Annotated in this window: 41 protein-coding genes; 16 read left to right on the forward strand and 25 right to left on the reverse strand. The window is 42.6% G+C overall.

The window, feature by feature from the left end:
• Positions 1–265: 265 nt before the first annotated feature.
• From rimP to AC3CAU_RS16470, 5 genes are all read left to right on the forward strand, one after another.
• The gene (rimP, locus tag AC3CAU_RS16450; RefSeq protein ID WP_131216039.1) at positions 266–790 is read left to right on the forward strand and encodes a ribosome maturation factor RimP; all 525 of its coding nucleotides are present in this window, start codon (positions 266–268) and stop codon (positions 788–790) included.
• Between the two features lie 39 nt (positions 791–829).
• Positions 830–2,314: a transcription termination factor NusA gene (gene nusA, locus AC3CAU_RS16455; protein WP_131216038.1), complete on the forward strand. Its 1,485-nt coding sequence runs from the start codon at positions 830–832 to the stop codon at positions 2,312–2,314.
• 10 nt (positions 2,315–2,324) lie between these two features.
• Positions 2,325–5,036 carry a translation initiation factor IF-2 gene (infB, locus tag AC3CAU_RS16460; protein WP_131216037.1) on the forward strand — a complete coding sequence of 904 codons (2,712 nt, stop codon included), beginning with the start codon at positions 2,325–2,327 and terminating at the stop codon, positions 5,034–5,036.
• Positions 5,036–5,440, forward strand: a complete 405-nt coding sequence (locus tag AC3CAU_RS16465; RefSeq protein WP_131216036.1) for a ribosome-binding factor A — start codon at positions 5,036–5,038, stop codon at positions 5,438–5,440. The genes infB and AC3CAU_RS16465 overlap by 1 nt, the downstream gene beginning before the upstream one ends.
• Positions 5,441–5,601: 161 nt before the next feature.
• Entirely contained in the window at positions 5,602–5,901 is a 300-nt protein-coding gene (locus AC3CAU_RS16470) for a hypothetical protein (RefSeq protein ID WP_131216035.1), read from the forward strand.
• 286 nt (positions 5,902–6,187) lie between these two features.
• Here the strand turns inward: AC3CAU_RS16470 and AC3CAU_RS16475 are convergent, their stop codons facing one another.
• The 14 genes from AC3CAU_RS16475 to AC3CAU_RS16540 all read right to left on the reverse strand — a co-directional run bounded on the left by AC3CAU_RS16475 (position 6,188) and on the right by AC3CAU_RS16540 (position 22,089).
• Positions 6,188–6,589, reverse strand: a complete 402-nt coding sequence (locus tag AC3CAU_RS16475) for a Na+/H+ antiporter subunit G (protein ID WP_131216034.1) — start codon at positions 6,587–6,589, stop codon at positions 6,188–6,190.
• A gap of 11 nt (positions 6,590–6,600) precedes the next feature.
• The gene (locus AC3CAU_RS16480; protein WP_131216033.1) at positions 6,601–6,876 is read right to left on the reverse strand and encodes a monovalent cation/H+ antiporter subunit F; all 276 of its coding nucleotides are present in this window, start codon (positions 6,874–6,876) and stop codon (positions 6,601–6,603) included.
• Positions 6,873–7,394, reverse strand: coding sequence for a Na+/H+ antiporter subunit E (locus tag AC3CAU_RS16485; protein WP_131216032.1), 522 nt, complete (start codon positions 7,392–7,394; stop codon positions 6,873–6,875). The genes AC3CAU_RS16480 and AC3CAU_RS16485 overlap by 4 nt, the downstream gene beginning before the upstream one ends.
• A gap of 2 nt (positions 7,395–7,396) precedes the next feature.
• The gene (locus tag AC3CAU_RS16490) at positions 7,397–9,205 is read right to left on the reverse strand and encodes a monovalent cation/H+ antiporter subunit D (RefSeq protein WP_131216030.1); all 1,809 of its coding nucleotides are present in this window, start codon (positions 9,203–9,205) and stop codon (positions 7,397–7,399) included.
• Complete coding sequence (locus AC3CAU_RS16495) at positions 9,205–9,570, reverse strand: Na+/H+ antiporter subunit C (protein WP_131216028.1); 366 nt, start codon at positions 9,568–9,570, stop codon at positions 9,205–9,207. The genes AC3CAU_RS16490 and AC3CAU_RS16495 overlap by 1 nt, the downstream gene beginning before the upstream one ends.
• Position 9,571: 1 nt before the next feature.
• On the reverse strand, positions 9,572–12,412 hold the full coding sequence (locus AC3CAU_RS16500; RefSeq protein WP_131216026.1) for a monovalent cation/H+ antiporter subunit A: 2,841 nt from the start codon (positions 12,410–12,412) through the stop codon (positions 9,572–9,574).
• Between the two features lie 354 nt (positions 12,413–12,766).
• Positions 12,767–14,134 carry an AAA family ATPase gene (locus tag AC3CAU_RS16505; protein WP_131216024.1) on the reverse strand — a complete coding sequence of 456 codons (1,368 nt, stop codon included), beginning with the start codon at positions 14,132–14,134 and terminating at the stop codon, positions 12,767–12,769.
• A gap of 30 nt (positions 14,135–14,164) precedes the next feature.
• A complete protein-coding gene (locus tag AC3CAU_RS16510; protein ID WP_131216111.1) occupies positions 14,165–15,670 on the reverse strand; it encodes a UvrD-helicase domain-containing protein in 1,506 nt (501 codons plus the stop codon).
• A 10-nt stretch (positions 15,671–15,680) separates the two neighbouring features.
• Positions 15,681–16,472 carry a bifunctional phosphoribosyl-AMP cyclohydrolase/phosphoribosyl-ATP diphosphatase HisIE gene (gene hisIE, locus AC3CAU_RS16515; RefSeq protein WP_131216022.1) on the reverse strand — a complete coding sequence of 264 codons (792 nt, stop codon included), beginning with the start codon at positions 16,470–16,472 and terminating at the stop codon, positions 15,681–15,683.
• Between the two features lie 249 nt (positions 16,473–16,721).
• The gene (locus AC3CAU_RS16520) at positions 16,722–17,801 is read right to left on the reverse strand and encodes a patatin-like phospholipase family protein (RefSeq protein WP_131216020.1); all 1,080 of its coding nucleotides are present in this window, start codon (positions 17,799–17,801) and stop codon (positions 16,722–16,724) included.
• Between the two features lie 167 nt (positions 17,802–17,968).
• Positions 17,969–19,588: an ABC1 kinase family protein gene (locus AC3CAU_RS16525; RefSeq protein ID WP_131216018.1), complete on the reverse strand. Its 1,620-nt coding sequence runs from the start codon at positions 19,586–19,588 to the stop codon at positions 17,969–17,971.
• 6 nt (positions 19,589–19,594) lie between these two features.
• On the reverse strand, positions 19,595–20,263 hold the full coding sequence (locus AC3CAU_RS16530) for a ubiquinone biosynthesis accessory factor UbiJ (RefSeq protein ID WP_447053921.1): 669 nt from the start codon (positions 20,261–20,263) through the stop codon (positions 19,595–19,597).
• An 11-nt stretch (positions 20,264–20,274) separates the two neighbouring features.
• Positions 20,275–21,219: a bifunctional demethylmenaquinone methyltransferase/2-methoxy-6-polyprenyl-1,4-benzoquinol methylase UbiE gene (ubiE, locus tag AC3CAU_RS16535; protein ID WP_131216014.1), complete on the reverse strand. Its 945-nt coding sequence runs from the start codon at positions 21,217–21,219 to the stop codon at positions 20,275–20,277.
• A 165-nt stretch (positions 21,220–21,384) separates the two neighbouring features.
• Positions 21,385–22,089: a DUF8198 family protein gene (locus tag AC3CAU_RS16540; protein WP_447053922.1), complete on the reverse strand. Its 705-nt coding sequence runs from the start codon at positions 22,087–22,089 to the stop codon at positions 21,385–21,387.
• A 207-nt stretch (positions 22,090–22,296) separates the two neighbouring features.
• Between AC3CAU_RS16540 and pap the strand changes: the two genes are divergently transcribed.
• Positions 22,297–23,715 (forward strand): polyphosphate:AMP phosphotransferase, encoded by a 1,419-nt coding sequence (gene pap / locus AC3CAU_RS16545; protein ID WP_447053923.1) that lies wholly within the window; start codon positions 22,297–22,299, stop codon positions 23,713–23,715.
• Between the two features lie 67 nt (positions 23,716–23,782).
• Here pap and AC3CAU_RS16550 read toward each other — a convergent pair whose 3' ends face one another.
• Complete coding sequence (locus AC3CAU_RS16550; protein ID WP_131216008.1) at positions 23,783–24,289, reverse strand: hypothetical protein; 507 nt, start codon at positions 24,287–24,289, stop codon at positions 23,783–23,785.
• A 184-nt stretch (positions 24,290–24,473) separates the two neighbouring features.
• Between AC3CAU_RS16550 and AC3CAU_RS16555 the strand changes: the two genes are divergently transcribed.
• The 6 genes from AC3CAU_RS16555 (at position 24,474) to AC3CAU_RS16580 (ending at position 38,816) form a co-directional block, all read left to right on the forward strand.
• Positions 24,474–28,166, forward strand: coding sequence for an exodeoxyribonuclease V subunit gamma (locus tag AC3CAU_RS16555; protein WP_447053924.1), 3,693 nt, complete (start codon positions 24,474–24,476; stop codon positions 28,164–28,166).
• 6 nt (positions 28,167–28,172) lie between these two features.
• Positions 28,173–31,883 (forward strand): UvrD-helicase domain-containing protein, encoded by a 3,711-nt coding sequence (locus tag AC3CAU_RS16560; RefSeq protein ID WP_447053925.1) that lies wholly within the window; start codon positions 28,173–28,175, stop codon positions 31,881–31,883.
• A gap of 63 nt (positions 31,884–31,946) precedes the next feature.
• A complete protein-coding gene (recD, locus tag AC3CAU_RS16565) occupies positions 31,947–33,722 on the forward strand; it encodes an exodeoxyribonuclease V subunit alpha (protein ID WP_447053926.1) in 1,776 nt (591 codons plus the stop codon).
• A 979-nt stretch (positions 33,723–34,701) separates the two neighbouring features.
• Positions 34,702–34,971 (forward strand): 30S ribosomal protein S15, encoded by a 270-nt coding sequence (gene rpsO, locus AC3CAU_RS16570; RefSeq protein ID WP_067722305.1) that lies wholly within the window; start codon positions 34,702–34,704, stop codon positions 34,969–34,971.
• A gap of 263 nt (positions 34,972–35,234) precedes the next feature.
• Positions 35,235–37,322, forward strand: a complete 2,088-nt coding sequence (gene pnp / locus AC3CAU_RS16575; protein ID WP_447054358.1) for a polyribonucleotide nucleotidyltransferase — start codon at positions 35,235–35,237, stop codon at positions 37,320–37,322.
• 258 nt (positions 37,323–37,580) lie between these two features.
• Complete coding sequence (locus AC3CAU_RS16580) at positions 37,581–38,816, forward strand: magnesium transporter CorA family protein (protein ID WP_447053927.1); 1,236 nt, start codon at positions 37,581–37,583, stop codon at positions 38,814–38,816.
• A 126-nt stretch (positions 38,817–38,942) separates the two neighbouring features.
• Here AC3CAU_RS16580 and AC3CAU_RS16585 read toward each other — a convergent pair whose 3' ends face one another.
• From AC3CAU_RS16585 to AC3CAU_RS16615, 7 genes are all read right to left on the reverse strand, one after another.
• A complete protein-coding gene (locus AC3CAU_RS16585; protein ID WP_131215997.1) occupies positions 38,943–39,209 on the reverse strand; it encodes an HP1242/YdcH family protein in 267 nt (88 codons plus the stop codon).
• 99 nt (positions 39,210–39,308) lie between these two features.
• A complete protein-coding gene (locus tag AC3CAU_RS16590; RefSeq protein WP_131215995.1) occupies positions 39,309–39,647 on the reverse strand; it encodes a chaperone modulator CbpM in 339 nt (112 codons plus the stop codon).
• A gap of 10 nt (positions 39,648–39,657) precedes the next feature.
• Positions 39,658–40,626, reverse strand: coding sequence for a DnaJ C-terminal domain-containing protein (locus AC3CAU_RS16595; RefSeq protein ID WP_424621302.1), 969 nt, complete (start codon positions 40,624–40,626; stop codon positions 39,658–39,660).
• Positions 40,627–40,768: 142 nt separating this feature from the next.
• Positions 40,769–41,116, reverse strand: a complete 348-nt coding sequence (locus AC3CAU_RS16600) for a DUF2147 domain-containing protein (RefSeq protein ID WP_447053928.1) — start codon at positions 41,114–41,116, stop codon at positions 40,769–40,771.
• Positions 41,117–41,666: 550 nt separating this feature from the next.
• Complete coding sequence (hslO, locus tag AC3CAU_RS16605) at positions 41,667–42,542, reverse strand: Hsp33 family molecular chaperone HslO (protein ID WP_447053929.1); 876 nt, start codon at positions 42,540–42,542, stop codon at positions 41,667–41,669.
• Between the two features lie 50 nt (positions 42,543–42,592).
• On the reverse strand, positions 42,593–44,434 hold the full coding sequence (locus AC3CAU_RS16610) for a monovalent cation:proton antiporter-2 (CPA2) family protein (RefSeq protein ID WP_447053930.1): 1,842 nt from the start codon (positions 44,432–44,434) through the stop codon (positions 42,593–42,595).
• A gap of 59 nt (positions 44,435–44,493) precedes the next feature.
• Complete coding sequence (locus AC3CAU_RS16615; protein ID WP_447053931.1) at positions 44,494–46,716, reverse strand: primosomal protein N'; 2,223 nt, start codon at positions 46,714–46,716, stop codon at positions 44,494–44,496.
• Between the two features lie 152 nt (positions 46,717–46,868).
• On the opposite strand from AC3CAU_RS16615, the gene gspF reads away from it, so the two are divergent.
• The 3 genes from gspF (at position 46,869) to AC3CAU_RS16630 (ending at position 49,169) form a co-directional block, all read left to right on the forward strand.
• Complete coding sequence (gene gspF, locus AC3CAU_RS16620) at positions 46,869–48,074, forward strand: type II secretion system inner membrane protein GspF (protein ID WP_131215983.1); 1,206 nt, start codon at positions 46,869–46,871, stop codon at positions 48,072–48,074.
• 39 nt (positions 48,075–48,113) lie between these two features.
• Positions 48,114–48,551, forward strand: coding sequence for a type II secretion system major pseudopilin GspG (gspG, locus tag AC3CAU_RS16625; protein WP_131215981.1), 438 nt, complete (start codon positions 48,114–48,116; stop codon positions 48,549–48,551).
• A gap of 282 nt (positions 48,552–48,833) precedes the next feature.
• A complete protein-coding gene (locus tag AC3CAU_RS16630; protein WP_131215979.1) occupies positions 48,834–49,169 on the forward strand; it encodes a hypothetical protein in 336 nt (111 codons plus the stop codon).
• Between the two features lie 226 nt (positions 49,170–49,395).
• Here the strand turns inward: AC3CAU_RS16630 and lnt are convergent, their stop codons facing one another.
• On the reverse strand, positions 49,396–50,955 hold the full coding sequence (gene lnt / locus AC3CAU_RS16635; RefSeq protein WP_131215977.1) for an apolipoprotein N-acyltransferase: 1,560 nt from the start codon (positions 50,953–50,955) through the stop codon (positions 49,396–49,398).
• The gene (locus AC3CAU_RS16640) at positions 50,952–51,791 is read right to left on the reverse strand and encodes a CorC family transporter (RefSeq protein ID WP_447053932.1); all 840 of its coding nucleotides are present in this window, start codon (positions 51,789–51,791) and stop codon (positions 50,952–50,954) included. The genes lnt and AC3CAU_RS16640 overlap by 4 nt, the downstream gene beginning before the upstream one ends.
• Before the next feature lie 202 nt (positions 51,792–51,993).
• On the opposite strand from AC3CAU_RS16640, the gene tusA reads away from it, so the two are divergent.
• Positions 51,994–52,251 carry a sulfurtransferase TusA gene (gene tusA, locus AC3CAU_RS16645; protein ID WP_131215973.1) on the forward strand — a complete coding sequence of 86 codons (258 nt, stop codon included), beginning with the start codon at positions 51,994–51,996 and terminating at the stop codon, positions 52,249–52,251.
• A 116-nt stretch (positions 52,252–52,367) separates the two neighbouring features.
• On the opposite strand, the gene AC3CAU_RS16650 is transcribed toward tusA, so the two are convergent.
• On the reverse strand, positions 52,368–52,441 hold a 74-nt coding region (locus AC3CAU_RS16650), incomplete at its 5' end, for a 4Fe-4S dicluster domain-containing protein (RefSeq protein ID WP_151023660.1).

The following is a 52,441-nucleotide window of genomic DNA, read 5'->3' on the forward strand; positions in this document are numbered from 1 at the left end:
CTCGTCGGGCTCATAACCCGAAGGTCGTTGGTTCAAATCCAGCTCCCGCTACCAAGTTTCTAAAAGGCTCACAAAAATGGTGGGCCTTTTTGCACAGTGGACTTTGGTTTTTCTGTGTACACAGGGGCGATTACGCCCTTTTTTATTGGCTATCGTGTAGTGTCGACATCCATTGGTCAAATTGTCATGTTTCACTACTAATATAGTTGAGTTAGTCTGAACTGGTCATATTGACCATTGAATCGCACAACAATGACGAGAGTAAATGAAGCTATCAAATAAAACTCAAGCACTCCAAGACCTTATAACTCCTGCAGTGCAAGCTTGTAATGTAGATCTTTGGGGAATTGAATTTATTCCTCAGGGTAAGCGTTCTTTATTGCGTATCTATATTGATAAAACCAACGAAAATAACACACAACCTGTTATGAATGAAGATGGTGAGCTTGAACAAGGTCAGGGTATTGGCGTACAAGACTGTGTTCGCGTAACCCAGCAAGTAGGCGCAATGCTTGACGTGCATGATCCAATTTCTGGCGAATACTCACTTGAAGTGTCTTCTCCAGGTTGGGATCGTCCTTTCTTTCAACTTGCGCAAATGCCTGCCTATATTGGGCAGCAAATTGCTTTACGTCTGATCAGTGCTGTAGAGAACCGTCGTAAATTCCAAGCGAAACTGATTGCTGTTGATCTTGAGAATGAAATTATTCAAGTCGAAGTTGAAAATCAACACGTACTTGAAATCGACAGTCATAATATCGACAAATCAAATTTGATCTTTCAAGATTAATTCATTCAATCAATAAGAATCTGAACGAATAGGTGACTTATGGCTCGTGAAATTCTTACCGTAGTAGAAACGGTTAGTAACGAAAAAGGTGTAAGTCGTGATGCAATTTTTGAAGCGCTTGAACAAGCTTTAGTTGCTGCGACTAAAAAGAAATTTTACGAAGGCACCCATGCAGAAGAAGCACGTTTACGTGTGGAAATCGATCGTAAGACGGGTGACTACCGTACTTTCCGTCAATGGGAAGTGGTAGCGGACGAAGATCATGAAATGCCTGCCTGTCAGGATGCAATCTCGGATCTTGACCCGGAACAATGGGCAATCGGTGATATTCGTGAGCTTGAAGTTGAGTCGATTGACTTCGGTCGAATTGCTGCACAAATTGCGAAACAAGTGATTGTGCAAAAAATTCGTGAAGCTGAGCGTGCTTTAGTCGCTGATGCATATGAATCTAAAGTTGGTGAACTTATCTACGGTGAAGTGAAAAAACAAACCAAAGATGGCTTCATTATTGACTTGGGTGACAATGCTGAAGCATATCTTGCTCGTGAAGAAATGATTCCTAAAGAAATTCTTCGTCCTAAGCAACGTATGAACGCCATTTTATATAGCGTGAATCGTGAAGGTCGTGGCGCACAATTACTATTGTCACGTGCACGCCCAGAAATGCTGATTGCGTTAATGAAGAAAGAAATTCCTGAAATTTCTGAAGAAATCATTGAAATTAAAGCAGCTGCACGCCAACCGGGTGTTCGTGCTAAAATTGCTGTGAAAACCAACGATCATCGTATTGATCCTGTGGGTGCATGTATTGGTATGCGTGGTACACGTATCCAAGCGGTACAATCAGAATTGAACGGTGAACGTATTGATGTAGTGGTATGGTCTGATGATCCAGCACAGTATATTGCTAGCGCTTTAGAGCCTGCTGATGTATCGAGTATTGTGATTGATGAAGATGTCCATAGCGCAGATATTATTTTTGCAGCAACGGATCAGTTGGCACGTGCCATTGGATCACAAGGTCAAAATGTTCGTTTAGCTTCTGAATTGACTGGCTATAAATTGGATATGATGCTCGAAGAGGAATTCTACGCGCGTCAGCAAAATGAAGCTCAACAGTATCTCGACATGTTTGTGACACGTTTGGATATTGAAGAAGATTTGGCAATGGCTTTGGTTGAAATGGGCTTTACTTCTCTTGAAGAAATTGCTTATGTTCCAGCTGAAACATTCGATGAAATTGAATTAGATGCTGAAACTGTTGAATTATTGCAAAGCCGTGCCAAAGAAATTACCTTGGCTGATGCTTTAAGACAACAAGAAGACATCCAGGAACCAAGTGCAGAACTCATTGCAATGGCTGGGATGACACAGGAAATCGCGTATGCACTTGCAGCTCGCGGTGTGGTAACAGTAGATGATTTGGCAGACCAGGCAACGGACGATATTGCAGATATTGAAGGTTTAGGTGCTGAAAAAGCGGGCCAATTCATTATGAAAGCGCGCGAATCATGGTTTAACTAGGAGGAAATATATGCCGGACAAGTCGATTAAAGAGTTAGCTCTCAGCGTAGAACGTCCTGTTGAGAAGCTCCTAGAGCAGGTTCGTGACGCAGGCTTACCACAACGTAAAGCTGACGATATTATTTCCACTGAACAACAAAATACTCTCGTTAACCATTTGAAGAAAATTCATGGTCAAAACGATGGGAATGCAGGAAAAATCACGTTGAAACGTAAAACAACCAGTACTGCTAAAGTGGCAAGTACATCAGGTAAGGCGAAAACCATTAATGTAGAAGTTCGCAAGAAGCATACATTTACCAAGCCAGACCCTGAACAAATTAAAGCTGAAGCACTGGCAAAAGCGCAAGGTCAACAAACTGCAACTACTGCAGCAGTTGAACCCAAAGCTGCTGCGCCTGCAGATGCTGCAAACCAAACTGGCGTGTCTAAAGCAAAACAGGCTTTAGAAGCAATGCGTGCTGCTGCTCAGCAACAAACAGCTAAGCAAGAAGTTTCCAAGGCTGCTGTTGTGGTAACGCGTAAGTCGAATAACAAACCGATTGTGAAACAAACGGTTAAGCAAGTTGAAACAGCTGAACAGAAAAAAGTACGTGAAGCTCAATCAGCGCAATTAAAAGCAGTTGAAGAAGCAGCACGTCGTAAATCGGCTGAAGAAGCTCAACAACGTACGCTTGAACAAATGCGTCAGATGGCGTCTAAGTACACCTCTGAAGATACCACTGCAACAATTCGTGTGGTCGATGATTCTCCATTGGCGGCTGGTCTTGTTGGTCAGGCTTATGAAGATTCATTTGCGAAAGAAGACCGCGAAATCAAACGTGGTACCAATACGCCAACTGCACGTGCACCGAAAAAAGGTGGACGTCGTGGTCAAGAAGAGCAAAGCTTCAGTAAACAGCCTAAACGTGGTTTGAAAACCAGCCAAGGCAACAAGCATGGCTTTGAAAAACCGGTTAAAAAACAAATTTATGATGTTGAAATCGGTGAAACCATTGTTGTTGCAGACTTAGCTGCGAAGATGGCGATTAAAGTTCGTGAAGTCATCAAATCGCTCATGAAAATGGGTGAGCTTGTGACTCAGAACCAAGCGATTGAGCAAGAAATTGCGGCACTCGTAGTTGAAGAAATGGGGCATAACCCTGTTCTAGTTTCTGATACTCAAGCTGAAGATAACTTACTTGAAGCAGCTGAAGAAGCGCGTGGCGTTCAAACCACTCGTGCGCCAGTTGTAACCATCATGGGTCACGTTGACCATGGTAAAACATCGCTTCTTGACCGTATTCGTCGTACCAAAGTGGCTGCGGGCGAAGCGGGCGGTATCACACAGCATATCGGTGCATATCACGTTAAAACGGATAAAGGCATTATCACTTTCTTAGACACACCGGGACACGCAGCGTTTACTTCTATGCGTTCACGTGGTGCGAAAGCGACTGATATCGTGGTTCTGGTTGTTGCTGCTGATGATGGTGTAATGCCACAAACTGCAGAAGCAATTGATCATGCGCGTGCTGCAGGTACGCCAATTATTGTTGCAATCAACAAGATGGATAAAGAATCTGCCGATCCAGATCGCGTATTGAATGAATTGACTGCTAAACAGATCGTACCTGAACAATGGGGTGGTGACGTACCTGTAGCCATGGTTTCTGCACATTCTGGTCAAGGTATTGATGAACTACTTGATCTTATTTCGATTCAATCAGAAATGCTTGAATTGAAAGCATCTGAAGAAGGTGCTGCACAAGGTGTGGTCATTGAAGCACGTGTAGATAAAGATCGTGGTGCGGTTGCTTCTATTCTTGTACAAAACGGTACATTGAATGTGGGTGATTTGGTGCTTGCTGGTTCATCTTACGGTCGTGTTCGTGCGATGGTGGATGAAAACGGTAAACGTATTAAATCAGCAGGACCTTCGATTCCAGTAGAAATCTTGGGTCTTCCTGAAGCGCCAATGGCGGGTGATGAAGTTCTTGTTGTTAACGATGAGAAGAAAGCACGCGAAGTCGCTGATGCACGTATGGCACGTGAACGTGAAAAACGTCTTGAACGTCAAAGTGCAATGCGTCTTGAAAACATCATGGCGTCTATGGGCAAAAAAGATGTGCCTTATGTGAACGTGGTGCTTAAGACTGACGTACGCGGTACCTTGGAAGCATTGACCGTAGCATTGCAAGCATTGGCAACAGATGAAGTACGCGTTCGTGTAATTGGTTCTGGTGTTGGCGCAATCACTGAATCAGACGTAACTCTTGCTGAATCTTCTGAAGCAGTTCTGCTTGGCTTTAACGTACGTGCAGATACTACAGCACGTCAAAAAGCGGATGCAGACGGCATTGATATTCGTTACTACAGCATCATCTATGAATTGATTGATGACGTGAAAGCAGCGATGAGTGGTAAGTTGGCTCCTGAGCATCGTGAAACGATTCTTGGTGTGGCTCAAGTACGTGAAGTATTCCACTCAAGCAAATTCGGTGCGGCTGCGGGCTGTATGGTTCTTGAAGGTATGTTGCATCGTAATAAACCGATTCGCGTATTACGTGATGACGTGGTTGTATTCCAAGGTGAGCTTGAATCTCTTCGTCGCTATAAAGAAGTGGTTGAAGAAGTTCGTGCCGGTATGGAATGTGGTCTTGCGGTGAAAGGCTATAAAGACATCAAAGCACTCGATAAGATCGAAGTGTACGATGTTCAATTGATTAAACGGAGTCTTTAATGGCGGGTAGTCAGCGTCTTAAGCGTATGGGTGATTCAGTTCAGCGCGAGTTGTCTGAACTGATTCGTCAGGAGCTGAAAGATCCACGCTTAGGTGGTCTTGTGACCATCTCTGCGGTGAAAGTTAGCGCAGACTTAGGATATGCCGAAGTTTATGTGACTGTAATGGGTCGTGAACTTGGTGATGACCAAAGTGAAGCCGCCAACAAAGAAACTCTAGATGTATTGAATAAAGCATCTGGGTTCTTGCGTCACGAATTGAGTCGTCGTATCAAGACACGTATTACGCCACGTTTGCGTTTCCATTATGACAAAACCAATGCTTACGGCAATTATATGTTTGGTCTGATTGCAGAAGCAGTGAAGGATTTACCGCCTGCTGAAGCAAAGCAAGATGATGAATAATTAATGTCATAAAAAAGCCACCTCCGGGTGGCTTTTTTTTATTTAGATGATTTTCAATAATTGAATACTTTTACTTTTAAGTTAAATAATTGATTTTATAATTAATTTAAAGACTGTTTAAAAGATTTGACGGGCTGAAATTTCATTGTGAAAGCTATAATATGATGAATAAGCTGTTTTTTATCTTTTCTGTACTTATCATTTCAAGTTGCTCAAGTGTACCGTCTATTCAATTGGCTTCAAAAAGTAGGTCTTCATTTGAAAATACGGTTTTTGGCGGCGGGAATGTGATATGGGATCAGTCGACAAAGAGGAGTGAAGATTCATATCGTGTTTTCCGGAAAGCAGCAACAGGTTTTGTATCATTACAAACTGTGCAAGAAAATGCCCAACACGCATCAATTACTTTTTGCGCATCTAAAGATAAAGCAATGCATGCAGCCTTACTGAAACTGTTGTAAAGCCTCCATATATATTGGGGGATTTTCCACGGGTAGAACGACTATTTGAGTGAATTGAGAAAGCTGAGAATGGAAATAATAATCTCGCTGTAGCTAAATATGAGGAACTTACAGCCTTAAAAAATTATTAGATGAGGGTGTGCTCACTAAACAGGAATTTGAAAAAGAAAAGGTTAAAGTTTTGGCTGAAAATTAATTAAATTGACTCAGTCTACTGTAACTTCAACTGAGTCAAAACTTAAAGTAAAAATTTTTTTCATTCAAGCTCGGCAAAATGAACCTGATTTCAGGCCAGATCATCATGTGAGCTATTTTTGTCTTCAGTCGGAGCACGACGACGGCTGCGTTGCCAAGGTAAAGGGCGCTCAATCGCTTCAGGCACTTCACCACCGGTTGAGCGTAAGCGCAAATGTAAAGCGGCTTGCGCCATCAAATTTGCAGATACGGGCGCGGTAATGAACGCCAATAGAGTCAATAACAGTTCCGCAAAACCAAACCGACCCTGAAATGCTGCAAAAATCATGGCTGCAATTAAAAAACTGCCTAAACCTAAGGTGCTGGATTTTGTCGGAGCATGTAGACGCATAAATAAGTCGGGTAGGCGAACCATACCAATACCGCCAACGAGCATGAAGAATGAGCCAATCAATAAAAAAATCGAAACCAGAATTTCCATCGCAAGTTGCATCTCTGTTTCTCCTAATCGACCACATGGCCAGTAGTAAAGTAGCGTGCAAGGGCTGCGGTAGAAACGAATCCAAGCATGGCTACTAATAACGCCCCTTCAAATAAGGCAGTACTGGTCCAGTAAATACCTAAAATCACAATTAAACAGGTGGCATTGAGGAATAAGGTATCTAGCGCCAGAAGGCGGTCCACAATGGATGGACCCATAACTAAACGGACCAGGCAAAGAAACATCGAGATAGTGATAGCCACCATGCATATGCCGAGTGCATAAGGCAAAATGCTCATGAATCTTCTCCTACTTCTACAGCAAAAATAGCCATGAGTGCCTTTTCATAACGATTTTTAATTTCTAGAATATCTATTTCGGTATTATCAGTACTTAAGGCATGCACTAAAATATCACCGCGATCATCATCAATTCCTGCAGTCACGGTACCCGGAGTAGTGGTAATAATCAGCGCCAGTAAGACATTGACTTGTTCATGCTGCGTTTCTAAAGGTACGCGAAACCATTTGGGATGCAGTTTATGGGTTGGTCCCAAAACCAATTTAGCCACTTGAATATTACAAACAATAATGTCCCACAGCACCACAAAAAATAATTTTACAGCCAGTCGCCAGTTGATATTTGGCGTACGGGTAATAAATGGATTAACCATTCGCGGAATCAGAATCCCGAGCAACAAAGCCATAAGAAGTGTTGCTGCATCTAGGTTATGCGTCAGCATAACCCAGCTTAAAGCCACAATCACCGATACAAATGGATGCGGTAACCAATTTTCCCGGAAAGATGTTTTTTGCATGGTTAAGGCTCCCTCGGTTTGAGCTTGGCATCATCTGGATGGACAGGTTCCTGCGTTTGCTGTTGATTGATTTGGCGTTGTTTATACTCGGATATATGCTCACCTTGTAGCGTTTTTTCAGAAATGATATAGGGAATCAAATGCGCATTAGGATCAACCGTTTCACCGCCATATTTGGTTTCAGGCAGGTTTTCAGGATCATAAGGTTGAATGCTAATGACCTGATTAAGATTGTCTTTATGCAGGATAATACCTTCATAGAGGACGTTATTTTGCATTTGTTCAGCCGTGTTAAACATATATTGCTGAATAGGGCCGGCACAGATCATATAGATGACTAAACCCGAAAGCAGTAAATAGATGGTTTTATCATTTCGTGCAGGTGATTGTTCAGGCAAAGCTTGATAGGCTTTAAACTCTTCTTTATTTGGATTGTCTTCAGGCACGGTTGCACGCCAAAACAGCACAAAGCCAATTCGGGTAAATGCAATAATACTGAGTAAACTCACCATCAGCACCACAATAATAATCACCAGTTGATAAGGTGAATGTGAGGTGGCTTGCAAGATAAAAACTTTGCCTAAAAAACCGCTGAATGGCGGTAAACCGGCCATCATCAATGCAATTAAAAAGAACACCAATGACACCACTTTATGTTGTTTCATTTGCGGTGCAATATTGAAATGGTCTTTAAATACGCCACGTTGTGAAGTAATCCAGCCCGAGAGCAAATAAAATGCAGCCCCGATCAGGGTGCTATGCACTAAATAATAAAGTGCCGCAGCCCATGCCAAAGTATTAAACAATGAAATCGCGATTAAGATGGTTCCGATCGAAGACAGAATCATAAAACCAACGAAGCGACGTAAGCGTTCTGCACCAATCGCCCCGATTACCCCATAAATAGAGGTGATAAGACCAATCGGCAGTAACCAGCTCGCTAAAATGCTGTGGCTTAAATCATCGTCAAAAACGGTACCATTAATTCTGAGAATCGCATAAATGCCGACTTTAGTCATGATGGTAAAAATTGCTGCAACAGGCGTTGTTGCCACGGCATAGGTTTTCGGTAACCAGAAACCTACCGGCAACATGGCGGCCTTAATCCCAAATACGACAAATAACAGTAAGCCGCCTGCGACTGCGAGTTTGTGTTGGTCAGGTTCTAAGAGTGGAATCAGACGCGCGACATCTGCCATGTTTAAACTGCCGACACTGCCATAGATCATGCCTAAACCAATTAAAAACAGGGCAGAGGCCAGTAAGTTAATGGTGACGTAATGAATTCCGAGTTGAAAACGTGCCTTGCCTTGTCCATGTACCAGCAGCACATAAGATGCCATCAACAAGATTTCAAAAAATACAAATAGGTTAAATAAGTCGCCTGTCAGGAATGCACCACATAAGCCCATGAGCAAGAAATGGAACATGACATGAAAATAGCGTCCTCGTGTATCCCATTCATGACTGGCATACCATAAAATAGGAGCCGCTAGGGCATAGGTAAGAACCAGCATCAGGGCAGACAGCTGATCTAGCACCAAGACAATCCCGAATGGGGCAGACCATTCACCTAAACTATAGATACTGATTTGCCCATTACTGGCCAAGTTTAAATACAGAATAGCCGTGGTTAGGCCCAAAATGGATGAGATGTAACTAATCCCGCGACGCCAGGGTTGACGCCAGTCCTCTGATAATGCACCTGCGCCTGGATTCCCCAAAAGTACCAAGATAAATGCGGTAAAAGCTGGAATTAAAATGCTAAAAATAGGGGTATGTTCAGTCCAAAACTGGATGACAGCATTCATTAAGGCTCATCCTCACGCGGGTCAATTGGCACAATATCCTCTTTAGAGTCAACGTGATCTGTTCCGGTTTCATAACGACTGCGTAAAGCCAGCTGTATAATAAAGGCGGTAGTTGCAAAGCCAATGACAATCGCTGTTAAAACTAAAGCTTGTGGTAACGGATCGGTTGCCTTGGTGGTTTCAGTCAGAACCGCTGGAGCATTGACCTGAATCCGCCCCATGGCAAACAGGAATAAATTGACCGCATAACCAATCATGGCAAGGCCCAGAACCACAGGAAAGGTACGGGCACGCAAAATAAGATAAATTCCCGTTGCTGTCAGTAATCCAATAGCAGAGGCGAGTAAAAATTCTAGACTGATCATTTTATTCTCCCTTCAATACTGGGCCAGCCATGCTGGAATGACGAGAGTCACCTAAGACTGAAATCATCAGCATAGTTGCACCAACAACCGTGACATACACCCCGACATCAAATAAGGCAGCAGAAGCCAGATGAATTTCACCTAAAACTGGTGGTGAGATATAGATGTGTGCGCTGGTGAGGAAGGGACGTCCCCAGAACCAGGCACCCATTCCGGTCAGTCCGGCAATAGTTAAGCCGGAACCAATCCAGATTTCATATAAGCGTCCGGACTTGGCTTTCAGCATTTGTTCGGCCTGATCTTGACCCAGTGCAATATATTGAATCAAAAGGGCAAGTGAGGTAATTAAACCGGCAATAAATCCACCCCCCGGCAAGTTATGACCGCGCAGGAAGATGTAAAGACTGACCACTAGGGCCAATGGTAAAACCCAGGATGCAGTGATACGGAACATTAATGGAGAGGGGTTAAAACGGTAAGTTAGGCCTTGGGTGATAGTGGTGCCGTGGGTACGCATGCCATCCATTAAACACAAGGCACCAATGGCAGCAATACCGAGTACGGTAATCTCACCAAAGGTATCGAAACCACGGAAGTCGACCAAAATCACATTCACCACATTGGTTCCACCGCCCAGTGGAATCGATTGCTGCATGAAGAACCACGAAATCGAGTTGTGATCACGGGTCAAAATCAGCCATGCAATCCAGCCGATACCGAGACCGCCACCAATGGCAATGATTGCATCACGCCAGCGACGTGAGACACTGGATTCATACGGGGTAAGCTGTGGCAATAAGGATAAGCTCATTAGCAAGAGTACGGTGGTAACCACATCAACTGTAATCTGGGTTAAGGCCAGATCGGGTGCAGACAAGGTCACAAAAACCATGGTCACCACTAAACCGACAGCACCGCTGATCAGGACTGCTTTAATCCGTTCATGATGGAACCACAACATCATCCAGCAGGCAGAGAACAAGATCAGCCAAAGCACAATCGCAATTGCAGGTGCATGAGTTAATTCACGTGTACCTGTGGTGAGTCCCTGATTAAGCAGTGGCATGGCCAGTAATGCAGCACTAAATAATACAATCCACGTTAAATAGCTTTGCAGTGAACCATTTTCAGTTTTACGTTTAAACTTACGTGAATTGACTAACAGATGCTTTAAGAATAAATCAAACAGGATTCTGCCTTGGAATTTACCCAGTAAAGGATCAAGGTCAATCTCACGGATTTTACCGTTTTTGGCAAAAGCGAAATAGAAAATTACCCCACCCAATAGCGCAATAATACTCATCACTAAAGGGGCATTGAAGCCATGCCAAATTGCCAGATGGGTGCCTGCAAAGTCAGGTAATTGAGTGCTGGCACGCGTGGTTGAATTGACAATCTTTTCAACCAAAAGGGCAGGGGCCAAACCGACTAAAATACATAAAACAGCCAGGACAAGCGCTGGTGCACGCATGCCGAAAGGCGGCTCATGTGCATTTTGATTGGGGACTTGTGGTCCAAGCGGACCATCAAAAAAGACCCCATGCACCAAACGTACTGAATAAGCGACCGCGAAGATCCCTGCCAGTGTGGCCATAATTGCCGAGAAAATCATCACTGGCCCAGAGAGATTGTTCAGTAGTTCAGTAAAGAACATTTCCTTTGACAAGAAACCGTTGGTCAGCGGCACGCCAGCCATAGAGGCAGCAGTAATCATGGTCAGGGTTGCAGTAAAGGGTAATAATTGCCAGATCCCATTTAACTTGCGTAAATCACGAGTTCCGGTTTCATGGTCAATAATCCCGGCAATCATGAACAAGGCTGCTTTAAAAGTCGCATGATTAATGATGTGAAAAATGGCTGCGGCAATCGCGAGCGGCGATCCAATTCCCAAGAGGCAGACAATCAAACCTAAATGACTAATGGTAGAATAGGCGAGTAAGCCTTTTAAATCTTCTTTAAAAATGGCAAAAAAAGCCGCCATACACAGGGTAAATAATCCCACGAAAGTTACAATATTATGATAAAGCGCTGCACCGACAAAAATGGGGGTAAAACGTGCCAGCAGGAAAATTCCGGCTTTGACCATGGTAGCCGAATGTAAATATGCCGATACAGGTGTTGGCGCCGCCATGGCATTGGGGAGCCAAAAATGAAAGGGAAACTGGGCACTTTTGGTAAATGCACCGATTAAAATCAGCAATAGAGTAGGAACAAACAAGGAATGGCTTTGAATTTTCTCTGTCATCATTAAAATTTGGTCTATCTGGTAAGTTCCAGTAATTTGACCGAGTAGAATAAAGCCACCGAGCATCGACAGACCACCCAGCCCGGTGATCGTCAACGCCATACGCGAACCACGTTGCGCAGCCTCGTAATTGCTCCAATAACCGACCAAAAGGAACGATGAAATACTGGTCAGTTCCCAAAAAATCAGCATTAAAATTAAATTATTCGACAGCGAGATGCCTAGCATGGCTGCCATAAAGAACATCAGTAACAGGTAAAGTTTGCTGAGAGAGTTTCTTGGACTTAAATAATAATAGGCATAAATATAAATCAGGGTACCGATACCGCTAATCAGCAGAGAAAATAACAGGCCTAAAGCATCCAGACGAAAGCTTAAATCGATGCCTAACTGGGGTAACCATGACCAGCTTTGGGTGATGGTTCCGCCATTAAAAACATATTTTGCTTGAGTCAATAACAAGATGAGACTGCTTAGACTGACACCAATTGCCGCTAAAGCGGTTAGCCCGCGTGAAAAATTTTTCAGCCACGAGACAAGGGTTGTGCCTAGTACTAACGGTAACAATATAATAATCGGTAGCACACTGATATCCATTGTCGTGATTAGGTTTGTAAAACCTAAGGGTGAATCTTATCTTTCAAGGACTACAGGACCAAAAGGAGCGATCCAAAACTTCTCAATCTTGAAAGCCAAATTGAATTCAAAAAACTGAAAAACAAGCTGTGTTGCGCAACTTGTAAAAAGTGACAGTAAAATCGGATTTTACTATAAAACTTTAAAGATACTTGATTTTATTACATGAGTAAAACAACATCAATTCTTTTTGCGCCCAGCTGACTTTATTATACGCCCGCTCAAGCCTTTCTGAGTGTCGTGTGTTTAGAGAGATTAAAATTTAAAAATAACGCTTTAAAATATCGACTCTTTTAATGCATCCAATATTTTGTTTCAGGGTAGGGAATGGGGTGAAGAGGTATTATTTTGCTGACTCATTAAATGAAGCAATTCAGCTTGTTGTTCTATACTTAAATGTTGTTGAATCTGCTGCAACATAGTTTGTGGGGTGATGCTTTCTAATTCGGGTTCAAGCCATGCCTCTGTTTCAATCACTTCTTCATTAAAAACCAGATTTTCATAAATATGATCAAACTTATCTTTTAAGGGTTGTAACTGCATATCAAAAATCTGTTTATTTTCAAGTTTTAAACATTGATAATCTGCAGCATGTTCCAGTAATTCGCTACGGTTGCCGGTAGCAATAATTTGTAGCCGCGGAAAAGCCTGATGCAAGCGCTGTAAAATGACTTGCGTAGAATTTTGGTCAAGCTGATGATCAATCTCATCAATCAGTAAAATTCCATCCCCTTCAAGACATGGATATAGACTGTTCGGATTGAGCAAGCATAAACGGCGTACGATATCGCCCACCAGAGCAATCCAGTTTTTAACGCTATTGGAAAGTTGTTGATAAAGCATGGTTTTGCCTTGATAACTCACCATCAACTTTAATTTGGGCTGGTACTGGATATAAATATCTTCTAAAGCAGGAATTATTGTGCTTAATGCCTGTTTTAAAGCATCCAGACTGGGTGCATTCATTTGTTTTTGAGCATTGACCAATTGTTGCAAAAAATCTGTATCTTTATTTTTCTGGATAGATGGATTGGACAGCAATTGTTGAAAAAGTTGTGCAATTTGGGCATTTTCAATATCACTAATTTCACGTAACCATTCAAAAAAACGGCTAAAGGTCGTATAAGAAATAGTTGAAATTTCATAAGCATATGAGGTCTGGAAAACGGCCGGATTATTCTTGCTCTGAAGATTCATTTCATTGACAAAACGTTCTGCAGGATAATAGGCAATGAGCGGCAATCCTTGCAACTGATCGTGTTTGATCGCATTTTGATAAAGTTCGACCAAGTTTTCCAATTGCTGGGTTTCGGCTTTGCTGGTGCCAATGCCATGACTATTTAGAGTTTTGTACAGCTGCCAATCGAAATTAGAAAGCGCTTTGGCTTGTGGTTCACTGGCTTGGGTTAAGATACCAATATCATTGGGAATTCTAACCCGAATATCAATTTTGGATTGCAAGCGTGTAAGCATAATGTCCTGATCAAGCATCACTAGACCTGCAGTACGAAAGTCTTTGTAGCGTGCGGCAAACCAGGTCAGCGCCTGATAAGTGAGTTTTAAAATCGCAGTTTTGCCTGAGCTTTGATCGCCAAGAATCAGGGTGATAGGTTTGTCGTTAAATTTCAGCTTGAGATCAGCAAAATGCAGTGCGTGTTTAAGTTGAACAGATTCGATTTTCATAAAACACCTGTATTGCAAAATAAGCTGGAATTATTCTCCCACAGCTTTACGCAGCGATAATGGCATTTGCTTTTTAAGTTGTTGTACCAGATCGTAAATGTGGTGAATATTTAAACTTACTTTAGCACGTGTACAGGCAACGTAAAGTAATCTTAACTCTTCGTCACTAATTTTATGGTCTTTTTCATTGACCTTAAATTGATAGTCATCTTCAATATGTACCCGGTCCCACTCTAAACCTTTGGCTTTGTGTGCTGTCGAGATAATGTAGTCTGCCTGTCCAATCGGGGTAATTTTCGCCAGCGCTCTTTTAAGTGGATCAGTACCGTGATCATCGACCAGTTTCACTAAAGGTTTAATGTCACTGCCGTCATTGGTTTCACAGTATTCATGTACGTCATGCCAGGAATTGAACCAGGCCAGTTCAGGTACATCAACGACACGGCGGCCTTGTTTGAGCATGCTGGCCGCATCGACAAAGCGATTCAGTTTGACATGGTCGGCTTGCAAACTGACCTTGTCGCCATGCAACAAACCGGCAAGCAGTAATTCCATTGCACGGGCATTGGTGCGGCATAAAATCGCATCACGTTGTTTGATATGCGGTTTATTGACTATTTTAGAGTGGAGATGTGGATTACCAAGTAAAGGTACGGTTTCATTTAAAGCACCCAAAATTGCATTGGCATTCAAGGCAATTTCTTCCCCGAAACGAAATGAGGTGGTTAACCGGGATTCAGGTAAGGGCAGCTGTTTCATGGCATTGACTGCACCACGCCAAGCATAAATCTGTTGATGCGCGTCCCCCACATAAATCACCTGGGTATTTCTTTGACGCAGCAAAATTCCCAGCATCAATGGATCAGCATCCTGCGCTTCATCAAACAGTACATAATCTGCCGGAATATTCGGTTCAGACAATGCCCAGAGTTTCAGATAAATATCATGACCAATACCGGCCTGATGATTCGGATCAATCGACTCTAACCAGCGCCGTTCAATGGCAGGATAAAGATGCTTTTGTAGTTCTGTAATATCGTCGGGATGCAACCAGCTCGGTGCCTGCAGATGACGGGGGGCAGGATATTGCGAACTGGTCGAACAGAAATAACTCACCGCATTGGCAACCAGACTGGCCAGACGACTTGGCATCATTACGTACTTTTCATAACGTCCACCCATCATCCGGCGCAGGGTAATCGGTTGCAGGCGATATTCCTTGGCAATGAAACTCGGACTTAAACGCGGTAAACGCAATTTGTCAGTTACGCCACGCGGCGCGCTACGAAAAGCCAGTGAGTGAAAGGTGCGACAGTCGACATTACGATGAAATTTACTTTGTGCTTCTGATGCAATCGCTTTATTAAACGCCAGATACATGCCACGCCGCTCGGGCATGGCATCACTGATCATTTGTAAAGTGGTGGTTTTACCTGTGCCTGCATAAGCAATCACTTTAAAGGATTTGCCTAAACGCCCATTGTCTATAGCAATGGCTTGCTCATAGGTCGGGCTTGGTTTTTGCGAATTAGACACAGTCATGGGCTTAATGTTGACGGTTGGCTTTTTCAACCAGGCCGGATAAGCCTTGGCGACGTGCCAGTTCATTTAAAACCAATTGTGGTTCAAGATCAAAATAGCCAAGCATGACAATGGTGTGGAACCATAAATCCGCCACTTCATAAATCAGGTCGTTTTTATTGTCTTCATGCGCTTCAGCTTTAAAGTCTTTCGCTGCGATGACAGTTTCAATACTTTCTTCACCGACTTTTTCTAAAATCTTGTTTAAGCCCTTGTGATACAGCTTGGCTACATAAGATGAATCTGGATCGGCTGCTTTGCGCTCTGTCATCATCTGACCCAAATAATCCAGTACTTCGACCTGTTCAGACTGGGCCGTTGAGGCATTCATGACCAGCGTATGGGGATTATGTGATTGGGCAGATTTTTCAGCGTAAATTTGGCTTGGATCTTTCAATTGTGCATCGACAATTTCCCAACCATTTGGTGTCAATTTACGGTAGAAACATGATTCACGGCCGGTATGGCAGGCAATGCCGCCGTGTTGTTCAATTTGTAACACAATCACATCGGCATCACAGTCCAGACGGATTTCATGCACGGTTTGAAAATGACCGGATTCTTCACCTTTATGCCACAATTTTTGACGTGAACGGGAGAAGTAAACCGCCTGTTTTTTTTCTGCAGTTAAGGTTAAAGCGTCACGGTTCATCCATGCAACCATGAGCACACGGCCAGTTTGATGGTGCTGTGCAATGGCAGGAATCAGACCTTGTTCGTTAAATTTTACTTCATCGAGCCATTGCACGTTGTTCATGAGAATTTCACCAAAAATATGTTCAAAATTAAAAAGAGCGAATGAAAATCGCCATCGCATAGTGTACGTGATTAGCACTGCTTTGAGAAAAAAATATACGCCGTATGCGCATAATTGCGCTTGATCTCTTTACAATATAAAAGCTTAAAAATATTGTGCTCTATTTTTATAGCATCAAAAGAATTGAAAAGACTGCAGATTTAAAACCCAGAGCAGCACATGCTATATGCATAACCGCCTAAAACGGCTTTATAAATTTTGTATAAATTGCGGGAAATTTTGTTTTTCCACCATTTCGAGAAATTCATCGCCCAGACGCTGGCTTTCTGCCACGCATTGGTTCCACATTTGGATGCGCTGTTTCTGATCTAAACCTTTTAAGGTGAAATCCTTACGATCTGGCAAGCGACCCAAAGGTAAGGATTGCAAATATTCTTGTGAAGGGGAAATCAGTAAAGTTCGTGCCTGATTTTCAGGGTTGGCTTGACGTTTTTTTAACATTTTATCGAACCAGCCGGGTGTAATGCGGTCACTAAAGTGCGGATAAAGCACAATCCCTTGACTCTCAAAAGGCAGGTCGATGTGATAGTCAATTAACCCGCCATCGCGGTAACTGCCTTTGGGTGCATCGGGAATATCACGAATCGCTGCCATAACACCGGGAATAGAAGCAGAAGCCATGAGCCAAGGTGTAACATTATCGCTATTTAAAGTCTGATAATGGGTGACAAAATCATCATCTACTTTAAATTGTGTACCAATTTCAGGTTGGCTGATCACGCGCTGCATAAACAGACGATTGTGTTTACGACCGAGTGCATTACTGCCAATAATGCCTGCCACAGATGCCAGTAATGGCAGCGAATGATCACTCTGAAAAATATGCTGGGCTTTAATTGAAATCACAGCGAGATGATAGTCAGGATGATTCACCAGTTGTTGTTCTTTGCCTTGAATCAGATCAATCAACATGCCTCTGCAAATATTGCCCACATCGTGACGTGACATTTTTTTATGGAAATACAGGTTGGTATAAAGTTCTGAAAGACGTTCAGTGCCTTCTTTAGCGCCCCAAGCCAGAATACTGGCAAAACGCCAGCTACCAATCGATGAACCAACCAAAGTTCTACGCTGCGGTGCTTGCGCCAAGAAATCGCCAAAAATGGCTTGGTCTAAACCCTGAATACCAATGCCTTTTGGACCACCTGCTGCTCCGGGAATAGTATCCACCAAGCGTGCTTGTAAACCTTCTTTTACAATCAGTTCACGAGCAAGGTATCCGGCACGTAAGTTTAATGCAGGCGGACGTTTCTGCAGGATTTGCGTCATGATCTATCATTGAATATACAAGTGTGCTGTTATTTTAAGCTGTTATATATAGGCAACAATGGCGAGAGTCATCAGTTGTTGACTGCTCAGTCATTATATAGAAAAACAGCGGGATGATTTAAATCATCCCGCTGTTTAAACATATCGGTAGAGGAAAGTATGTTTGATTATTTCACTACACGCCAAACAGCAAGTAAGCTGGAAAATACAATCAGCAGAATCGAAACATACCACGGCGCAATAATCGCAATCGATAATAAGATCGCCATCAAACTACCGAAAATCCAGCTGCGTTTTTGTTGATTTTCCATTTGCAAACGCATGCTTTGCAATTCATTTAACTGTTTTGAATGCCAAGCAGACTGATTTTTTAGACCATTCAAACTGTCGATCATCAAGCTAGGTAAATCCTGTGCACCAAGTAAAAGATCAGGAATTTTTTGTCCCAATTCCTTCAGGTTTTTCTGCGGATTCATTTGCGCTTTAATCCAGTCGGTGAGGATTGGTTTCGCCAGTTTCCAGATATCCAGTTCAGGATAAAGGTCTGTTCCCAAGCCTTCGACATGCACTAATGTTTTCAGCAACAGCATTAACTGCGGTGGAATTTCCAGGTGGAAACGACGGGCAATATCCATCACTTGAATCAGGATGCCGGCAAAGTCCAGCTCATGCATAGGCTTCGATACCATGGGTCCCACAGTACGACGCATTTCACGTGCTAAAGCATCTTGGTCTGTACCTGGTGGAATCCAACCGGCTTGATGCACCACCAGAATTAGTTGCATAAAGTCGCTGTTCATCACTGCCAGTAACATGCGTGCCACGGTCATTTGATCGTGTTTGGACAGTTCACCCATAATCGCGCAATCCAGCGCAATAAAGCGTGGATTACTCGGGTTAATGGTTTCAACAAACACATTACCCGGGTGCATGTCGGCATGAAAGAAGTTGTCACGGAATACTTGGGTAAAGAAAATGGTTAAACCTTTCTCTGCCAAGTCCGCGCGATTCATGCCCATACGGTCAAAAGTGGCAATATCGGAAATGGGAACACCAGTGATGCGTTCAGCCACCATCACGTCTTTGCTGTCCATATATACTTCAGGTACATACATCATGCTTGAGCCGGTAAAATAATGGCGCATACGACGAGTGTTGTCGGCTTCTAAAGTCAAATCCAGTTCATTCAGAATGATTTGACGATAGTCCTGAATAATTTCCGATAAATGCAGTGCACGTGCTGCTTCCAAGCGTTTTTCTAAGGCAGCACCGAGCCAATCCAGAATTTCAAAATCTTGCAAAATTTGAGTGCGAATATTGGGGCGGGTGACTTTCACCACCACTTCACGGCCATCATGTAGCGCTGCGGTATGCACTTGAGCAATGGACGCGGCTGCAAGCGGTTGCTCATCAAAACGGGCAAACAGGGTATTTACATCGGCTTTTAGCGATTCCTGGATACGCATTTTGGCAACGTTGTTGTCAAACGGTTTGACTTTGTCTTGTAAAAGCACCAATTGTTGTAAAACTTCGGGTGGAATCAAATCGCGGCGGGTCGAGAGCAATTGCCCGAGTTTAATCGCTAGCGGCCCCATATCCTCTAAAGCTTCTTTCAGCTTGAGTGGATTTTTACGTTCACGGCTAGACCAGGCAGCAGGGTGCATGCGAATCAAGCTGAGAACATGACGGGCTTTTTCAGGTAATTCTTCTGCAGGAAACAACGTGTCGAGTCTATAGTGCGCGGCGATGCGCCAAAGTTCGAGTAAACGTGAAACGTGCGGAATCATAAATGTTTATACCTGGTTTTGAGTTGAATCAATCTGTGCCTGAAGCTGCTGAATTTTGGCTTCGGCACGATCTAAATTTTGATTGAAAATTCGGGTGTCTTGATTTAAGTCATCCATTTGCCAGCGTGGGGCAAACAAACCTGTATCTTCTTTTAATGCATCTTCGGCAAAGAACGCATAGCTTGAAAGCGTAAGTTTTAAATGTTTCGGTGCCAGCTGGATTTTACCCAGTTCATGCGCAAGGGCAGGACCAATCCACGGACTTAAATGCGAGGCTAAATCCGGTTCGGCCTGTTGCATGATAAGTTGAATATCCTGCAACAGGTGATAGTCACCTTGTAGCGGAATATTGCCGACCTCATCCGCCAGTAACAGCTTCAACAGCTCGACTACATTTTTAACCTGTAAAGTCGCCGTTGCTTCAGAAAGCTGGTCATTTTTATCGAATGGACGCTGTTCAAAGATGGAGGGTGTCTCGCTTTGACCTGTGACTGTTGGTTCTAAACGAACTTTGTCTTGATCAAAGAATACATCGACAGAAAGCTGTGGTGAATCAATTACCACACGCAACATTTTGCCTTGTAATTCATTCAGTTGAATACGGGTAATCGCATCCAGATCAATCACATGATGAATTAATCGTTCAACTGCACCGAGTGCCAGAATCGACCACATAGCATGAAACCTTAAAGTTTAAAGCCGCGGTGAACCGCCACAATACCACCGGTTAAGTTGTGGTAATCACAGTTCTGGAAGCCCGCATTTTCCATCATACCTTTAAGGGTACGTTGGTCAGGGTGCATGCGAATGGATTCTGCCAGGTATTTATAACTTTCCGAGTCATTGGCAATAATTTTGCCCATGATCGGTAAAGCGGTAAACGAATACAAGTCATACAGTTTAGAGAACGGCTCAAATACTGGTTTAGAGAACTCAAGCACCAATAAACGACCACCTGGCTTAAGTACGCGGTACATTGCAGCAAGTGCCGCATCTTTGTCAGTTACGTTACGTAAACCGAAGCTGATGGTGAGCAGGTCAAAGCTGTTGTCTGCAAACGGCTCTAGAGTTTCAGCATTGGCTAAAACGAAGTCCACATTGGTACAGCCGGCATCAATTAGACGGTCACGACCGACATTCAACATTGATTCGTTAATGTCTGATAAAACCACATGACCGGTAGGGCCGACTTCACGACTGAATACTTTAGCCAAGTCGCCTGTACCGCCTGCAATATCCAGCACATGCTGACCACGACGTACGCCAGACATGTTAATCGCAAAGCGCTTCCATAAACGGTGAATACCAAATGACATCAGGTCATTCATGATGTCGTATTTACTTGCGACCGAGTGGAACACTTCAGCGACTTTTTGTGCTTTGTCTTCGCTACTTACCGTTTTAAAACCAAAGTGAGTGGTTTCACCGACATTACCGGTGTTTGCGCCACGCGGCAGATTGTATTTAGGAACTGAACCGGTGACAGGCGTATCGGTCAACTGTTGTTGTAAGGTGTGTTGCTGACCTTGGGCTGTCCCTTGCGGTAATGGTTCAGTTAAGAATGGACTCACTTTGTCTGTATTTTGTGCCGACTCGGGTGTAGAGGTAGGCGTTTGATTTTCGTTAGACATAGAGTCACTCCTAACATAAAAATAGGGTTAATGTTGCAGTGCTTGCATGATGACAGATTCTAAGACGTTGTACAGTAATCAGCATGCAATTGTTATGAATAATATACAGAAATCTGCTCTGTGTTTTTATTCGCAGCTCATTGTTATTTCCATCACAGCATAAAGTTATTGAAACGGATTAGGGTCGCCTGCATGAACTTTATGAATGATTTGACGTTCAACCGCAGTAAAATCTTTGACGAACTTCTCAGCCGACTTTAACGGTTTCATCGCTAAAAAGCCATCCTGCATAAACTCATACATCACCTGAAAGTTATATTTTTGAGCAGTGCCTTTACACATTTTAAATGCGGTATAAACCATGAATGAACGCATGTATTTATCTAGGCTAAAACCGAGCTGATCCAGTAAATCCAACTGCTTGAGGCGATGTTGTCCCTGATTCAGTTTAAGGTAAGTCAGACGCATCATCTCATCAGTTAAAGCTTCATGGGGATGATAATCTTCGAGCAATTGCATGGCGACTTGTTCATCTAGCTGTACGGCTAAAATCGCCAGTTCCACTCCAGATGTGCCGGTTTTAATGGCATTTTCCGGAATCAGCTTTTCTGCTTTATGGGCATATTTGGCTAAACGGGCAATTTGCTCTGCTAAAGCATCAAAATCTGGACCGCCATACAGTCGATTCAGAAAGTATTCGGACATTAAAATATTGTGTCGTTCTGCAAATTGTTTGACATGCGTGTTTTGCATGCGCTGTTTTTGCCAGGCTTGCACATCTCGAAGACGTTGGAAAATGTCAGGGTTCTGATGATAATTCAATTGGTAGTACAACTCTAATAAATCATCTAATGCAGCCAGTTTTGACATCATGCGTCTCTATTATTTTTTAGATAGACGAATATTAGAGGGAGATTGATGAAGTCGCTATGACAATGTGATAGAAAAATGATTTTAACTCGGTCAGTTTGATGTCGAAACAATCAATTCTAAGCAACATAAACTGAACATCTTGCTCTGTTGTGTGGTTTTGAGCTTCGCTATACTGCAATGAAGAACAATAGATTAGAGAATAAGATGCCTTCAGAAAAAACAGAAATTCAGCTCATGGATGAAGATGAACTCTCCTTGAGCCTGGTTGAAGCGCAATATCTTTTAAAAAATACCCGCGACCAAAAAAATGCCAAGAGCGTACTGGTTTTAGTCAATGGAATTGAATTGGCAGGTAAAGGGGAGTCGGTTAAGCAACTGCGTGAATGGGTCGATCCGCGTTATTTGCGAGTCAAGGCCGATCCACCGATTATGCTGGATCAGAAGCAAACTTTTTGGCAACCTTATGCACCTTTCATTCCTGCTGAAGGGCAAATCATGGTGATGTTTGGCAATTGGTACAGTGATTTGCTGGTCACCGCCTTGCATGTGTCTAAACCGCTAGATGAAACTGTGTTTGATGCCTATATTGAAGATATGCGGGCGTTTGAGCAGGATTTAAAAAATAATCATGTTGATGTGATTAAGGTCTGGTTTGACCTGTCTTGGAAATCTTTGCAGAAACGACTCGACAATATGGATCCGAGTGAAGTGCACTGGCATAAATTGCATGGTCTGGACTGGCGCAATAAAAAGCAATATGACAATGTACAAAAGCTGCGCCAGCGCTTTACCGATGACTGGACGGTGATTGAATGTGAGGATGAAAAAGCACGGGATCAGCAATTTGCACGCATCATTTTAGCTGCCTTAGAGAATTGTCCAGAACATTTAGCTACAACCCAAGTCGAGTGGAAACAAGCGATTGTTCCAGAGGCTTTATTGCATCCAGAAAACCAGCCTTCAAGTAATGAAGACTATAAAAAAGAGTTGAAAAAACTCTCCCTAAAAGTGGCCGAAGCCCTGCGTTTTGATGACCGTCAAGCCATTATTGTTTTTGAAGGGATGGACGCGGCAGGTAAAGGCGGTGCAATTAAACGGATTGTCAAAAATCTGGATCCACGTGAATATGATATTCACACCATTGCCGCACCTGAAAAATATGAATTGCGTCACCCGTATTTATGGCGATTCTGGAATAAATTACAGACCGATGAAGATATTACCATTTTTGACCGTTCCTGGTATGGGCGGGTATTGGTCGAGCGAGTAGAAGGTTTTGCCAGTGAGGTCGAGTGGCAACGCGCTTATGATGAAATTAACCGTTTTGAAAAAGATTTAGTCAAGAGTCAAACGGTGGTGATTAAATTGTGGCTGGCCATTAGTAAGAATGAACAAGAAGCGCGCTTTAAAGCACGTGAAGATACCCCGCATAAACGCTTTAAAATTACCGTAGATGATTGGCGGAATCGTGAAAAATGGGATGACTATTTAAATGTCGCGGCAGATATGTTTGAACGAACCAGTACCGCTTATGCACCGTGGTACATTATTGCCAATAATGATAAAAATACCGCGCGTTTAGAAGTATTACGCGCTATTTTAAAACAACTGAGAGCGGAATAAGCTCTCAGCTTTAAGATTATTTTTGATTATAAGCAGCTTGGATCATGTAAGATTTCGCACATAAGGTTTAATTCACGACATGGGCTTTTTGTTTTTGCTGAATGCCACTGGCAATTTTGTAACATTCTTCTACATGTGCCTCGGCCACCTTTTTCATCACAAAATAACCTAAACTTGCCGCAATAATTTGCCCGCCTAAAGGAATAAACTTAGTTACCTGTTTGGTGATGACCTTGGCTGCCACGTTGTTAAGGGATTTTTTCACGGCAGTACGTGCCACGACCAAACCGGAGAATTCGACTCCACGTTTACGCAGTTCATTCCACTGTACTTGTTTGGTTTCTGGATCATAAACACTGATTTGTTCAGGAGCTAAACCAAAACGTGCATTCACTTCTGGAATGAGTTGTGACAAAATTCCGACGTCGATGACAACATCCAGAAACGGAACGGGAACGACGGCAGCACCTGCAGAAAAATAAGCACGTTTTTTCACAAGTTCTAAGCATTCTGCACGAATGGTTTCCAAATTTAATGTTGGATCTATTGAGTCTGGAACTGTATCTATTTTCATAATGTAAATACCCTGAACTTGATGTTGGTTTTTATATTCAATCATTATTAAGGCGCGAATTTCAAACATGTTTTTGATTCGAGCTGAAATCTAAAAGTGACATAGACAGATGCAGATGTATAGTAAATAATTTTTATGGTTTTGTAGGCATTTCATTTTCTAACATTAAAGGGGTAGCTCATTTATGGCAATTCATGTGATTCAAAGTCAACGTATTGATGTACTGGTACATGCTATGCTGACGACCGTGAATAAGCCTGCGAGTACGCCTTTTCAAGTGTTGCAAACCCAGCATTTTATTGTACCGTCGCATGCAGTTGAAACCTGGCTGACACAAAAACTGGCCGAACAAAAAGGCATCAGTGCCAATACCCAGTTTCATCATCGTATTCGTGGTTTTCAATGGTCAGCCTATCAATGGGTGCTGACTGAGCAAAAAGAACAAGTCCGTAAAGCCAATATCCCGCGCATTATTATTAAGTGGCGCGTTTTTCAGGCACTCAAAGCCTTTATTCAGGCTGAACAAAATTCTTTGGTACACGATCACCCTTTACATTCGATTGTGCAGCGAATTTATGACAGTGCCGACCGTTTAGAGCAAGGCATCGAAAAACAGCTGAAAAAGCAGGGCATGCTGTATTGGGTGGCAGAACAGGTGTCACGCCTGTTTAGCCATTACATGGAATATCGCGGGCATTGCCAGAAAAATTGTCCGCCGAAGATGTGCAGTTGCCAAACCAACTGGTTACAGGCGTGGGGGCAAAATAAAGCACTCTCCATTGAAGACATGTTCTTTAAAACCAATACTGAAATTTCCGAATTTACCTTAAATCAGGCACGTGAACTGGAAGCGTGGCAGCGCTGGTTATGGCAGGAAGTGTTTCATCAGGACTTTGAGCAAATGCAAAGTATTGATGCCATGTTCTGGGAAATTCTGGATGATCCTGAAACACGTAAAGCGGCTTTAAAAAAACTGCCGCAACAATTGGTAATTTTTACCTTACTCGATTTGCCGCCGATGCAACTGGCATTTTTGCGCCGTTTAGGGCAGTACATTGACATCTATATTCTGCATTACAACCCATCACAGGAATATTGGGCAGACAGTGTCGATCCGAACTGGAAAGCGCGTTACGACGTACGGGTCAAAGAACGCTTTATTGCCAAAAATCCGCAAGCCAGTGATGCCGATATTGAGAAATTCTTTCAGGAATTTACCTTAAACTTCAATGCAGAACAGCGTGAATCGCGCCATCCATTACTGACCCGTTTTGGTAAACAGGCGCGAGATCATTTCTCTTTATTATCAAACTTGTCTTCCGGTGAAGATGGGGTTTGGGCTGATGCCTTTGTCGATGAATATCAAGATAATCTGCTCGGTAAAATTCAGTCCGATGTGCTGTATCTGGTCGAACCAGAACAGTATCAATATATTTTGGATGAGCAGGATGATTCGATTCAGATTCATGTCTGCCATTCCAGTTTGCGACAGCTCGAGGTTTTAAAAGAACAATTGACTCATTGGCTGGCACAAGGCACAAAAGATGCACCACGCAGGCCAAATGACATCTTGGTTTTAAGCCCAAGCTTGAGTGAGCTTGAACCCTTAATTCGTAGTGTATTTGCACCGCCACCCAGTGAACGCGACCTGATTCAGCAAAAAACAGGGAGCAGTCATCAACTGTCCAAAGACAGTGTTTATCTGCCGGTTAAAATTGCCGGCGTGACCCAACTGGATGCGCTGAATGCTTGGAAAGCGGTGCTGGGGCGTATTGAGCTGATTCAACGGCGTTTTACTATCGAAGATTTTGCCGATTGGCTTAGCTTAAGTGCCACCCAGCAGCGCTACGCTTTAGAAGTCAATTCGATTGAACGAATCACTGAATTGCTGATAGATGCCGGCTTTAAACGTGGACTGGATGCCCAGCATTTACAGCGTAGTTTGTGTGAGGGCGATGAGGACTATCGTTTTAGTTTTAAGTTTGCGCTTGATCGTTTGGCTTTGGGCATTGCCATTCCTGAACATAGCTTGTTTCAAGGCACGCTGAGTTTTGCCAAAGTCCTGCCAAGCGACTTTGAGCTAATTGCCAAGTTGATTCAGATTTATCATGATTTTGATGCACGTCGTGACTGGATGATTGCACATGAGCAGGGTAAAACTGTACCTGTAGAGCACTGGCTAAAACGCCTGATGCAGGACATTGCCGAGTTTGAAGAAAGTGGTGTTGAATCCTTAACAGCGGTTTATAAAATTATCAAAAAACAGGAACGGATGCTGACACTGGCCAGTTTTTATGATGAACATGATCATCATGCCTTACGCAGTTTAAGCTTGCCCTTGCCTTATTTGCTGGCGGAAATTAATAACACGCTGGAAACCCAGTTGGAACATGCTGAACCGACCGGTCAAATCACCTTTAGCCAAATCGGGCAGATTCGTCCTGTACCGTATAAATTGATTGTGATGCTTGGACTCGATAGCGGCAAGTTTCCAAATCGCAGCCAGCATTTACCTTTCGATTTGATGGATTTACTGAAACCCCAGTTGGGGGACCGTTCCCGTCTGGAAGATGATCAAGGGGCATTTTTAGATAATCTGCTGTTGGCGCAGGATAACTTATGGCTGTTTTATAACGGCTTCGATATTAATGATGGTGAAGTACGTGATCCATCGACTGTGTTGCAGGAACTGGTTCAGCATCTGGCTTTTATTGTGCAGACTCAACAGCCCGATACAGCAGCGGACGCAACCGTGGAGATTAATGGCGTGGTAGTGCCTGAACAATTGCAGTCACTTTATCATGTCCATCCTTTATTGCCTTTTGATCCGGTGGGATTTGAGTCGACTCGACCGGTGCGTTATCAGGATCAATGGTTCTGTGTGGCTGGGCAGCTTCGCCATGCTACGGGACAGCGTTCGTCTTGGGTGAATACGCCATATCAAAATCTGCAGCAAGAGGTTCAGGTGCTGGACAGTCATCAATGGATTCAGGATGTGACTTTCCCTGCACGGCTCTATTTAAAAACCCTAGGCGTAGAAAATTTGCGCCCCGAAGATTTACCTACGGTGCAAGAACCTTTGTTACTGGATGGTCTGGCACGTTATGCAGTGCGCCAGTTCTTGCAAAAGCAGGAGGGTGCGGCGCAACCTGAATTATTGATGGATCAATTGCCGATTGGCAAACTGCAGCAAACTAGCTGGCAGATGAGTGTAGTGGAGCAAGAACGTTTAAAAGCGCGGTTGCTAAAATATGCGCCTGAGGTCACACCGACCACGCAGCAGGTGTGGAAGGTGAATGATCATGTCTATATGAATATTACCCTGCCAAAAAATAGTGCAGAAAAATGGGTCAGTCTGGAAGCATCGAGTGCGCGTGCCAAACGTCGTGCCAAAGTCTGGCTGGAATATCTGCTCTGGCTGGCTTATCTGAATATGGGTGAAGGCGGTGAAAAGCTGACGCGGATTGTGGTGTTTAGTGACCGAACCATTTTATGTCATGGCGTCACTTCGAACAAAGCACGCGAGTGGCTGGATCACTGGCTGGCTGCCTGGAAATATGGGCAAAGCCAACCGCTGGTTTTACCAGCCGCCTTGCTGCTAAAAATTGCTGAAAAAGACAAACAGCATGACTGGCAAGCCAATGAACAGAACCAGATGTGCATTGACGATATGGATGTGCTCTATAAAGACTGGCATGAGGATGGCAAGTTTACCGGTTTTTCGGTCGCGGATAACGAAGCGACTAAAATGCATCGGGACTGGCAGTTTATTTTGCAGGAACAGGATGCGACCGCTTTATTAGAAGATGCCTGTGCGCAATTTTCCTATCAGCTTTATCAGCCCGTGTTCTGGCATCAACAAGTGATTGAGGAATAAGAGTAAATGAATCATCCTCAAACATTAAAAAAGCCGTCGTTTAACCCGATTATGGATATGCAGTTCAAAGGTTTACACTGGATTGAAGCGTCGGCCGGCACAGGAAAAACCTTTACTCTGTCCAGTTTGATGGTACGGATATTCCTGAATCAGTATTTGCCGAATCAGGTAATAGCCACCACGTTTACCCGTGCCGCTGCAGCTGAATTGAAAAACCGGATTCGGCTGCGTCTGGTTGAAACCTTACGTTATTTTGAAAGCTGCCAAAAACTTACCGATGCTGAAATTCAGGCCAAAATAGCGGCTGAAACCGATCCTTTATTTCAAAAGGTGTTAAGCGATTATGCCACGCGGGTGGATTTCGCTCGTGAACGTTTGAAACTGGTGATTGACCAGCTGGATGAACTGTTTGTCGGTACCTTGGATAGTTTCAGCCAAAAGCTATTGCGCGAGTTTTCATTTGAAAGCGGCAAGATTGAACGGGCTGATATCACCGATGATGCCAAGAGTTATACCCATCAACTAATTCATGATGTCTTGCGCGAATGGATTCAATTGCAACCGCAAAATGTGGTCAATTATCTGTTGCTCAATCAAAAGTTGAAGTCGCAGGAGGCCTATGTTCCTGTTGTGGAAAACACCCTGAACTTCGCTTCGGCACAGTTTCAGGAAGTCACTGCGCCAGAACTGGATTTAAACCAGTTTGAACAGCTGGTGGATAACTTTATTCAGCTGGATTTAAGTCTGATTTCTACCTTAAGTGAATATTATTCGGCTGATGGACAATATCATTCGGTGATTGGTAAGAAATGGCGTACAGATGGCTTGATGCAGCGTACGCTATGTGATGATTTACCTGCTTTTATTAAGGCTTTGGCTGAACAGCGCTGTTATGCTTTATTCGCGCCACATTTTGAAAATACCCTGAAAAACTTGACGGATCTGGCGACTAAAAAAGTCTTAAATAAATGTGCCGAAGATCTGCTGCATCAGTTCGAGCAACACGGGCTGATTCAAGCACTGAAAAGTTTTTGCGAGGCTTTGTATAAGCTGAATATGGATCTGGATTTACTGGATGCCTATCTGAAATTTTATCTTAGCCGCGAAGTCAAAAAGCGCTTGCCACAAGTGCTGCAGCAAAAAAGTGAAACCACCTTTGCCCAGCAAATTAGAACCTTGGCAGAAGCCTTGCAAGGCGAGCAAGGGCTGCGTTTTGCCAAGTTTGTGCAGGCCCATTATCCCTTGATTTTGGTGGATGAATTTCAGGATACCAATCAGGATCAGGACGATATGCTAGCGCGAATCTGGCGGGATCAGAAGCGCTATATGCAAGGCTGCATGATCATGGTCGGTGACCCGAAACAGGCAATTTACGGTTTTCGTGGTGGCGACATGCTGACCTATAACAAGGCCCGAGCCGATGTGCTGTCCAAGCAAGGTCAGGAATACAGTTTGCGACACAACCATCGTTCAGTTAAAGCACTAGTAGAAGCGGTCGATGCTTTATTCCAGCGCCAGATGGATTTTGGTGAAGAGGTGTTTTACAGTCCAGTCCAGGCTGGTATACGTCCCCATCCACCGCTCATTGATGCACAGGGTGAAAATCATCAGCCGCTACGCTGGTTGCAATTGAGCGATAAAAAAGCAGAGCCGATTCAGGTCGCATGGAAAATTCGGGATTTACTGAATCAGGGGATTGAAGAAAAACTCTATCTGGCAGAAAAAACTGGCTCCAGATATCTGGTTGAAAATGACATCGCGATTTTATCGAAAAATCATGATGGTCTGGATAAAGCCCAATATGAATTGGAACGCCTCGGTATTCGGGTTAATCGCCCGTCGAAACGCAGTGTGTTTGATCATCAAGTCGCCAAAGATGTTGGCGCGGTACTAAGTGCGATCCTGCATCCCTATGATGAAGGCAAAATTAAGCGGGCCTTACTCAGCCGATTATTGGGCTTTAATTTACAGCAACTGATTCAGCTTGAAGCCCGAGCGGATGGCTTAAGCCAGTTCATTTACAACTTCGACTGCATTCGTGAAATGTGGCTGGAAAAGGGCTTCTTAACCGCGTGGCAGTATTGTCTGAATTTATTTCAAGTCTGGAAAAATCTAGTCGCCACCCAAAGCCGGGATAATGAACGCACGGTGGTGAACTTGCGCCATCTGACCGAATTGCTGAGTCAGCACAGTGAGCAATATCAAGGCGCACAAAAGCTTTATCACTGGTATTTGAAACAACTGCAATCTCCGGCGGAACGCGAGTGGGAACTGGAGCGTAAACTGTCGAATGAGGCAGGGGTGCAACTGATGACTATTCATCAGTCCAAAGGTCTGGAGTTTAAAATTGTATTCTTGCTCGGTGCCGATAAAGACTTCAGGGAAATGAACAAAACCCTGAATTTTTCCACTGTAGAACATGTCCATCCGGTAACTGGAAAAGTGGAGGTGCAGCGTGTGGTGGCGGTGAATGATAAGAACTTGCTGCAACAGGGCGCAATTGATCAGCACAATGCCCGTGCCGTGGCAGAGCAACATCGGCTTTGGTATGTGGCGTTGACCCGAGCCAGTCATCGGGTCTATGCCATGTTGCAAGATCAGGACGGCAAATCGAATCATGGTTTGGCTTTCTGGCGTGGACAAGCAGCGCAAGTTTTTGCTCATCCAGGCAGTGCAGAGGAAGCTTTGCTGAATGATAAGCCGATCAAGTTACAGGTCAAGCAGCAACAACAGCCTTTGCCTTTACAGGCTTTGGAATTTCCAAAACAGCGTTTTTATCCACGTTCCAAAACCAGTTTTAGTGCCTTGGCGCAACATTTAACACGTAAACAAGCCATCGATGCCTTAGCGGTAAATACCGAGCAAATGCTCAGCGCGGCAGATGAAATTCATGTGATTGAACCGGTTGCCACGGTAGCGACTCGACCGCTGTCATGGATCAAGTGTAATTTTCCGATGGGAACCGTGGCTGGAACCTTCCTGCACGAAATCTTTGAACATATTGATTTCAAAGATCAGCAGGACTGGCCTCTGGAAATTCGCCGCCGTTTTAAGAATGACTATCCAGGTTTATGGTTAGAATTATCAAATAAATATGAACAAGAGTTTCAGCAGCAGGATGAAGAGCAGCTGATTGCCTGGATGAGTGAATGGTTGCAACAGGTTTTAGCTACCCCTTTGCATCAGGATTTTCAACTGAATCAACTGACTGAACATGAACATCTGGCTGAATTTCCCTTTTATTTGTCTCTATCAGACCATGTCTTAGCGATTCAACGTATTCATCAGCTCTATGCCGAACATGGTATTGAAATGCTAGATTTCAATCAGGCCAATTCCGCGCGGTATTTAACCGGTTCAATTGATCTGGTTTATTTTGATGGTCAGCAATATCATATTGCCGATTATAAAAGTAACTTTTTAGGCACCGATCAAGCGCATTATGTTGATGGCGAAATTCGGCAGAGTATGTCGCAAGCCAGCTACTGGTTACAGGCAGGCCTGTATCTGGTGGCATTACACCGTTATTTAACGGTACAAATGCAGGACTATGCCATTGAAAAACATTTGGGCGGTGCAAGTTATCTATATTTACGTGGCATGAACGGACAGGCTGAACAGGGTTTTTATCACTGGAAACCAGATGCTGAATTTGTCCTGCGTCTTGATGCTATTTTGGGCTATTTTGCTGAAGATATAAGCAACAAAATCGCTTAATTTAACGAAATTAATAGCTTTTAAACAAACAATTAAGCTGTGGATAACTTTGAGGATAACTGTGTGGAAAATAAACAATATAAAGATGATCAAAGCGCTGAATGGATCAGCACTTGGAGTCGGTTTATTCGCCAGAAGCCTTTTAGTCAGGCAGCACAGGATGAAAATGACCATGATATTATTGAACAGGTTCTGGAAGCAATTCAACAAGGCGACAGTTGTATTTCTGCAACTCAAGCGCAAGCCCACACCCTGAATGATTTAGTGGTTGCAGTAGCCAATATTCAGCAGCATATCGCTCCCTTTGTATATGAAGATCAAAGATTATATTTGTATCGTTATTGGGCGCTGGAACAGTCTTTGGCGCAGCAAGTTGCGCGTTTAAAACAGCAAGCTATTGAAGCTGTTAATATTTCAGCTTATCGAAATTTATTGAGCGATGAACATCAACTAAAAGCCTTAAGTATGGTAGCGAAGCAAGGCTTAAATATCATTACTGGTGGGCCGGGAACCGGAAAAACTTACACCCTGGCACGTATTATTGCCGTGCTGAACCAGGCGATGCCGAGTATCCGCATTGCCATGGCAGCCCCGACCGGTAAGGCTGCGCAGCGCATGAAAGAGGCGCTGCAAAACTCGCTGAATGATGAAAAGTTGCAGGATTTGGTCACTGATGATTTAAAACAACTTAGTCCTATTACGCTTCACCGTCTATTGGGTTTAGGAGAGACTTATCAGCCACGATTTCATGCCAAACAACCTTTACCCTATGATGTGATTGTAATTGATGAAGCCTCGATGCTGGACCTAAGTTTGGCCAACATGCTGCTGTCTGCAGTGCCAGATCATGCACGTTTAATTTTATTGGGTGATGCAGATCAGTTGGCTGCTGTAGATGTCGGTTCGGTGCTGGCAGATTTACAACAAGTTCCCGCTTTAGCCGAGAATCGAGTGAACTTGGTCAGCAGTCGCCGTTTTAAGGAAGGTGCTCTCATTGGGCAAATGGCGAAATTTATTCAGGCGCAACAAGCTACTCAAAATGGCGCAACATTACTAGAAAAGTTTGCCCAGCAAGTGGTTCGTCCAAGTGAAATTCAATCGGTATCTCTTCAGTCCGAAATGGATGACCAGATTCAACTGGAATATCTGCCACCGAATATGTCCAAGCAATTTGATCGAACATCCTATTACGACAAACTGATGTTGGGTTATCAGCATTATGTTAATGCACTGAAAAGCTATTTAACTGCCGATGAACCTGAACTTTGGGTGCAGCAAGTAGTTAAAGTTTTTGATGATTATCGGATTTTGGCCGCCATCCGACATGGCGCTTTGGGTTTGACCCAACTGAATTTGCAAGTCGAACAGCGCTTACTGGAGGCTTTATCATTACAGATAAGCAAGCAAGGGGATTGGTATGTCGGTCGTCCAGTGATGATGACCTATAACGATTACCAGCTGGGTTTATCAAATGGTGATATCGGGATCTGCTTTAAACGCAGTCGAGATGGACAGTCACAATTTGAAGTTTATTTCCCCAGTTTGGAAAAATGGGTGCCGGTTACCCGTTTACCAAAAAGTATAGAAACGGCATTTGTACTGACGATTCATAAATCGCAAGGTTCGGAATTTACTCATACCGCAGTTGTTTTAGATGAAACAGCAAAGGATTTATTAAGTAAAGAGTTACTGTACACCGCTATCACCCGTGCCAAAAAGGTGGTGAGTCTTTTGGCAGATCAAGATGCTTTAGTACAATCTTTAACCGTTAAAACCATGAGGAAAAGTGGAGTATTAGAGAAGGTTAACAATTTATTGGATTCTTGCCTCGATTGTTAATAATAAATAACTAATCTTTATTTTTGTACGAAATTGCTTACATCGATTCGAGAAATTGACGCATAGAGCTTTAAGATCATTTTTGAGATGATGGCTGCACATAAAAAGCTCAACACGGAAAGTTGGGTAAAATCGCCATAAAATATAATAATAATGTCGAAAGACAGCGAACTTACAGTGAAGTAAGTAAAAAGAGGAAACTTACAGCCGCTAAGCCTTGTAGTTTTGGGAGAGACTACAGGGCTTTTTTATATGCAAAAAATACCGCTTTTCACAATATGATTTACTTAATCTGTTATGAACACTAAAAAATATTGATCGGTGTATTTTAACTTGGGCTCAAATGTCAGATTCTGTATGTAATAGATAGTATATGATCAATTAGTTATTGTATTTAAAGGGAAATGATAAATTAATCACAGTATAGCATTAATAAAAAAATAATTAATGTACGTAAAAGCTTACAAATAGATACGCAAAAGGCGACTTCTTTACACAAAGCTTTATGTCAAAATCAATTTCACAGGGAAGTACCAGTTACACAAGGATTGTTTATAATAATAACCGCGAAAAGCGAACATTATTACTATAAATAAAATAATAATTATTAAAACATAAGAAACTACAGCGCAAAAAAGCCCAAGCCTAGCTTGGGCTTTTTTTTATCTTTTATTCGTGTGATATAGGCAATGGATACGACTACTTAAGAGGATACTTCTCAAAATAGAAAAATAATAAAAGATGGAAGGGTAAGGCGTGATTTTATTGCTAAATTGGTAAGTTAAATTTACAGATAGGAAAAGAAAGGCTATAGCGGATCAGTGAATTGAAATAAAAAGATGAAAACACGTTTCTATTTTTGCAATCACCCGACTTTTCCCTTAAAATAGCGCACTTGCTGTAGTGATGCACGGCAGTCAATTGAGTAATCAATTGATTCCTATCATATGTAATTTTTTAAGCATCTCGGAGAAATCGAATGGCTTTAACAAACGCAGATCGCGCAGAGATCGTTGCTAAATATGCTCGCGCTGAAAACGACACTGGTTCACCTGAAGTACAAGTAGCTTTGTTGACTGCACAAATCAATGATTTGCAAGGTCACTTTAAAGAACACAAACACGACCATCATAGCCGTCGCGGTCTTATCCGTATGGTTAACCAACGTCGTAAGCTTCTTGACTACCTTAAAGGTAAAGATACTACTCGTTACAGCGCTTTGATCGCTGCTTTAGGTTTACGTCGTTAATTCGATTAAACTTATTTTTCGGACTATTGCATTTTGAATGCTGTCAGACTGAAAAAGAAAGTCTACCTGGCTCCAACCAGGTAAGGGGAAGGGGCGATGTTTCGCTCCTTCTTTGTGTCTTAAATTAGTGTTTTGAAAATCTGGTGAGGTCGGCTTCTAAGCTTTGTCATTTATACTTACAGCTGAGTAATGTGAATGCCAAACCTTAGGGGTCTCCACTAGAATAGTTGTTCACAAGAACTAGGAAATATAAATACATGTCGATGTTTAATATTATTCGTAAAGAATTTCAGTTCGGTCAACACCAAGTTGTACTTGAAACTGGTCGTGTTGCACGTCAAGCCAACACAGTTGTCATTACTATGGGCGGCGTAACGGTACTTGTTGCTGTTGTCGCACAACCAAAAGCAAAAGCAGGTCAGGATTTCTTCCCACTTACTGTTAACTATCAAGAAAAACAATATGCTGCCGGTCGTATCCCAGGGGGTTATGGTAAGCGTGAAGGTCGTCAGTCTGAAGCTGAAACTTTAATTTCACGTTTGATTGACCGTCCAATTCGTCCATTGTTCCCAGAAGGTTTTTATAACGAAATTCAAGTAACAGCGACTGTTATTTCTTCTGACAAAACCATGGATGCCGACATTGCTGCAATGCTCGGTACTTCAGCTGCAATGTCGATTGCAGGTGTTCCATTCCGTGGTCCAATCGCGGGCGCGCGTGTTGGTCTAATCAACGGCGAATACATTCTTAACCCAAACAACGAACAATTGAAAGAATCTGATCTTGATTTGGTTGTTGCGGGTACTGAATCTGCAGTATTGATGGTTGAATCTGAAGCGAAAGAACTTTCAGAAGACCAAATGCTGGGTGCTGTACTTTTCGGTCATGACGAAATGCAAATCGCGATTCAAGCGATTAAAGAATTTGCTGCAGCTGCGGGTGCGGTTGAATCAACTTGGGTTACTCCAGTTAAAAATGAAACGCTTCTTGGTCAATTAAAAGATGCATTCGAAGCAAAAATTTCTGAAGCCTACACAATTGCAGTTAAACAAGACCGTTATGCGGCACTTGATGCACTTTATGCTGAAGCTGTTGCTCAGTTCGTTCCAGAAAATGACGAAACTGGTATTGCTGACGAAGTAAATGAATTATTTGAAGACTTAAAATACCGTACAGTACGTGACAACATCTTGTCTGGTAAGCCACGTATTGATGGTCGTGACACAAAAACTGTTCGTGCTATTGATGTTCAAGTGGGCGTATTGGGTCGTGCACACGGTTCAGCATTGTTCACACGCGGTGAAACTCAAGCGTTGGTAACAACGACTTTGGGTAATACACGTGATGCATTGATGGTAGATACATTGTCAGGCACTAAAACTGACAACTTCATGTTGCACTACAACTTCCCTGCATACTCTGTAGGTGAAACGGGTCGTGAATCTGGTCCTAAACGTCGTGAAATCGGTCATGGTCGTTTGGCGCGCCGTGGTGTCCAAGCTGTGCTTCCACCTGCTGACCGCTTCCCATACGTGATCCGTATTGTATCTGACATCACTGAATCTAACGGTTCATCGTCAATGGCTTCTGTTTGTGGTGCTTCATTATCACTTATGGATGCAGGTGTTCCACTTAAAGCACCAGTTGCGGGTATCGCAATGGGTCTAGTGAAAGAAGGCGAACGTTTCGCTGTTCTTTCTGACATCTTGGGTGACGAAGATCACTTAGGTGACATGGACTTTAAAGTTGCCGGTTCTGCAAACGGTATTACTGCGCTTCAAATGGATATCAAGATCGAAGGTATCACTGAAGAGATCATGGAAGCTGCATTGAACCAAGCATATGCGGGTCGTATGCACATCTTGAACGAGATGAACCAAGTGATTTCACGCGCTCGTCCTGAAATTTCGATGCATGCGCCTACATTCCAAGTGATTAACATCAACCCGGATAAAATCCGTGATGTGATCGGTAAAGGTGGCGCGACTATTCGTGCAATCACTGAAGAAACTAAAGCTGCAATTGATATCGAAGATAACGGTACAGTTCGCGTATTTGGTGAAACTAAAGCAGCTGCAGCTGCTGCGGTTGCTAAAATCCAGGCACTTACTGCTGAAATTGAGCCAGGTACAATTTACGTAGGTAAAGTGATTCGTATTGTTGAATTCGGTGCGTTTGTAAACATCATGCCAGGTACTGACGGCCTACTTCATATTTCTCAAATTTCTAACGAACGTATTGCCAATGTTGCAGACGTATTGACAGAAGGTCAGGAAATTAAAGTACAAGTTGCTGACGTAGATAACCGTGGTCGTATTAAATTGACTATGAAAGACATCGAACAAGTTTAATGTCTTGAATATTCACATGAGTTAATTCATGTGAACGAAAATATATGAAAAGCCTTGAGCTTGGTCAAAGGAATAACTTTGACTTGCTCGGGGCTTTTTTTTGAGAGTTGACTTAGATTGAGAGATCTAGAAATAAAACGTTATTTGATTGCTTAAGTTTTCAGCGCAGCTCATAATTTTAAGACCGATAGATGGAGTTGCTCAGGTTTCTATCGAGTAACAATAAAAAAGCAAAATTGTGAATAGAGAATTGTTTTAATGCAGGTTTATTATTTCTATCAACATCCGACAGAACATCATATTTTTGTACAAAAACAGCTAAACACTGAAGCTGAACCGGAATTTATCTGGATCGATTGTACTCGGGCTGATGTGGTCACTCGTGCGGAAGTATGGCAAAAAGAAATAAATCAGCATACACTTGTGTGCTTAAACGAATTTCATATCAGGGATATTCTCAATTTAGAACATCCTTGCGCATTTGATACTATGGATGAATATGATTTACTTATTTTTCGTAAACTGATTACCCCAGATGATGAAATAGAAACGGGTGAGCAGGCGCTTGAACAGCATGAAAACACCTTTGGTTTAGCCACCACACCGATTAGTTTTATCATGACACCTCAAGTGCTGATTACGGTGCGTGAGCAAGGTAATAAAGCAATAGAAAATTATATTTCCCGTATTGAAACCAATTTTATCCGTTCTACTCAAGAACAGAATAAGTCACGAAAACTTCCAGTTACACCACTCGATTTATCTTTGCGCTTGCTCAACAGTATGGTGGATGGTTATCTGGATTTGCGTGTGCCACTCACCCGACGGGTTGAGTTTTGGCAGCAGGAATTGTTGCAAGGTCATCGCCGGTTTGCGAAGTGGAATCAGTTATTACAAGAAAGTATGTCTTTCCAGCAAGTGGAAAATCTTTGTGAAGAACAAATTGATGCTTTACAAGAACTAAGAGATGAAATTGTCGATAATTACCCACATTTAAAAGGCCAGAAGAAGTCTGAACGACAGGACATTGTGCTGGTCCGTATGAATGATTTGGTCAGCCATGTAGAAAGAATTCAAAAACATACGATTCGTCTCCGTGCTTCCATTCAAGCAGCAATAGATTTACATTTTTCGGCCATTGCCAATCAAACTAATGAAAATATGCGCATCCTGGCCATTATCACCGCTATTTTTGCACCGCTGACTTTATTAACCGGGGTTTATGGAATGAACTTTGAGTTTATTCCAGGTTTAAAATCCCCAACCGGGTTTTGGAGTATGTTAATCGTCATGCTCATCACCACGGTGTTGCTGATTTATTATTTTTATCGCAGACACTTGGTGGGGCGAGGGGAGCGGAGCGTAATTGATCTGTTGGCACAACAACATAAAGATCAACACGTGAATCTATTTTGGTTCCTGGACTATGAGCCAATTAAGCAATCTGTTAAAGAAACCATAAAAGGAGTTGAAAAAATGACCAAGTTGAAATAGGGATTTGCTTTTTTATAAATTACTTTTTATAAAAAGAAATCCTGTTTTAAGTGCCACTCGATAAGTTGCTTTAAACTTAAAATCAGCTAAGTGGAATGATCTGTCTTTTCTCATTAAAACTAAAAATTAAGAAGGATCAACCACTTGAGTATTTCGCGTCAGTATTTTATAAATCTCGTCTTTTATTTTAAGTTTTTTGCGCTTCATTGACTCAATATCATCATTGATCAGATGAACCGGATTGAGTTCAAGTTGAGCAATTTCTTTATCCAGTTCCTGATGACTCTCAAATATTTTTGCAAAATGAGGATCGTCATGACGCAGTTTATGGATGAGTTCCTGATGCTCTGGAAACATCTTTTTCACTTTTTTATTGCATTCTTTGGTTTTCATAAGCCTAGATTATTCTCACAAAAAAGTTGGTTTCAGGATAAAAATAACAACTATGTACTTGCCCCTATATAGCAGTACGATTCAGTTTCAAAGACTCAATCAAAAGTCTTTTACATTCATGTGTCTAACTTGCTTGCGTAAATGTTGGACTTCATCAATTAAATCCAGCATCATCGCCACCGCAGAAAGACTGGCATCAAAGTCGCGTTGTAAACGATAAGCCCGACGTGCACGAGACACATCATCACCAAAGAACTGGTGAATGCGTTCTTCTGGGCGGGTGTCTAAAATATCGTATTCAAGCAGTTGTAAAACCCATTCCGGACTTTGTCCACACGCATCAGCAAAATGCTTTAAATCAAAACTATGATGTTCATCAATGACTTCGGCATGATTAAACCCATCACATACAATTTCACGATAATGAATAGTGGTCATGATTGTCTCCTTAAGCATTGCGAGGCTTAAATGCTGAAAAAGCTTCTGCAAAAGCTTGATAAGCCTGCTGTTCATGTTCAGTTTGCGCAGCTGGATACACGATATTTAACACCAGAAATAAATGACCGGGTGTTTTACTGGGTATCCCTTTATCTTTTAGCCGAAGTTGCTGACCTGTCTTGGCATTTTTAGGCAGATTTACTTGAACTTTTGTCCCTTCAGGTGTTGAAGTTTCAATAGTTTGTCCTAGGGCTGCTTCCCAGGGTGTAACATTGATGGTGTAGTAAATATCCGCACCTTCCACTCTAATTTTCTCAGTATCTTTATAATGAATTTCAATATAAAGATCACCATTTTTCCCGCCATTGATTCCCGTTTGACCTTGTCCGGAAAGACGGATACTTTGACCTTCTTTCATTCCTTTAGGAATTTTGACCTGTAAAGTTTTGCGCTGAACTTCAGCTTCACCAAAAGCATTTAAAGTCGGAATCTGCAAAGTGATCTGTTGAGTTGAGCCGTGGTATGCAACCGCTACATCAACTTCAATACTGGCATGTTGGTCTTCACCTTGATAACTACGCTGCTGTTGTCTTTGCTGCTTTTGATATTGATAATTCCCTCCACCAAAGCCTGAACCGAAACGTCCAAAAAGGTCTTCAAAGCCACTAAATTCTGAATGGTCTTGCTGGTTAAATCCTTGGCGGTAGAAGTGGGCATTGTCAAAACCGCCGGTTCCTGTCTGTGTCCCCGATTGATGAAAAGCTTCAGGATGGTCAAGCTGAAAATCATATTCAGCTTTTTTCTCTTCATTGCTTAAAGTGTCGTAGGCAACATTAATGCCTTGCATCTTCTCTTCCGCATCCGCTTCTTTACTTACATCGGGATGATATTTTCGAGCCAATTTTCGATAGGCTTTCTTTATTTGATCGGGTGTGGCATTACGCGTAATGCCAAGAACTTCATAATGACTTTTAGGCATAAAAATAGGAAGCTAAAATTGGTTAGGTTTTAATCATTATTGAACCTTTAATAAAATTGAAATAGTGTAGATCTGTACCTTATTGTTTCAAATTATGACAAAAAAGCTCCCAGTGAGCAGCCTTTAGAAATTTTGAATAAGATCAATATCTGATCCAGGCTGCACTAGGTCCAATTACTGAAACCCCAACATAGCTTTGAGCATTTAACTGTTTGTCACTCGAACTTAGAGGTAATTTGCCTTGTAGAGTATTATCAATAGGATCTATAACCCGATCATGATTAAGTTCACCTGAGTTATCCAGAATTTGTTTAAAGCCCTCCGGTAAAAGGTAAATCCAGAAAGGCTTTATTTTTAAGTTACCTGGGCAGTTAGAACGGATCATCATTTTGTTTGTTTCCCCTCGCACATTTCGGGTGGTTACCATGATTCCTTCATAAGAATCATCGGGTTTTTTACTACTTTCAGTATGCTTTGTTTTGGTAGGCATGACCTGAAAGCTAGAACATGATCATTAAGAAGGTCGTCTTTATTTTTGAAGTCCGGTTGAATGCCTGAGAGGAGGGGGAGAACAATCGGTGGTGCATTTTTTAAGGCAGCCTTATATTTTTCCTAATGATCAATTGCAGTTCGACAGGGAATAGGAGGCACATTGATAATCCTTCCCATATAAACTCCATTCTTTGTTTGGTCATTAATAAGTTTGTCTGCGCATATTTTATTTCGTCTTCAAGGGTTATTCATCTATTGGTGAAGCCCAAGATTGCTGCATAAATAAAGTTGTGTTGACAAGCAATAATCTACAAAAAAATATTTTTTATTCATCCCTATATTCCGAATGCAATTGATTATTTTTATATTGTAGACATAAAGGGTTATTGTCATTTTTTGCTTTGATCTGTAGGGAGATTTTCCTCAAAAATAGCCAGACTACAACTACGAAGCTTCAGATAAAACCACAACAGGAATATAAGCTTAAATTTTCTGATAAAAAAAGAGCAGCTATATTGCCACTCTTGTTTTAACGATTGAAGCCAATTTTAGCTCAGGTGTTTGCCAAATAATCCAAACGCTTCTTCGGCGGTAAAGGTATAGCGGGTGCTACAGAACTGGCAGTCCATGGTAATTGGATTTTGAAACTCCAAGGTTTCACGAACCGCATCGACCCCAATTTGAATCAATGCATTGGCACAACGCTCTTTAGAACAGGTACAGCCAAAGCTTAATTGCTCGGCTTCTGGCAAGCGAACATCTTCTTCATTATATAAACGGTAAAGAATTTCTGTTGCTTCAAGCTCAGTTAATTCTTCTGGCTTTAAGGTTTCAGTTAACAGGGTCAAACGTGGCCAGAGATCTTCATCTACCCAGTGCTGCTCTTCTTCACTATTACGTGGTAACAGCTGAATCAGTAAACCGCCAGATTGTTTTGCAGTACTGGCCAAGCGAATTTTTGTCGGAATTTGTGCAGATAAATCATAATACTGCATCAAACAACCCGCTAATGTAGGATGTTCAAGGGCAATGATACCTTGATAGCGTTCACCAAACTCAGGTTCAATATTAATAAACAGCACCGGATTGACCAGAGACGTTAAAATAGTACTGCTGTCTTTGGCTTGAAAGAAACGTGGATCTTCTTCGTAATCTGCTGAAGCGCGTAGCTGGCCCGAATGATCGCATTCTGCCATCGCCCACTTGAATGTTCCAGCTGCCTGAATTTGCAGGCTGATCCGGCCTTTAATTTTAAGAGTGCTGGCGAGCAGAGCTGTAGCACTGAGCATTTCCCCTAAAAGGACTTCTATGGCTTGAGGATAATCCCGTTGAGCAAGAATGGTTTGCAAAACTTTTTCGAGATGCACCACTTCACCACGAACCGGGCAATTCTCAATATAAAAGCGTTGACGTAATTCAGACATAAATTTCTCCAATAGCCGGTGTTAATGGTGTCTACATTGTAAAACACAAGCTAGTTACTATCATCTCTTGTGACATCAATACGCTGATGTGCTAAGCCGCGTTGTAAATTGACGCCAGTAGGTTCTTGACGAATCTGGGCATCACTTTCAAATAAGTGTTCAAGCTCTGCTAAAGCATTACGATGTGTTTCATAAATTTTTTGTTCATCGGTATAGACCCGTTGTTGCTGAAGCAATAATTTTTCATCGTAATCACGGAACAATTCAATACTTTTATTCGCATCTTCTTCACTGATATCCAATTCGCGCAAGGCACGGTAGGCCATTCCCAATGAAGATAAATACGTTTCACGCCAGATATGGGCTACCCCTAAATCACGCAGTAAATGCACATGATGACGATCGCGTGCCCGTACTAAAAGTTTCAGGTTTGGATAGTTTAAACGAATATGACGTGCGACATTCATCGAGTCTTCAATATCATCAATTGCCAGTACAAAAACTTTGGCCTGTTCAATTCCTGCCGAACGCAAGATATCAGGTTGGGTGGCATCACCATAGTATACCTTACCGCCATACTTGCGCACGAAGTCCACTTTTTCTAAATTGCTATCAATTGCGGTAAAGGATTGATGCTGTAAATGGGCAATACGGGCAATGATCTGTCCGAAACGACCAAAGCCGGCAATGATCATCGGGTTATGCGTATCTGGAATTTCATCATAAACAGGCAGTTTTTCTTTATCAATTAAAGGAATAATCCAGCTGCTGATCAGCCAGTACAGCATTGGGGTGAGCACCATGGAAAGTGTAACAATCAAGGTTACAGGCTCAAGAATCGCTTGGGTGATGACTTTTTCACTACTGGCGACTTTGAGCACCACAAAAGCAAATTCACCCCCTTGAGATAAGCAGGTGGCAAGCAGCAAACTGTTACGCCATGAATATTTTAAATAACGGGCAATTACAGTCAGAGTAATGCTTTTGATCAGCATTAAAATGAATGCACCACCAATAATCAGCCAAGGCATATCCACCAGCAGGGATAACTGGGTGGTCATGCCGACAGTCATAAAGAACAGACCGAGTAACAGTCCTTTAAAGGGCGCAATGCTGGCTTCAAGTTCATGGCGGAATTCAGAGTCGGCGAGCAAGACGCCCGTTAAGAAAGCTCCCAATGTCGTACTAATACCCAGTACATCCATCAGTGCAACCACGCCCAAGACAATAAACAGGCCCACTGCCGTAATTAGTTCATGCGCACCACTTTTGGCCACGAAACGAAAAAACGGACGCATCATATAGCGGCTAAACAAAAACAAACCGCTAAAGGTCGCAATAATTGCTGCAAAATAGGCAACCCCATGATGGGTCGATTCGGTGCCGGCCAATAAGGGAATAATCGCCAGCAAGGGAATGGCAGCAATATCCTGAAATAGTAGAATAGAAAAGGATTGTTGCCCGAAGGTGGTATTCAGCTGCTGCTTTTCCGCTAAAAGCTGTAACACAAAGGCCGTAGAGGAAAGTGCCAGTGCCATGCCAATCACAAAGCTGGCAGAAAGGCTCTGGTTTAAGGCAAAAAAGATAAGGCTGGCAAGAATAACGCCAGTAATGCCGACTTGCAGGCTACCCATCAAAAAGATCGATTTACGCATCTCCCACAGTCGTTGCGGACGCAGCTCCAGTCCAATAATAAACATCAGCAGAATAACGCCAAATTCCGCCAGTTTCTGAATCGCTTCCGGGTCACTGGCAATATTAAAGACGCTGGGACCAAGTAAAATACCGGTAAACAAATAGCCGAGTACAGTGGCAATTCCAAAGCGCTTGGCCAAGGGAACCAAGAGTAGGGAAGCACCAAGGAAAATCGTAATTTGTAACAGTAGCGACATCGGTCTGTCCTAGAATTTATTCTAATTTCAAAAAATTTAAGCAAAGCACAAACTTTGGCTTAGCTTAATTCCTGAGGGTCTATATCCAGTGTAAGTTTCATGGTTGATGGCTTTTGATGCAACATGTTTTGCCACCAGACACGAATATAAAAGTGCAATCGGGCACGATCATGCGATAACAGTACCATATGCGCCTGATAACGCCCGGCTTTACGTTCCATCGGCGCTGGAATTGGTCCCCAGATATCAATTAGATGTTCAGAAATCTGTATTAATGCTTGGGCATGCTGTTGTAAAAAATCCTGATTCTGCTCCTGACTTTTTGATTCGCAACGAATCAAAGCGGCATACCGAAAAGGTGGCAACAGTGCCGCTTGACGTTCTTTTAAGGTCTGCTTGGCAAAATGCCGGTAATCTTTGTCAATTAAGGTATTGAGTAGGGGATGATCGGGTCTCAGGGTTTGTAAATAGACTTCACCTTTGCGTTCACCGCGCCCGGCACGACCAGCCACTTGTACGATTAGTTGAGCAGTACGTTCGGTGGCACGAAAATCCACGCTGAGCAAGCCTGAATCAATATCCAAAATAGCCACTAAAGTGACATAAGGGAAATGGTGTCCTTTGGCCAGCATTTGTGTGCCAAGTAAAATAATCGGTTCACTTTTCTGAATCTTGTCATAAATTTTTTGCCAGCTACCGACCCGGCTGGTGGAATCTCGGTCTACGCGAATCACATCGAAATTGGGAAAAAGCTGTTGCAGGTGTTCTTCAACTTTAGCCGTGCCCATGCCAATCGATTTCAGTTCCGTATGTTGGCACTGCGGACAATGATCGGGCATGCGGTGAATGCTGCCACAGTGATGACAATGCAAATGCTGATAAGGCTGGCGGTGCACGGTAAAGTTAGCGTCGCAATGTGGACATTTGGCTTGCCAAGCACAACTTTCACAAATCAGTACCGGTGCATACCCACGGCGGTTTAAAAAAACCAGAACCTGTTCTTTCTTATCTAAGCGTTTTTGAATTTCATCAATCAGGTTTTGGCTAATCCCATTTTGCTTCTGCGCAATTTTTAAATCAATCAGATGAATCTTTGGCATCAGTGCGATACCCGCTCGCTGATTCAGCTCCAAACGCGTCATTTTTCCGGAATCTGCTAAAGCATAACTTTCAATGCTCGGTGTAGCTGAACCTAAAATAATCGGACAGTTCTCTAAATGTGCACGATACATCGCGACATCACGGGCGTGATATCTAAAACCTTCTTGCTGTTTAAACGAAAGGTCGTGTTCTTCATCTAAAATAATTAAACCCAAATTTGGTAGTGGAGTGTAAATGGCAGAACGTGTGCCTAAAATAATCGAGGCTTTGCCAGTTTGTGCAGCCTGCCAGGCTTGTAAGCGTTTTGAATCATTCAGTCCTGAATGCAGCAGCACAATATTGCCATGAAAGCGCGACTGGAAACGGCTGATGGTTTGCGGAGTAAGCCCAATTTCAGGCACTAAAACCAAGACCTGTTTGCCTTGTTTCAGGACTTCTTGCATGATTTGTAAATAGACTTCGGTTTTGCCGCTACCGGTTAAACCATCCAGTAAAAAAGCCTGATATTTTTTTTGTGCTTTCAGCACCTGTTGTACCGCTTTCTTTTGGTCTTCATTCGCCGTTAACGGCATTTGCGCCAACGTCACCGGCTGCGGGCTAAAATCCTGATTTTCCAGAACACATTCTACAATGGTTTTTTTTTCCAGCGCTTTGAGTGTTGCAGTTTCAATCCCGGCTAAATTTAAAATATTTTCTGTCGTGCCCTGAGGATGCAGTTTTAAAATTTTATACGCTTGTTGCTGTTTTTCGGAGCGAGTGACTTTGGCTTCCGCATTTAAATCCAGCACTTTCCACATTCGCGCCAATAAATTATATGGCTTTCCCTGACGCAAAAATGTCGGTAAGGCACTCTGAAAAACTTCACCAATCGGAAATTGATAATATTGAGCTGACCAAGTGAGTAAATTTAAGATTTTCGAATCTAAAATTGCCTCATCATCCAGCAACTCGGTAATGGCTTTAAGTTTAAAACGCGGATCAATTGGGGTGTTTTGGGTTAATTTTTCGACAATAATGCCGATCAGATTTTGTCGTCCGAATGACACCAGAACACGCGCGCCGACTTCAGTTTGTTGGTATTGTTCAGCTGTTAAAGTGTAATCAAAACAGTCATAAATATAGACCGGTACTGCAACACGAATGCGATAAAGGTCGGATGAAGTCGATGGTGTATTTGGCATAAATTGGGGTCAAAGCGTCCTGATCAAATTTCGTCGTGCTAAAGGTCGAGTTATGTTAGAGTGAGCGAATCATTTATATCCAAGAATATGAATGATTTTGGTGGTCAGACGCAACAGCGCTGAAGCAATTTTTGGAAAATTAGAGCATCATAATGCCTGCATATCAATTTACTGCCATTGATGCTTCAGGGAAGCAGCAAAAAGGCGTGTTGGAAGGAGATTCAGCACGTCAGATTCGTCAACAGTTAAGAGATAAAGAACTTATTCCTGTGACTGTCGATCCTGTTGAGCAAAAAGATAAGCACAATTCCACCCGCTGGTTTCAGAAAAAAATCACTGCTTATGATTTGGCCTTGTTTACCAGGCAGCTTTCAGTTCTGGTGGCTGCCGGCATTCCTTTGGAAGAAGCGCTGCGCGCCGTGGGCAAGCAAAGTGAAAAAGCCCATGTGCAAAATTTGTTGATGTCAGTACGTTCCAAAGTCATGGAAGGGCATTCATTAGCCAATGCCTTGCAGCAAGCCGGACGTTTACCTGACTTATATATTGCCACCATTGCTGCCGGTGAACGCTCCGGACATCTGGATTTAATTCTGGATCAGTTGTCAGATTACACCGAAAACCGCTTTGCCATGCAAAAGAAAGTACAGGGCGCAATGATTTATCCCATTATCCTGATGCTGATGTCCTTTGCAATAGTGATGGGCCTCATGACCTACGTGGTTCCAGATATTGTCAAAACCTTTGACCAAAATAAAGATGCACTGCCCTGGATTACAGTGGCACTGATGAAGGCCAGTGATTTTATTCGCGTGGCATGGCCATTTTTACTGATAGCCAGTGTAGTTGGTTTTATTGCTTTGGCGCGTTTTTTAAGAACTTCTGCCGGGCATTATGCGTTTGATCGTTTAACACTCAAGTTGCCATTATTTGGTAAATTATCGCGTGGTATAAATGCCGCACGCTTTGCCAGTACTTTATCTATTTTGACCCAGTCGGGCGTACCATTGGTGGATGCACTTAAAATTGGTGCCGCAGTGAGCAATAACTGGGTGATTCGTGATTCAGTTAATCTGGCTGCCGAGAAAGTCACCGAAGGTGGCAACCTTGCAACGCAACTGGAACGCAGTGGTTATTTCCCACCGATGATGGTACAAATGATCAAAAGTGGCGAAGCGTCAGGTGAGCTGGATCGCATGCTGGAACGAGCCTCGATCATGCAGGATCGGGAGGTCACTACCCTCATTTCAACACTCTTGGCTTTACTTGAACCGTTAATGTTGGTGTTAATGGCCAGTATTGTCCTGGTGATTGTGATTGCGGTGATGCTGCCGATTGTAAATATGAATAATATGATTTAATCCATCTTATAAAGATAACGATTTTTGCGAGAGAGTTATATGCAAGGGAAAATATATCAAGCCAAGCAGACTGGCTTTACCCTGATTGAAGTTATGGTAGTGATTGTGATTTTGGGCGTATTGGCTGCGCTGATTGTACCCAATGTTATGGGACGTGGTGAAAAAGCCAAGGTGGATACATCTGCCATTACCTTAAAAGGGGTGGCGGGTGCTTTAGATCAATACAAACTGGATAACGGTAAATATCCGTCCATGCAGGATGGAGGGTTAGATGCCTTGGTGAATCAGCCGGCTTCAGCAAAAAACTGGATGCAGGGTGGCTATGTCAAAGGTGGTTATCCAAAAGACAGTTGGGATAATGATATTCAATATGTCATTCCCGGTGCCGAAGGTCGTGCATTCGATTTATATTCTTTTGGTGCCGATGGTAAAGAAGGCGGTGATGGAACAAATGCCGATATTTATTATCAGCCTTAATTCAGAAGCATGATTTATTCTGGATTAATAGAATAATCACTTCACTTAATCTAACTGTTTATTACTAAGTGAAGTGATAATAAATCTTAATTATAAAATATATAATAAGGTATTGAATTTTAATATATTTAAATAATAATCCCTGTTTGAGATTTATAATAAGAATTATTACTATGTTTGATGGTTACAATAAGACTGGTTTATGAATAAAAATAGACTTTCCATTTATTAAAAAGCTTGCATAATGTTCTGAATGGTAAAGATTTTACCGGGGAGAATGGAATGAAAGCATTAATTATATCGGATGAAATTAACCAATTTCATTGGGCAATGCTCAAGTCTGTTCTTTTAATTTTGAGTTTGCTTCCGATCAGTCAAGGTATTCTAAGTTTATGGCATGCCACAGAAGGAAGTAGCCAGATTATGGTGGGCTTTTTTGCTATCAGTTTATTCAGCGCACTGTTTATTCTGTGCTTTTGGTCGGCACTTAAAACGACTGTACTAAAATTAAAACAACAACAGATTTCAGCTTTAGAACAAGGTGCTGTCAATGTTTATCGTTATATCCCCATGCTGTTTTTAACAGCCATGATGTCTTATTTAGTTACCCAGTTATAAAATCAGTTGAAACAAAAAACCGAGGCATTGACCTCGGTTTTTTGTTTTATTAAGTATAGGGATTATTTCATCCTTCTCCACCTCCCTCTTTTAAAGGGAGGAGTTTCCTCTACCAGAGGCAGAGGATTAAAGAGAGGAGCGATTTTAAGGGTCTCTCTAAGCCTTCATTTGCACTTCGCTTTAAAAGCAATGCTTTAAAGCTCGTTCAGGATAGAGAATTTAAACCTTAACGCCGTGACTTAAACGAAATATCAATTTTACGCGGACGATAAATCCAACCTAAAATCAGCAATAATAATGAGAAACCAAGAATCGGCCAGTCACTCAGACGCGTATATAAGGTTTTACCTTGCATTGCAGGCAATTCGCCACGAAGGACTGCGGTTTGATCCGTCGGTGCCTGTTTCACAATATGACCGTTATGATCAATAAAGGCCGTTACACCAGTATTGGTGGCACGAATAAACCAGCGTCCATTTTCTTTGGCACGCATTTGCACCATCTGTAAATGTTGCCAAGGTCCCGCAGTACCGGTAAACCATGCATCATTAGAGACAGTGACCAAGTAATCGCTTTGACTGGCATTACGACGCGTCAGGTTTGGATAAGCCACTTCATAACAAATAGCCGCGCCAAGAGCATGGTTTTTTATATCTAATGGTTTTTGGTCACGCGCACCACGAGAGAAACCACTCATTGACGGGTCATTTTGTAATGCGGGTAAGACCCAACTGAGCCAGCCAGATAAAGGCACATATTCGCCAAATGGAACCAGACGCTGCTTCTTATACAACCCTTCAGACGCGTCACCCATAGCCATAATACTGTTGTAGTACATTGGCATGCCTTCAGATTTAGATTCTTTCAAATCCCAATAAGGAAGACCTGTGACCCATGCTGTGCCTGATTTTTCCGCCTGAACTTTCATGGCATCCAAGAAAGGTTCAATATCGGTTTGGAACATGGGAATGGAAGATTCGGGCCAAACAATCAGGTCACGTCCCCATTCTGTACGACTTAAATTAGCGTAAATCATCAAGGTTTTGACTTGATATTCTGTAAGCCATTTTAAATCTTGCGGAATATTGCCTTGAATCAGGGAAACTGAAAGTGGCTTCTCATCCTTTTTTTCTACGAAGTTGAGATATGACGCTGCCCAAGCACCTAGCAGCAAGATCACCGAAGGGATGATCCAGAATACACGTCTATTCAGAATTTCAACCAGCGCACAGGCCAGCATTATCACTACAAATGATACACCGAAGATCCCGAATAGCGGCGCATAACTATCCAAAAAGCGTTCGGTGAATGCATAGCCGACAAATAACCAGGGGAAACCGGTGAATACCCAGGTTTTTGTCCATTCAAACAGCACCCAAAGTGGGGCAAAAGTCAGCGGTGTTTCCGGGAAGAATCGACGGTAAATCCAGGTTTGCAAGGCCGTAAATAAACCCATCACCAAAGCCATAAAAGCAATCATCAGTACACTTAAAAAGGCACTGGTATCACCATAAACATGGATAGAGGTATAGAGCCAAAATGCACCGACAAACCATAAGCCAAATCCGTAAGCCCAGCCAATGCCAAAGGCTTGTCTTGCCGAACGTTTACGCAGTGATGCATAGAGCAAGGCCGGGGACAGCAGTGCAAGCCACCAGTAATAATACGGTGCCAGCGCAAAACTGAACATGGCACCTGAAAACAACGAAATTAAAAAGGGATAAATAAACGGGAGCTGATTTTTTTGTTGAGAGGAATTTAACAGCTTATCAAAGTATGTTCTCATTTACGGACAGCTCGAATCAGATGAATAGTACGTGCATCTGCTTCTACAATGGTGAATTCCCAATTTTCAAGTTCAATGATTTGACCTTGTAAATCGCTGACTAAACCAATTTCTTGAAGCAATAAACCGCCGACAGTTTCTACTTCATCATCAGAAAATTCAGCATCTAAAACATTGTTAAAATGTTCAATTGGTGTAAGTGCTTGAACGAGCCAGGTATTCGCCGTTTGAGGGTCATTATCCGGAATAATGTATTGAGCCTCTTCATCGATCGTATCATGTTCGTCTTCAATTTCACCGACAATTTCTTCTAAAATGTCTTCTAAAGTCACTACTCCAGAAGTTGTGCCATATTCATCAATCACAACTGCAATATGAGTCTGGGTATTTTTTAACATACGCAGGACTTGGTCGGATCGGGCACTTTCAGGAACAAAGATCGGCTGGCGCATAAGCGCACGAATATCGACTTTATTGTTCGGTTCTGTCAAAAATGGCAGTAAGTCCTTGGCCAATAAAATGCCGACCACATTGTCGGGTTGGTCAGATGAAAATACCGGGAAGCGAGAATGTGCAGACTCTACAAGGGTATGCAAGATGTCGAGTAGCTGATCATCTTCTTGTAGACTAATCATCGATGTACGTGGGGTCATGACCTCACGGACTTTTGTCGCAGGAAGGTCAAGTACGCCTTCAAGCATTGCAACAGTATCGGGTTCTAAAAAACGACGTGAATCTTGTACTAATTTTAGCAGTTCGTCGCGAGTTTCGGGTGCAGTGCTTAACCATTTACGTAAGCCGCGCATGCCCCACGACGGGCCTGATTCCTCGTGCATGATCTTTCCTAAAGACTCTTAATATCTAAAAAAACAAATTTTATCATACCCGAGAAAATATAGATGTCTATCTATAAAATAGCTGTATTCCATGAATGCTTGAATCATCATTTCTTGTGATTTTGAGATGACGTTTGAAAGCAAAAGATGACATTCAAGTTTATGTTAAAATAGCCATGATTTTTTAATACCGAGTTTAAGAATGTCTGAACCGCTTGTTACTCCCACTATTCAGCTAAATACACGAGGACTGCGTTGTCCTGAACCTGTAATGATGTTGCATCAAGCGATTCGTAAATCAAAATCGGGTGATGTGGTGGAAGTGTATGCTACGGATAATTCGACGTCTTGGGATATTCCAAAATTCTGTATACATTTGGGTCATGAATTATTATTACAAGAAGAAGTGCTGGATGAAGCTGGTAATAAAGAATTTCATTATTTGGTCAAGAAAGGCTAATTCAGAATATTTTAGTCTTCATTTTAAGATGACATAAAAAAACCCCTCGAAAGGGGGGGGGGTTTATTAAAAATTAAATATTTGGATATGAGAGGCACTGCCTCGCAAGGATTACCCTACATATTAGGGTAATTAGGTCCACCACCGCCTTCCGGCGTTACCCAGGTGATGTTCTGAGAGGGATCCTTGA

The sequence above is a fragment of the Acinetobacter sp. GG23 genome (genome assembly GCF_057766365.1).

Bases quoted from the DNA above. Each gene is read 5' to 3' on its own strand.
- rimP (WP_131216039.1), top strand. From the start codon at position 266: ATGAAGCTATCAAATAAAACTCAAGCACTCCAAGACCTTATAACTCCT.
- nusA (WP_131216038.1), top strand. From the start codon at position 830: ATGGCTCGTGAAATTCTTACCGTAGTAGAAACGGTTAGTAACGAAAAA.
- infB (WP_131216037.1), top strand. From the start codon at position 2,325: ATGCCGGACAAGTCGATTAAAGAGTTAGCTCTCAGCGTAGAACGTCCT.
- AC3CAU_RS16465 (WP_131216036.1), top strand. From the start codon at position 5,036: ATGGCGGGTAGTCAGCGTCTTAAGCGTATGGGTGATTCAGTTCAGCGC.
- AC3CAU_RS16470 (WP_131216035.1), top strand. From the start codon at position 5,602: ATGATGAATAAGCTGTTTTTTATCTTTTCTGTACTTATCATTTCAAGT.
- AC3CAU_RS16475 (WP_131216034.1), bottom strand. From the start codon at position 6,589: ATGCAACTTGCGATGGAAATTCTGGTTTCGATTTTTTTATTGATTGGC.
- AC3CAU_RS16480 (WP_131216033.1), bottom strand. From the start codon at position 6,876: ATGAGCATTTTGCCTTATGCACTCGGCATATGCATGGTGGCTATCACT.
- AC3CAU_RS16485 (WP_131216032.1), bottom strand. From the start codon at position 7,394: ATGCAAAAAACATCTTTCCGGGAAAATTGGTTACCGCATCCATTTGTA.
- AC3CAU_RS16490 (WP_131216030.1), bottom strand. From the start codon at position 9,205: ATGAATGCTGTCATCCAGTTTTGGACTGAACATACCCCTATTTTTAGC.
- AC3CAU_RS16495 (WP_131216028.1), bottom strand. From the start codon at position 9,570: ATGATCAGTCTAGAATTTTTACTCGCCTCTGCTATTGGATTACTGACA.
- AC3CAU_RS16500 (WP_131216026.1), bottom strand. From the start codon at position 12,412: ATGGATATCAGTGTGCTACCGATTATTATATTGTTACCGTTAGTACTA.
- AC3CAU_RS16505 (WP_131216024.1), bottom strand. From the start codon at position 14,134: ATGAAAATCGAATCTGTTCAACTTAAACACGCACTGCATTTTGCTGAT.
- hisIE (WP_131216022.1), bottom strand. From the start codon at position 16,472: ATGAACAACGTGCAATGGCTCGATGAAGTAAAATTTAACGAACAAGGT.
- AC3CAU_RS16520 (WP_131216020.1), bottom strand. From the start codon at position 17,801: ATGACGCAAATCCTGCAGAAACGTCCGCCTGCATTAAACTTACGTGCC.
- AC3CAU_RS16525 (WP_131216018.1), bottom strand. From the start codon at position 19,588: ATGATTCCGCACGTTTCACGTTTACTCGAACTTTGGCGCATCGCCGCG.
- AC3CAU_RS16530 (WP_447053921.1), bottom strand. From the start codon at position 20,263: ATGTGGTCGATTCTGGCACTCGGTGCAGTTGAACGATTAATTCATCAT.
- ubiE (WP_131216014.1), bottom strand. From the start codon at position 21,219: ATGTCTAACGAAAATCAAACGCCTACCTCTACACCCGAGTCGGCACAA.
- AC3CAU_RS16540 (WP_447053922.1), bottom strand. From the start codon at position 22,089: ATGTCAAAACTGGCTGCATTAGATGATTTATTAGAGTTGTACTACCAA.
- pap (WP_447053923.1), top strand. From the start codon at position 22,297: ATGCCTTCAGAAAAAACAGAAATTCAGCTCATGGATGAAGATGAACTC.
- AC3CAU_RS16550 (WP_131216008.1), bottom strand. From the start codon at position 24,289: ATGAAAATAGATACAGTTCCAGACTCAATAGATCCAACATTAAATTTG.
- AC3CAU_RS16555 (WP_447053924.1), top strand. From the start codon at position 24,474: ATGGCAATTCATGTGATTCAAAGTCAACGTATTGATGTACTGGTACAT.
- AC3CAU_RS16560 (WP_447053925.1), top strand. From the start codon at position 28,173: ATGAATCATCCTCAAACATTAAAAAAGCCGTCGTTTAACCCGATTATG.
- rpsO (WP_067722305.1), top strand. From the start codon at position 34,702: ATGGCTTTAACAAACGCAGATCGCGCAGAGATCGTTGCTAAATATGCT.
- pnp (WP_447054358.1), top strand. From the start codon at position 35,235: ATGTTTAATATTATTCGTAAAGAATTTCAGTTCGGTCAACACCAAGTT.
- AC3CAU_RS16580 (WP_447053927.1), top strand. From the start codon at position 37,581: ATGCAGGTTTATTATTTCTATCAACATCCGACAGAACATCATATTTTT.
- AC3CAU_RS16585 (WP_131215997.1), bottom strand. From the start codon at position 39,209: ATGAAAACCAAAGAATGCAATAAAAAAGTGAAAAAGATGTTTCCAGAG.
- AC3CAU_RS16590 (WP_131215995.1), bottom strand. From the start codon at position 39,647: ATGACCACTATTCATTATCGTGAAATTGTATGTGATGGGTTTAATCAT.
- AC3CAU_RS16595 (WP_424621302.1), bottom strand. From the start codon at position 40,626: ATGCCTAAAAGTCATTATGAAGTTCTTGGCATTACGCGTAATGCCACA.
- AC3CAU_RS16600 (WP_447053928.1), bottom strand. From the start codon at position 41,116: ATGCCTACCAAAACAAAGCATACTGAAAGTAGTAAAAAACCCGATGAT.
- hslO (WP_447053929.1), bottom strand. From the start codon at position 42,542: ATGTCTGAATTACGTCAACGCTTTTATATTGAGAATTGCCCGGTTCGT.
- AC3CAU_RS16610 (WP_447053930.1), bottom strand. From the start codon at position 44,434: ATGTCGCTACTGTTACAAATTACGATTTTCCTTGGTGCTTCCCTACTC.
- AC3CAU_RS16615 (WP_447053931.1), bottom strand. From the start codon at position 46,716: ATGCCAAATACACCATCGACTTCATCCGACCTTTATCGCATTCGTGTT.
- gspF (WP_131215983.1), top strand. From the start codon at position 46,869: ATGCCTGCATATCAATTTACTGCCATTGATGCTTCAGGGAAGCAGCAA.
- gspG (WP_131215981.1), top strand. From the start codon at position 48,114: ATGCAAGGGAAAATATATCAAGCCAAGCAGACTGGCTTTACCCTGATT.
- AC3CAU_RS16630 (WP_131215979.1), top strand. From the start codon at position 48,834: ATGAAAGCATTAATTATATCGGATGAAATTAACCAATTTCATTGGGCA.
- lnt (WP_131215977.1), bottom strand. From the start codon at position 50,955: ATGAGAACATACTTTGATAAGCTGTTAAATTCCTCTCAACAAAAAAAT.
- AC3CAU_RS16640 (WP_447053932.1), bottom strand. From the start codon at position 51,791: ATGCACGAGGAATCAGGCCCGTCGTGGGGCATGCGCGGCTTACGTAAA.
- tusA (WP_131215973.1), top strand. From the start codon at position 51,994: ATGTCTGAACCGCTTGTTACTCCCACTATTCAGCTAAATACACGAGGA.